Source organism: Streptomyces sp. NPDC012474, assembly GCF_042955185.1.
GTDB lineage: Bacteria > Actinomycetota > Actinomycetes > Streptomycetales > Streptomycetaceae > Streptomyces > Streptomyces cahuitamycinicus.
Window position 1 is genome coordinate 1 of the sequence record NZ_JBIBEP010000032.1, and the last position, 43,556, is coordinate 43,556.

Consider the following 43,556-nt stretch of genomic DNA (forward strand, 5'->3'; position numbering starts at 1 on the left):
GCCAAGTAGACACTCACCACGGGAGGCGGCTACTTCTTCGTTCCGCCACCGGGCGATGCCTGGCTCAGTGCGCTCAATAAGAACTGACACACCAGTAGTTGCGGCCCATCGCTGAATCGAGCACTTCAAGTCCGCGATACGGGTACCGGCATGCCGTTCGGCTCACGCGGCCCCGCGATGTGGGCAGAATCGGGCTGCAGAACAGCATGGGGGTCACATCGCCGAGGCGCGGCACAGTGCCTCGGGTAATGCGCTGAATCTGTACCTCCCAGCGGTCATAGCCCTCCAGACCGCTTCCTCGCGCGGTCTCACGGCCGTTGCGGACCGTGACCGGCACCCCCTTGCTGGCGATGTCGTCGCACGTCAGACGATAGGTGCGGTTGTTCCAGTCGACGTTGACTCTGGAGGCAAGGAATCGCCCGGCCTTCGTGGTGGAATGGTCGAGATCGGATCACGGTGGTTGCACAGGCTCTGTACCCGGTCGGCGGACGGGGGGTAGCTGGTACGGCAGGCCGCGGCCGAGGATGACGGCCAGGCCCTGCCCCTACCCGGGTTCGCTCCACTGCGGGTCACCATAGAGCTGGGCGGCGAGGACCAGAGGCCTACGGCGAGAGTCTGTGAGGAGGAGCTTGTCGGCGACCCGTGCGCCCAAGGAGTACCCGGCGAGCACGAACTTCGTGGACGGGCACTTCCTGACGGCATGGTCTATGGCGCGCTGGACGGCCCGGACGCCTGCGTTCACGTCCGGCTTCGGAACCTGGCGATCGGACGCCTGCGACTGCTCGGCGCGACGAACATCGTCAAGACCACCCGGATGATCCGGGACCTAACCATCTACGCCGCATGGATCACGGGCATCAACGATAGCCCGCACCCTCCGGGAACTTGCCGCCGCCCTGGGGGGGGATACCGGCGAGACCCCCTGGGCCGGCACCGATACGGCGTCATGGCCGCGCTGATCACGGCAAGAGGTGAGCCGACGATCGCGCGTTCATACGTCCGGCCGCGCCTGGCGGCAAATGCCTCCCGTGTTCGGGCCGTGCTGGCAAGCGATCTAGCAGCGCTTCACTCAAAGGAGCCGTTCACGGGTCCGGGTCCGCCTTCACCGCGTGGTCCTGGACGAGTTGGAGCGCGTGGCGAGCTGCACTGGCCCGCGAAGAGGGCGGCAGGGCCGCGCCAACGGCCCTGCCGGGTGGTGTGCGTTCGGACCGTCGAGTTCCGTTCGCAGGGGCGCCCGCATTGTTCGCGGTTGTGTGGCCCAATGCTGATTATGCGCCGGAATCTATTTCTTCAGGGGGGCGCGGTTGTTCGCGTTGGCCGGACGGCGGCGGGGCCGCGTGGTCATGTGCGCTGACCTGCATGGGCCTGCCCGACTGTCCATTTTTCAGCTCCGCGCAGACGTCCTGCAGCATTTTTCAGCAGGCGGAACAAATCGCCTCATAAGCAGTAAATGCTGCCATGCTCGCAGACTGGTTGACGGTTGGCAGACAGGGCAAGGTGAAGGCCTGCCCGTCGTCTTGAGCACGTGACGGTGAACCGTCCGCAGCGCCAACTGCGGGCCGTACAGGCAGACATACGCGCGCAAGCACGTTCGGACCGTCGATCTTCTTTTCGTATAGGAGGCACTCATGGTGCATTCGTCGGAGTACCCTCGCGGCTGGTGGCCCTCTGTGTTCCCTGTCCGCATCATCGTGGTGATCGTGGTGGCCGTCGCCACCGTGGCTCTGACCCTCAACGGCTACGACGCGAACACCGCCCTGGTGCTCATCATGCTGGTGACCACCACCGCACTGGAGCTGGCCCAGCGCGTCACTGCTCTGCCGGCACAGCCCGCACGCGGCCAGTAGGAGCCCCAGCATGTCCAAAGGGCAGCGCGGACGTCCGCAGCGTCAACTCGACACGTCCCTTCCGGCCCTGGCGGAGCTCGCGCAGCAACTGCGCGAGCTCCGTGCTCGTGCCGGACTCACACTGCATGAACTTTCCGCCGCCGTGAACTGGAGTATCGCCTCCCTCAGTACCGCCACCACCGGCAGAGATCTGCCGAGGTGGGAGCTGGTGGAGGCCTGGGTCCTGGCATGCCGGCCGGATGCCAACCTGGCACTGTGGCGCAGTCGGCACGACAGGGCTGCCGTCGCCGTCCGATTGGCGCACGAAGCGGGGGCCGGGGCAGATGGGTTGGTCTTCGGTCAGGCAGGCGAGATTCCGGTCGCAACCTCCGCCGCCGGTGATGAGAGTGCCGTTGCGCCGCCGCGGAAGCCGGATACCGGGCTGGAGCCATCGTCGTTGCCTGCAACGGTTCCGGGTCCAGCGCATGGTGTCGGCGGGGCCCTGCCGGGCGCCGAGGCGCTGGATCAGCCAGCCGTTCCTCTTTGGCAGGGGGCGCTTGAGCAGGCAGCGTGGCGGTCCCTGACCCCGCAGGCTCACGTGCGTGGGCTCGTGGCGCATCCGGCGCCCGCCCCCGTGCGCTTCACTGCCGTCCCGGCCGACTTCATGGACCAGGAGGAGGCCACTCGGGACCTTCACGGTCAGTACGCGGATATCGCCGAGATCTTCGCCCTGGTCCCTGCGGGGCGCCTGTTGATTCTCGGCGAGCCCTCGAGTGGCAAGACCCAGTTGGCGCGGCATCTTGGCGAACAGTTACTCGCCTCGAGCAAGGGCCTGCCCACTGCCGCCCTGCCCGTCTGCCTCTCCCTGGCTTCCTGGCGGCCCGAACAGCACAGTCTGCAGCACTGGATGGCTGCCGAGCTCAATGCCTTGGCTGTCGAAGTCCATGGCAAGGAGCGGAAGAAGGCCCCATTCCATGGAGAGCTCGTCAATGTCCTGCTCGGCAAGCGCCAACTGCTGCCCGTTCTGGACGACTTTGACCAGCTCTCTCCCGCCCAGCGCGGCCGTGCGCTGGACGGCCTCAACCGCCTGCCGGCCTCCGCTCAGTTCGTGATCGTCAGCGGGTACAGCGAGTTCGCCTCTGCTGTGGAGCAGACCGACACGGTCATTACCGCCAGCGCAGGCATCCGGCTGTTGCCGCTGAGCCTTGACGACCTCGATGGCTGGTTGCAGCGCAGTTCCCGCTCCGAGTCCCGCGCCCGTTCCAAGGCTGAGGACTGGGCTGCCGTGATCACGGCACTGCGCGCCCACCCCGACGCGCCGGCTACGCGAGTCCTGGCCTCACCCCTGCTCGCGGGAGCGGCCCGGATGCTGTATACCGACGGGCGGGCCGACCCGCGCGAATTGATCAGCGACGATGTGAGTGCGGAGGGCTTGGAGCACCGCCTGGCCGGCTTTCTCGTCGAACAGGCCCGCGGAGGGCAGCCGACGAGTCCGCCAAACTTTCCCCGGCATGAGCCGGATCCTCCGGCTCTCGGTTCGGCACTGCACCTGGTTTTGGAGCGGGTCGCTCTGCACGAACTCACCAGGGGCAAAGGAGTCCGGGCTCTGTCAGGCCTGTATCGCCCGCGCCCGCGCGGCCTGCTGTCCGCTGCCCTGCAAAGCGCCGTTCTCGCGGTATGCGCCTACCTGTACCTCGCAGGCCTCACACCGGAGCCCGCCTACACCGCGTATTCATACGAGAGCACGCCTGCGGTCAGCGGTACGACGATCATCGGCTCGCTGGCGACCGGTCTGCTGAGCTACATCTACCTGCGCAAGGAATCGGTCCAGGGAGCGGTTCCTGCGGATTTACAGGGATTGGGGATGCTCGTACGGGTCGTCGCCCTGGCGGTGATCCCGGGGATCGTTTGCCTGGGCCTCAACCTGACTGCCGTCACCGAAAGCTCCTACGACGACGTCGATGCCCAGTTCCTGGCGCTCCCGCTCACCTTCCTCGTGGCCATGAGTCCGCTGCTTGCCCTGGGGAGATCCATGACGCCGCGTCGCGCAGCTGCAGACGGCGTCCTGGTCGCCTTGACGATGCTCACAGCGCTGCCGGTGGCCGTCTCCTCCTCACCTCTCACGTTGATCGCGTTGCGCTACCTACTCCTGACGACCACAACCGGCCAGTGGTGGTCTGCCGCTGTCGCGCACCCGGCACTCCTGCGCGACCTCAGCCCCCTACGGCTGCTCACCGCACTCACCCGCGCTGCCGAAGTCGGCCTGCTGGAGAACACCTCACACAGCTACACCTTGAGCCACGCAGCAATCGCCCGGTTCTACAGCCACGCCTCCCGCCAGCCCCGACCCGAGCCACCACCCCTTGCGGGCGCTGGTCACCTCTGGCGCCGAGCCGGGTAGCCTGAAAGCGCCGCGACCGCTGTAGCCACCCTCGGTAGTCATGCTTCGGCATGGAGGATGGTCTCGGATGGTTCGGCGGCAACAATGAGGACGCCTTGCTCTTCGCTGGAGGGCAGCGAAGCACGCCGGATGAGCGACTCCCACTCTCCTGGCCATACGGTCGTGGCGTCCCACAGGATCCCCTCAAGGAGCACGCCGTCCAGTTTGGCGCTGCTGAGGTCCGCGCCGACGAATTCGCTGCTCGCACGCTCTACTTCAGTGACAGCTCTGGCGAGGGCATCGGCTTGATCGCAGGCCTGGGTCAGGTCGTCGATGAGGTCCTGGACAACGGCGTCGACACCGATCAAATAGTCGGAGGAGGCCTTGAGAGCGCCGATCGCCGGTTCCAGTTCCTCGTCGAGCATCTGCCGGATGCCGTAGAGGTCGTGCAGCAACCGTTCGGCGGGCTCGGCGAGGACCGATTCGATGGCGACGAGGTAGTCCACCCCGGTCAGAGTGACGGGGGCAGGTTGCGGTTTGGGCAGCTGGGACAGCTGCCGAAGCTGTCCCCGCAGTTGTGTTACCAGTTGGTCTGCGTCGGTGGTCATGAGCTGTTCGGTGGTCTGCAGCAGGTCGCTGATGTTCTGCACGATGCGGACAGCGACCCGCATGCCTTCGGCGAGGTCGGCGGGCCAGTAGCGGCGGGCGAGACGCAGCGACTCACGGCGGTATTTCACGCGCACCTGCGAGGGCCGGTTGAACAGAGGGCCACGTTGCTGCATGCGTGCTTCGAGGGTCTGGTTCTGGGCAAGGGCCCGGTCCTCGCGGGCAAGGCGGCGCGTGACGGCCGTCCCCACGGAGCGGTGAGTGGCTGCCAGGAGCCGGTCCAGAGCGAGGTCCGGCGGGCGCAGTTCCGGTGGTCCACCCTGTGCGTTGGTGCGGTCGGTGACAGCGATGCCCAGCTGCCGATGGGCTCTGATCAACAGGGTGTCCAGCGCCTCGTCGCTGCAGTCACGTTCTGCCTTGGGTGTGCGGGGGTCGCCATGGGTCACGTCGTCCTCCTCTCCTGCTTCGAACGTCCTTCCAGGCGCATGCCTTCCTTCAATGCCGCTCTGGCTCGCGCCAGGTTCTGGCGTACGGCAGGCTGGGTGGTGCCCATGGCCCGTGCGCTTTCCTGGGTGGTGAAGCCGTCGAGATGCCAGGCCATGGCTGCGCGTTGTTTGGCCGGCAACTGAAGCAGCAGAGCGATCACCTGACGCTCTTCGTCTTCGAGTTCGGCTGCGTGGGCCGGGGTGGGCCAGCGTAGGTCCGTGTGGGCTTCGGGCATCTCGGCGCAGGCGTCTTCGGGTTTCAATTTCTGGCTGACCCAGGATCGCCAGGCCACGGTGCGCAGCCAGCTGCGGGGGTGGGTCAAGGACAGGCCGGGCGTGCACATTTGGGTGAAGGCGTCCTGCGCGGCATCCTGAGCCTCTGCCCACGAGGCGCCGTTGAGGAGCAGGAAGCGGACGAGGGCCGGATACTGCTCGTGGTGCAGGGCTTCGGCGAGTTCTATGCCGGGCTGAGGGAGGGTGGTGGTCTCGGTGTGCTCGGCGAGTTCGGTGTCAGTACTGAGTGCTTCCTCCACGGCTTTCACCCCCGATTTCGTTGGCTGGTGCCGGGGGCAGGCAGCAAGAGGCGGGCGCTGTGACGCAGCGGATCCGGTCGGTCTGCCCGGCTTCGGTGATGCGCGCCATCTCCAACTTGACGGTCAAGCGCTGCTGGGCGATCTTGACTATGCCGCTGGCGACGCTGACGGCCACGGTCACCACCGCACCGACGATCACAGGATCCATTCCGCATGTGCCCCTTCCGAATGGCTTGCTCGGGTAGCGCTCGCGCATCGCATGCATCACAACAGTGCTTTTTCATACGGCAGTTGTGACATTTTGCTGGTCAGGCGGGCCGGTGTCCCCCTGCGGGCCTGCTCATGCCGCAGGAGAGCAGGCCGTGGGCGCGCTCGCTCAGCAGCAAGCGAATGACCGCGAGGGCAGACCGCCGCGGGCCGGCGTGCGGCAGCCGCTCCCGGTGATCAGGCGGTCGGAGCCGGCTGGCGGGGACAGTGCCGGCTTGAGGGTGCGCCCTGATCTCCCGGGGGCCGGACCACGGGCCAAGGTGCCCCCGATGACTCACCGCGGGCTTCCCCCTTCACGTGGGGGGTCTGTCGCGGTACAGGTCGACGGCATCGAGGCCGAATCTCCCCGCCCAGGTGGTGGTCTGGCGACGCGCCTGCGGACCGGCCCTTCCTGCACCGGGTGCTCCGCGCACGCGTGTGGTCTGGCCGGGCGCCATGCCGGGTTCGTGACCAGCGCGTACGAAGGGGGCTGCCGGGAAGGCGTAGTAGAAGATGCGTTGGCCTCAGGCGGCTGGAGTTCTCGGGTGATGGTGACTCGATCCTGCGTGGCCTTGGAGTCCGCCGTGCGGTGCCGGCGCGCCGTCAGCTCGGTGAGCGCATCCCAGGGTTGATCGCCTTCGCGCCCGGAGCCGCGTCAGCCTCGTTGACCGGACGTTGCGGCCCGCAGCAGGGGCGGGTTGAGCAGCCATGCGTGTCCCCGCCGGTAGAGGGCGGCCGGACGCCCGGTGGGGGGTAGCCACTGATCTCCCGTCGGCTGCACGAATCCCGTGGTGTTGAGTACCTTGCGGCGGAAGTTGCTCGGATCCAACGGCTGGCCCCAGATCACTTCGTACACCGTGCGGAGATCTCTGAGTGTGAACGTCTCTCCGCAGAAGGCCGTGGCGACAGCGGTGTACTCGAGCTTCCTGCGGACCTCTTCCAGGGCCTCGGTCAGGATTGACTGATGGTCGAATGCCAGGCGGAGCGCCCCCTCCTCCAGGCGCGCCACGGGGGCCCAGAAGGCGCGTGCGGCGTCGGTCCCGCCGACGGGTGTCGGCAGGTCCGGCCCCAGTGCGAGGTAGGCGACGGTCACGACTCTGCCCCGCGGGTCACGGCCGGGGTCTGCGTAGGTGCCGAGTTGCTCCAGGTGCAGCTGGCCACCGTCGATGCCGGCCTCTTCGGCCAGCTCGCGCAGGGCCCCGTCGCGGAGGGTCTCGTTCTTCTGGACGTAGCCTCCGGGCATCGCGGGCATGCCGTGGAAGGGATCCAGGCCGCGCTCGATCAGGAGCACCATCAGCTGGTCGTCTCTGAGGGTGAAGATCGCCAGGTCCACGGTCAGCCACGAGGGCCCGACCTCGTCTGAGTCTTTCAGCCAGTCGTCCACCCGCACCCCTAAAGGTCTCATTGACTTAAACTCCTGCCGACACTTATGGTCACAGCAACCATAACTGTAGAAGCCGGGGGCAGGACATGACCACTTCCCACGCTCCACCAGCACACGAGGCAACGCTCGAACCCACGGCCGCCACGCGTCACCTGTGCGCCGGCGTGTATGTGGACGAACGCTTCCGCGACCTTGTGATCAGCGAAGTGTGCACCGCGCCGCACCGCAGGGTCGCCCCGTCCTACGGCTTCGACATCGTCCCCGTCATGCATCACGCGTGGCGCGCCGCCGCGCTCAGCGCGCTCCCTCGCATCACGGTCCTCGCTGCAGTGGTCGGACCCGTCCTCAGCGGAGCCGTTCCCGCAGCCATCCTCATCGCCAGCGGCTTCGGGCTGTTGTTGTTGCTCCGTCTCGCCACACTGCTTCGAGGCATCGACCTCCAGTCGATGCCGGCCCGCAAGTCCAGACGTCGTGGCTTAGGCCCGTTACGGGCCCACCGCTACCTCCTCAGGCTCCTCCTGCCGCGCATGCAGACGCGTAAAGCACTCGCATTCAGGCGTGTCGCCACGGCCGCGCTGTGGCTGGCCCTGACCGTGCTGGTCATCGCCCTGGTCTTTCCGCGGCAGGCGCTGACGGCACTCCTCCTGGCCACGGCGATCACATTCGTCTACCTGGCCGTGGGAGCCACCCGCCAGCTGATCCTCAATCGCATCCTGCGCACCCGTACGCTGCGCCCCGCCCGCTTGTCGGGCCGTCAGCGTGCGGCAGACCGCCAGCAGCACCACATGTGCGCCGTGTACCGCCGCCCCCGGCACAGCGACGACGAGGACGACGACCTCACGATGTTCACACTCTTCGGTGACCAGTCACCGTTCATCGGAGCCGGTGAGCTCGTCTACCAGTGGAATCCGCCGATGAGCATCCAGTTGCTGCGGCCCGATACAGACGATGCGCCGCTGCACGAGCGCGAGCACTCGGTGCCGCCTTTCCAGACCCACGAACTCGTCGAGCACCTGCGAAAAGCCGTCCTGCCGCTGAACATCGACAGCCGCGACGTCCGACTGCCGGCAGAGGTCCGGGACCGCGTCTATGTGGCCGAGACCGATGTCGCGGTGGACCGATCGCTGCTTCCTCACCACTTCACCCGAAGCGAGCTGCGCTCCATCATCAACACGCCCGAATCGAAGCAGCACCACTTCCTCGAGGTCACCACCGCCGCGGACGGGGCCGAATTCGTTGCGACCGTCCTGCTGCACGTCAGCCTGCAGGGACGAACCCTGAACCTGTCCACGGCGGCGTGTGTGCTCGCGCACACACCACGCTCCTTCCAGCGAGCTGAAGAGTTCGGCCACCACGGCGCCGCAGCCGTCATATGGGCAGCCTTCAACGAACTGGCCGCGCTGCCCTCCGACATCCAGCACTCATGGCGGCTCGTCCATTACCTCTACGCGCTGGCAAAGGCCGCCGTCCTGCCCCGCGACCTCACCACGACGCCGATCCGCAACATCCTCATCGGCAGCCGCGTCAGCATACGAGAGGAATCGTCGCAGGCCTGGACCAAGGTGCAGCTCGAGAAGAGCGACATCCTCGGGCGGATGAAAACCATAGAGCAGCGGCTTTTGAGCGCCGCCAGTGACTTCCTGCAGGACAAGGATGTCGACACGTCCGTCTTCAAGGACCGAGCACTCAAGATCATCAACAGTGGCATCTTCAACTTCGGCGACAACAACAGCTTCACCAACAACGCCGTAGGCGACGCGGCTCAGGTCAGCGTCGCCGCGAACCAGCCCGCACAGCCCGACAACGGAGCAGCCCCATGACCAACAACCGAGGCATCATCAGCCACGGCAGCAACAACCACTTCAGCAACATCGCGATCGGAGCGAACGCTCAAGCCTCCGGGCCGGTGCCCCAGCACTCCGCCGAGCCGGCCGTCGAGGCGGGCGCCGGGTGGGACCTCGGGATCGTCACCATCCTGAGTGAGGAACTCCGCTCCGTCATCGACGAGTTAAAGCTTCACCGGCACAGGATGCCAAGCGGCTTGTACTTCTACCAAGGCCAACACAGTGTCCCCGGTGCCACCTTGCGCGTCGTGGCCACACAGACGCAAAGCCAGGGACAGCGGTCCACCATGGCGGCCCTGGAAAACCTCCGACGCCACTACAACCCCCGGCTGTGGGCCCTCGTCGGCATCGGAGGCGGAATCCATGATGACCACGCCCGGATCGGCAACGTCATCGTCTCCACCGACGTCGTCTACTACGAGAGCCGCAAGATCAACCCGCTGGGAGACACCCGCCGCCGCGGTGAGCACCGGCAAGCACCCGCGCAAGTCGTTCACGCCGTAAATGCTTATTTCACCGACCACGGGACGCCGGCGCGCATCAACGGCCAGATGACCGCACACGCCGGCGACCAGTACGAGGTATTCCCCGGGGTCATCGGTTCCGGGGAAGCCGTCATCGCCGACCGGGCCAGCGAGGTCCGTACTTACCTCACCACCTACCACGAAAAGGTCCTGGCCGTAGACATGGAGGCCGGCGGGCTCAGCCAGTACTGGCAGGAAAACTCAGTTCACGGCACCGAAAACCCAGGCTGGATCGTCATCCGCGGCGTCTCAGACAACGCAGACGAACACAAGGGCCACCGGCACCACGAACTCGCAGCACGAAACGCCGCCCACGTCCTGAACCAACTGCTCCCCTACCTCTGCTGACCCAGCGACGAGCACCGCGAACACCGCTTAAGGAGACAACTCCCACCACCGGAGCCTCAGCATGAACGCCTTTCTGCTCGGCATACTCAGCTCCCTCGTCACCAGCGCCCTCCTGCTCGCCCTCAGCCTGCTGCGCGCCTCACGCCCCCTGTGGTGGCTCACCGCCGCCTGCTCCTGGTTCACCGGCACCGGACTCCGCCGCGTCTACCGCCGCCAAGCCGCCGCAGAACAGAACATGAGCCAGGACCTCGCCCGGGCCCGCTGGGTCAAAGTCATGGCAGGACGCGGCAACATCCTCACCCGCGAAGCCTTCGCCCCCCTCTGGTCCGGCGATGCCTCACCTGCGTCCGTCCAGATCCTGCTCCCCGACCCGGACACACCACACGACTCCTGGCTCGACCGCCGCTCCCACGACGTCGCCCGCTTCGACCCAGGCTTCACCCCTGACCTGCTCAGAAACCAGGTCCGAGCCAACATCAACTACCTCGCCCAGGCCGCACACGCACAACGCAACATCCAACTGCACAGCTACAACCTGCCCCACACCTGCCGCGTCATAGCCACCGACAAAGTCGCCTACCTCACCTTCTACAGCGACAACGCGCACGGCAGGAACTCACCCTGCCTGTACTCACGAGCCCCCGGCCTCCTCTACACCATCGCCCTCCAACAATTCGACACAGCATGGGCGAACAGCACAGTCACCACGCGGCACTCCTGACATCTCATCGCCCTGCTTCCCACCACAGGACGGGTGCCTGCACAGGGCCTCACCCACAAACACCAGGAGGGCGACTTCGCCGGGCCCGATGCTTGACGCTTTGCCGAAGCGCTCACGTGTCGGCCAGCCCTCATCCGACGTGTACGCAGGATAGGTCTGGCGCACTTCCAAGAGCGCCTCGGCGACCGTCTCAGGCATCTCCTTCCCCTCGGCTCGTTCCCGGCCATCTCATGTCCGCCAGCACCCACCGGGCGGCCGCCGATGGGACGGCCCCCGCCGCCGCGCCGACGATGCCCGCGAGCGGTCAGATCCAGACAGCCGTTCCCTAACTCTGCCGTGCAGCGGCGATGAGTCAGTGAACAGGAACAGCCTTCTCGTGCGGAGTCTGTCGCTCGCTGCGGCGATCATGGTGCGCTGGACGACATGCCCTGGAGGCTTTTGCTGGGTGTTGCCTCACCAGAGGGTGTTTCGCGGAGCGGTCAGTCCGGACCTGTGAGCTTGTGTAGTTTGCCGCGCGCTTGAGGGGAGGTCAGGCGCAGCTCGACCCATGTGCTCTTCCCGCGGGGCAGCAGGTCGACTCCCCATCGGTCCGAGAGTTGGTCCACCACCCGCAGACCGCGTCCGTTCATGCCCTCACCCGGTGGCATCAGGCAAGGCAGACCACGCGAAGGGTCTCGGACTTCAATGCGGATCCACCCGGCGCGCCGTCGCACACGAAGTCCCAGAGTTCGTGCGCCTGTGTGCCGGACCACGTTGGTGACAAGTTCGGAGACCATCAGCACAGCTGATTCGGTGATGGGGCCGGGCATGCGCCACTGCTGGCGGAGGGCGAAATCGATGAGGAGCCGGGCGGTGCGGGCTGTCTCCGGTCGGCTGGGGAGAGCAACCTCCTTCAGCGCGGGGCTCGGGAGATGCTCGATTGCGGGATCGATTTCGACCTCGGAAGCCATCCATGCGCTCAGCTCCTGTCGGCGCTCGGCTCGGCCTGCCTCGGCAGGGGTGGTGACGACTTCGAGGGATTGGACGAGTTGGGTGATCGTGACCGAGCCCTCGGCAACGACCTGCCGGCCAGGGGCCATACGGTTCATGCGCCCTCCTCCTTCGGTACGTCAACGGGGTCGATCAGCTGCCGGTCCAGGTAGGGGCCGACACTGAGTTGCAGAGTTCTGCGGGCGAAGCTGATGTGCTTACGCACTCCGGACGGCTGGATCTCCAGCAGCTCGGCGATCTCCGGCGCGGAGTACCCCTGATGCCAGTGCAGCAGAGCGACCTGCCGGCGCACCGGCGGCAGCGCTTTGATCACCTGCCAACACTGGTCGAGTACCACGCGAGCGATGGCAGTCTCGGCAGGATCTGGCGCCTGGATCCCGTAGCGGCAGGCCAGGTGTGGCAGCAGGCCCTCCATCGTGCTCGACCGTCGAAGGTCATCGATCCATTTGTTCCGGCACGTCCTGCGCAGCCAAGCTGCCTGTGCTGCGAAGTCCCTCTCCCCCACCGTGCCCCAGTCCAAGGCCGCCGCCATGAAGGTCCGCTGAACCAGATCTGCTGCCTGTGCGGCTTCACCGGCAGTGAGCACGGACGCGAACCGCATCAGATAGGGCTCCTCACGGTCGAAGAGCTCCGTGACCTGATCGGCTGTCTCCTTCGGGATCCGCCGCTGCTTCACGCATCTCCCCCTCGCCGTGCCCAGCCGCATACGGCCTACCCACGCGGACACTCATCTCCGGCCCGCCCCTGCCGTTCCCTTGAACCACCACGGTGCCCACAGGTGCCTTCTCCACTAGCGCCACGAGCGTCTTGCGCCGCTGCCACTCGGCCACAATCCCAGCGGCGGTGGTCATCCCCATGACGAGGACCACCGCAAGCCACACACCGCGGCCTCCCGCCACAGAGCTCACCATGCCGGTAGCCTCGGCCCAGACTTCCCAGAGAATGTTCACACCGTGATATCGGACGAGGCTGCCGAAGTGCTGCCTCCCTGCTGCGTGAGCCGCGCACGTGGAACACTTCGCTCGGCACTTCGCCCTCAGCACGGGTAGAGGCCCCTCCTCCCGCTTTGGAGGGGCCTGGTTGATCATGACGGCTGAGCCCCCGCGGCGGGACCACCCGCTCGATGCGCACGTCCGCAGAGCTGCCACCCAGCTCCTTCACAGCGGTACAACGCAGCCGCCTTCAGGGCGAGGCCCTGGCCAAGTACAAGCGGTCGAGGCCACCTTCCCGGAACTGAGATATTGGTAGGGTTCCATCGAAGCGGGGGTCCGTCCGTGGCGCCGACGCGTTTGAGAGCTTCCCCACGACTCAGTGGGGGTCCCTCCGCTGCTGCCTCCTCCACCTTCTGGTGGAAGGGTCTGCCTCCCCATACGTGGGGGTCTGCCCGCCTCAGCCTCTTGGACGATGTGGTGAAAGATCACTCCCCGCGCCCGTGGGGGTCTGTCGTATAGCAGGACGGCGAGTTGGGCGATGCTGGGCTACTCCCCATCCACGTGGGGTCTGCCGAGAGTGGATGCAAACGACTCGGCTGGGGCAACGCGTTGAGGGTCGATGCCTCCGCTTCGGCAGGAGGCCGGGGTGACGTATCGCGGAAGAATGCCTGTGCCGCACCTCCTGTTTCCGTGGCGATGCGGATGCGCCCATGCGCCAGGGCGGCGTTTCAGTCGGTGTGCCGTTGGGTGGGGTCGAGGCGGCTGAGGGCGGCGCGCATCAGCTCCCGGCTGTAAGGAGGGAGCGGTGTGGCCGCACCGTGCGAGGTGGACGGGTGTGTCGGACCCGTGCTGCCGGCTCCCTTCGAGCCAGAGCCGCCGTGCTGTTCCCAGAGTAGGTAGGTGATTTTGGCCCACTGGCGGAAGTTGCCGTGGCAGGCGACATCGTCGATCCACAGCAGCTCATCTGCGGGTACGTCCGCCCACAGCGGGTGGTATTCGGGGATGACGGTGAGGACTTCGGCCGGGGTGAGGGGCTTGTAGCGCTGCCAGACTAGGATGCGGGAGTCCAGAGCCGGACGGTTCTTGATCTTCTGGTAGCAGGTTTCGGCTCCGACCAGAACGACGGCGAGGCGGGTGTCCTCGTCGTCCCAGAGCTCGCGGATGAATTCGAAGGCCCGGGTGTCCAGCCACTGCGCTTCATCGACGACCAGGACGCGCGGGGTTTCCGACAGGGCTTCCTTGAGGAGGGTTTCGCAGCGGGTGCTGTTGAGGGGGGCCTCGCCGGGCAGGTCGAGCCTTTTGTACAGGGCGGCGCGCAGGGCCTGGATTTTGGCGGAGCCGACTTTGATGCGCAGGGTGGTGTGGGGGGCGAGGTCGTCGAGGTGGCTGTTGACGGCGAAGGTCTTGCCCAGGCCGACGCCGCCGTGGACGCACATGATGGCGCCCTTGCCGGCGTCTGCGTTGAGGGTGGTGACGAGGTTGGCGTAGGTCTCTGCGCTGGCCTGGGTCAGCATGGCGCGGGCGCCGGGCAGGCCCATGTAGTGGTAGTTCGGGCCGACGGCCGGCTGGTTTTCGGGCGTGGTGGTCGGGTGAGTCACTCGGTGTCCTGGGGCTTGGGGCCGGGCCGGGGCTTGGTCCAGCGGGCGGAGTCGGGCTGGGGCCGGTTGAGGAGGTCAGGTCGGGCCTCGGCCTGCAGGTGACCTTCCGGTGTCTGCAGTGCGCGTAGCTGGGCGGCTGCCTGGCTGGCGGTGAGCCGGTTGAGGGGCTCGGGCGCGGCGGTAACGCTGGTGGCGGCGTAGTGGGGGGTTGCGTTCTTGCGTGCTCGGCGGGCCTTGGCGGCGTAGCGGTCGGCTTCGCGTCGGCGGGCGTTGCGCAGTGCGCGGGCTTGGCGGGGGCTCATCTCGTCGCTGCGGAAGGCGGGGCCGCGGTAGGTGAGGGTGTCGGCGTCGTAGAGCTCGACGCGGTGGTAGTGGTGGGGTTCGTGGCGCAGGCGGACCATCTCGCCGGCGCTTGAGTGGCCGTGCATCCAGTCGCCGACGTAGTAGGCGTTCTTCCAGCGCACCCCCTTGCTGGTGATTTTCCGGGGTGGGCCGGCGTCGGTGAGGGTGTAGGTGTGCAGGTCGGCGGGGTCGAGGGTGTCGATGGGGGTGAGGTCGGCGTGCCAGGCCTGTGCTGGGGTGCGCCGGTTCAGGCGGGCGATGGTGTGGTCGTTGTTCCACCAGTCGACCCAGTTGAGGACGATGGTGACGAAGGTTTCGTAGTCGAGGAGGTCGTCCAGTGCCCATAGGGGCTGGCCGCGGCGGTCGCGGCGGCTTCGGGGGGTGTGGGCGTAGCCGGGCAGTCCTTTGAACAGCATGTGCTTGGCGGCGCCGTTGATGGCTTCGACGGTGCCTTTGAGGTGGGGGCTGTAGGGCGGCAGGACGATCAGGTCGGTGCCGAACTTTTTGAACGCCTCGTCCACGCACTTGCCCAGGAAGTCGCGGCCGCGGTCGGTGCGGATCGTGCGGGGGATGCCGCCGAAGGGCCGGTGGTGATCGGTGCAGAGGATGGCGTCGCGGGCGGCGGCCAGGATGGCGTCCTGGCTGGGCTGGTGGGGGGTGATGGCCAGCCCGCAGATGACGGCGGTGGCGTGGTCGATGAACCAGGTGATCCAGGGTTTGCTGCGGTGTCCGTCGACGTTGACGAAGACGCTGGCTTCGACGTGGTCGGTCTCCCAGACGTCGTTGCGGTTGCCGTGCGGGCGCAGGGCGTGCGCGTCGTGGCGGCGGCGGGCTGTTTCGCCCCCTTTGAGGGCGGCACGCTGGCCGGGGGTGAGTTCCCGGTCTACGGCGCGGTAGAAGGTCGCCCGGGAGACGCGGGGCGGGCTGCCGAAGATGTTGTCGTCGACGAGTTCGCGGTAGGTGGCTGCCGCGTTGCCGTTCCATCGGGCCAGGGCTTCGTGCATGGCCGGGGTGAGGGTGAAGTGGCGGCGGCCTTGGGGGGTGTAGGTGCCGTTGTGGGTGTCGGCGTTGTCCATCCAGCGGCGTACCGTGCGCCAGTGGACGTCGAACCCGGCGGCGACGGTACGGACATCGTGATGGGTGAGGCGGTCTGCGGTGCGCAGGCTCAGCAGTCGGCGTACGGCGGCGGCACGCAGGGAGGTGAGGTCGTAGGGGCCGTCGGGTGGTGGTGTGACGGGCACGGGTGTTGGGGGCTTCCTCGGCGGTGGTGGACGTCGGGGCGGTTGGCTAGGCGGGGGCGAGGGTGAGCAGGCCGGCGCCGTAGGGCTTGCCGCGGCCGATGCCGGTGAGCAGGGCGTGGCTGAGTTGGTGGGGGTCGGTGATGGTGGCCAGGCCGTCGAAGCGGGTCAGTGCGTGCATGGGGCCGGGAGGGTGGGCTTGTTCCCCGGGCTTGTCGGCGCGGCGGCGTGTGCGGGGGAAGCGGGCGGGGGTGATGTCGGTGGTGGTCAGGGTGAGGCCGGCTTGGTGGGCGCGGCGCTGCCACCAGGCGAGGGCGTCGTTGCCGTGGAGTGCGACGATTTTTCTTCCGTGCTTGTTGTCGACGGGGTGGTGGTGGTCCAGGACGCGGCGGGCGGCGCTGGCGTTGGCGGTGATGCGGTAGCGCACTGCTCGGCCGGGGGTGAGGGCCTGGAACATGGGGTGCAGGGGTCGGGTCTCGGCGGTGCCGTAGTGGTGGGGCAGGCGGGTGAGGTCGGGCGGCTGGTGGGACTGGACGAGCAGGGTGGGTGGGGTGTCGTCGGTGGTGTCTTCCAGGCGGAAGAGCAGACCGGCCTGCTGCCGGGGGCTTTCGCCGAGGCCGTCGGGGGCCAGGAGCATCACGCTCTTGTGCAGGCTGACGGCGTCGGCCAGGTCACGGCGGGCGGCCGGGCTGCGGCGGTTGAGGCGGATGCGGGTCAGGGTCGCTGTGGTGGCGAGGACGGCGGTCGGGGTGCTGGTCACGGGGTGGCGTCCTGGTGGATGTAGGCGGTCAGTTCGGTGAGTGCGGGCGGTGGGGCGTAGAGGGCGGCGGGGAGATCTTCGGTGGTGTGCCAGGTACGGCGGATCTTGTGGGAGCGCCGTGTGGGGGTGAAGTCGTGCGGAACGTCGGCGACTTCGCGTTCGCTGTGCGCGGCAGGCACGTGGGAGGGCGGGCTTTCCCAGATGAAGGCGACGGGCACGGTGGCCTGGCCGGGGGGCGGTGGTGTGGTGAGGCTGAGTGGGACGTGGTGGAGGAGTTCACCGATGGGGTCGGGGTGCGGGCCGCCGAGAACGAGGGGTTCGTTGGGGAGGCAGGCGCGCCGGCCGAGGTAGGGGCCGAAGGCGGGTTGTTCGAGCCGCTTCAGGAGGTGTTCCAGGAACGGATCGGGTCCTTGTACGGCGAGGGTGAAGACGGCGTCGGCGAGGTAGATCCGTTCGGTGATGAGGGTGGACTTCTCGCGGGGGCGGAAGATGCCGCTGCTGGTGCGCAGGCCGCGGCGGTGCGGGCGGCCGCCGCCGACGGTGTGGTAGTCGGTGTGCCGGGTGCCGGGGCGGTCGATGCGGACGGTGAAGGTCAGGTTGGTGTAGGGGTTTTGGCCGGTGGCCGGGTCGGGGGTCAGGGCTTCGCTGCGGGGGCGTGCGTCGGCGGCGGCGAACAGGCCGATGAGGGCTGAGCGGGAGGGGAAGGGGAGGGTGTCGCGGTAGTGGAAGGCGGCGTGTTCTCCGAACGACATCAGCGGTGCGGCCAGGCGCAAAAGGATGCCGTTCATACGAGGGTCCCGGTGGGCGCGGCCGCGTTTTCGGTGAGGGCGTCGATGAGTTCGTCGAGGCCGGAGTGGGCGGTGCCGAGGTGGTCGACGGGGCCGGGGTGCAGGGTGGCGTAGCCGCAGCCGAGGAGGCGGCGGGTGCCCAGCAGCCGGTTCAGGGCGCCGGCGTGCTGGGACAGGGCGGAGACTGGGCGGCGGTCGCGGATCGTGTAGTGGACCAGGTGGGGGTAGGTGTGCGGGGCGGTGGAGGTCTTCTTCGCGCCGGGCATGACGTCGATGAAGGCGTCGGCGAACAGGCCCAGCAGGTGCAGGGCCTGTTCGTGGTCGCCGTTCAGGTTGCGGGTCAGTTCGGTGAGGTTGACCGTGGCGTAGCGGTAGAGCAGGCCGGTGGTGAAGAACGCGGTCTGCAGGTGGGCGCTGCCGGTCTCGTTCGGGGCTGCCCAGTCCTCGACGGCGGTGAAGTAGTCGGGCTGGGGTGAGCTGGGGTGGACGGTGAAGGCGGGTGCCATCTGCACGGCGCCGTCGACGTGGGCGTCGGGTACTTCGGCAAGCATGCGGCCGAAGAGGTTGATGGTCGCGGTGCGGCGTTGTCACGTTGTTGGGTGTGAGGGTGTCTGACGGTGTGCCCGGGCGTGGTGGAGTCGGGCTCCGGCTGAGTGCTCAGGCCGCGGCGGCGTGGCCGGCGACGCAGGTGATCTGCTCCCAGATCGCGAAGCGAACGGTCATTACGGCTCGATAGTCGGATGCAGGGATCAGATGACGGCGACACCGGAAGTGGGGCGAGATGCCGCTGAACGCGGACAGGAACCGCTGGGCCCCGCCCACGGAGCGGAAGCCTTTCATCGCCCGTTCGCGCTGTCTGGTGGGTTGGTGGCTGTTCTCCGCCCGGTTGTTCAGGTACTTCGACTGACGGTGCTCGACGCAGGGCATGACCTCGCGGTGGGCCGCGCCGTAGGAGCGGAGCTTGTCGGTGACGATCACCCGCGGCACCGTGCGGGTCTTCTTCATCAGCCTGCGGAAGAATCGCCTGGCCGCGGCCTTGTCCCGGCCGTCCTGCACCAGGATGTCCAGCACCATGCCGTCCTGGTCGACGGCCCGCCACAGGTACTTCCGCTCGCCGTTGATCTTGATGAAGACCTCGTCCAGGTGCCACTTGTCACCAGGCCGTGGCCGGCGGCGGCGCAGCGATTCGGCGTACCGCTGCGCGAACTTCACGCACCAGCGGCGGATGGTCTCGTAGGAGACGATGATCCCGCGCTCGAACATCAGCTCCTCGACCTCACGGAAGCTGAGGGGGAACCGGAAGTACAGCCACACACAGTGGGAGATGACCTCGGCCGGGTAGCGGTGCCCCTTGTACGACAGCGACGCGCTCCCCACAGACGACCCTTCCCAGGTTGATCAACCCGAAGATCATCCCACCGGTCAGCCAACGTGACAGTGCCGTCTGTCCTGCTTGTGACACCGAAGCTACGGATCACGCCTTGTGACCTGCGTCCCGCCAGGGAGTGAGCCTCCCTTGTAGCTCTCAAGTACTACGGCTACGGGGTGGTGTGGCGTCCTGTGGCGCCAACCACCGGCTCCAGAAGGCAGGTTCGTCCACGATCGGCCGCCGGGCGGCCAGGGCGGTCATGTGGACGAACGACTCCAGGACGGCGCAGATCTGCCCTGCCTGCCGCCGTACGCGCCGTTCAGTCCTTCACCCATCGGCTGGACATCACCCGGCCCCCGCGAGGAGCAGCCCTCATCTGTCGCCGGCCGCGACAGGCCGGGCGACCGCCGCGCCGGCGGCAATGTGCCGGTTGCGTGCGGGGCCGGAACATCCATGCGTCTCCTCAGCCGAAGCCCGTGTGTGCTGCGGATGGGTGGTCGCCGAGCCGACGGTGTCAGGGCAGAGTGAGCGGGGTCTCGGAGGTGACGTGGGTCAGCTTCTCGGGGTTGCGGACGAAGTAGAGGCCGGTGATGGCCGCGTCCTCGACACGGACGGCCATGACGCCGTCGAGCTCGCCGTCCACGTACACGGCGAGTGCGGGGCTGCCGTTGGCCAGGGTGGGCTCCCAGGTGATGGTGGCCTCGACCTTGGCGGAGCCACCGAGGTAGAAGCGGACGATCTTCTCGGCGCCGACGACCGGATGCAGCGCGGCCCTCTTGAGGCCGCCGCCGTCGCTGAGCAGAACGACGTCGGGGGCGAGTACGTCGAGGAGATCCTGTGGGTTCCCGGTCTCGATGGCGCGCTGGAAGGACTCCAGGGCCGCGCGGGTCTCGCTCAGGGAGGCCGCTCTGCGGGGGCGGCGAGCGGCGACATGCCGACGGGCGCGGTGCGCGATCTGGCGGACGGCATCGGGGCTCTTGCCAACCGCCTCGGCGATCTCGTCGTAGTCGATCTCGAAGACCTCGCGCAGCACGAACACCGCCCGCTCGGTCGGGGAAAGGCTTTCGAGGACGAGCATCATCGCCATCGACATGCTCTCGGCGAGTTCGATGTCCTCGGCCACGTCGGGCGTGGTGATCAGCGGTTCGGGCAGCCACTGGCCGACGTACGCCTCGCGGCGGCGCTTCATGGTGCGCAGCCGGTTGAGCGCCTGCCGGGTTGTCATCCGCACGAGGTACGCCCGCTGATCGCTCACCTGTCCCAGGTCGACCTCGACCCAGCGCAGCCAGGTCTCCTGGAGGACGTCTTCGGCGTCGGCCGCCGATCCGAGCATCTCGTAGGCGACGGTGAACAGCAGGTTGCGGTGGGCCACGAACGCATCGGTCGCCAGGTCGGTGCGGGGGTCGGTCATGTCTCGGTCTCCTTCGCTCGAACGCCGGGTCAGGCGGCCCACCCCGCGGCGGCCGACGCCCCGCCGTGCTCGGGCTGCGGCAGTTACCGGCGGTGGTCGCCCTCGGGGCGGGTGCGCACGATGACATCGGTGGTCTCAGCCAGGGACGGCTCCTCCGTCGTCCAGCGGCCGGACCGTCTGCTCCCTGAACGGATCCGGCGCGGCGGCCAGGCGGCGCTTGCGTTTGGGCAGGCCGAAGGTCGGGTGGGAGGTTCCCCACAGCGCCCCCTTTTCGATGGCCGCCTTGATCCACGCGGCCTTCCGCCCGCCCATGTACTTCGGCTTTGCCTGCCCTTCGTCGTCGACCGACTGCCAGAGCCCGTCCCGCCGCCCGAGGCTGATGGCGTTGTACAGGTAGACCAGCTTGACGTTCGAGACCTTGCGGCCGGTCAGGCGTCCCACGATCGCCTCGATGGCCTGTCGGCCGGTGTAGCCGGCCGAGCCGCAGGACATCGGCAGCGGACGGCCGTTGTCGCCGAGGGCATGGACGCTGTCACCGATGGCGTAGACGTTCGGGTGCGAGACCGACCGCATGGTGCGGTCGACGACGATCCGGCCGTCCTCGGTGACTTCAAGGCCGCCCGCGGCGGCGATGGGATTGACCGCGAACCCGGCCGTCCACACGGTGGCGTCGGAGGGCAGGGCGGTGCCGTCGGCGCACATCACCCGCGTCGCTTCGACGGCTTCGACGCTGGTGTGCTCCAGGACTGTGATGCCCAGCCGGTCGCACGACTGGCGCAGGTGGCCGCGGGCTCCGGCGGAGAGCCGGGCGCCCAGCTCACCGCGGGCGATCAGCGCCACCGACAGGCCAGTCCGGACTTCGGCGATCTCAGTGGCGGTCTCGATGCCGGTCAACCCGTCGCCGACGACGACCACGCTCCCGCCTCCGCCCCGTCCGCCCAGGCCGTCCAGGCGCTCGCGCAGACGCAGCACCGAGGGCCTGGCGGCGACGTCGAAGGCGTGCTCGGCCACGCCGGGGACGCCATGGTCGTCGCCGTGGCTGCCGAGCGCGTACACAAGCGTGTCGTAGCCGAGGTCGCCGCCGCCCTCGGCGTCGGCGACGGCGACGACCCGGCGCTCGGGGTCGACGGCGGTGACACGGGCCACGCGCAGCCGGATCCCCGTGCCCGCGAAGACATCGGCGAGCTGCGGAGCCTCGATCTCCCGGCCGGCCGCCAGCTGGTTCAGCCTCAGCCGCTGGACGAAGTACGGCACGGCGTTGACCACGGTGATCTCGATGTCCGCCGGGGACAGCCGGCGGACCAGGTTCCCGGCCACGTAGGCCCCGGCATAGCCGGCGCCGAGAACGACGATGCGGTGCTTCATGAGTTGCTCCTGACGGCTTGCTTGCTCCCGGTGAGTTGAGCGGAACGGCGCCCCGATCGCTGACGGGAACTGACACCCGCGTATCCGCTGCCGATCACGACCGCCTCGATCCTCTCGGTCATGCTGTCTCCTCTGTCTCAAGGGGTTCGGCCTCAAGACACCGCGCAGTCGGTCGCTGTGACAGCCTGTGATGCAGATCACTCACAGGCGTGGGCTCGGCACGCGACGTCCCCACTGCCCAGGACCGGGGAAGGTGCGGCGTATGGTCGCGGACTCGGGCAGGGAGCGGGGGACGCCGGGCGGCGGGTCGATGCTGCGGGCGCGGTCGACGGCCAGACGGTCTGCGCGGCCGTCCAGCAGAGGCTGGACGACGGCGAGGAGTCTCGATGACTGGGCAAGCCACCTGCATGGTCTGTCGAAGAGCACCGAGGCCCATGTCTTGCCTGCGCAGCTACCGCCGCCTCGCCGTGCAATGGCTGGTTCCGCGGTGATTTCGCCGCCGAAGATCGACGACGATGGAGCCCCTCGCACCAGACGACGACAAGAGGTGGGTGACGTGGTCAGCCTGATCAGGCGCCAGGAGTATCCGGTGTATGTGGACTACAACGGATGGGTCTTGCAGGACTTCGACGACACGCAGGTTCCTGTGCTGTTCCCCGAGGGTTTCGAGAGCGACACGTTCCTCACTGCTCACCCTGGGCGCCTTGATTTCTACAGTGCCGGGCACACCCACACCGCGTCCCTGACGGTGGAGGTCTGGGACGGGGAACCTGCGGTGCCGGCCGGAGAATGGGACGAGACAGCCCTGGCCGGCATCGTTTGTTCTTCGGGCAGGTTGCGCGCCAGGGGAATGGCGGCAGGACCGATGCCAGAGGCTATCGCGCTGTCGGACGGACCCGGCGTCTGGACGGTGCGAGTAGTGTGCACCGGCCGCGAGGCGGCATGTGCGCAGACCCAGCACGGTGTGGTGCACGGAGTCGAGCGCTACATCGCACAGTTCTGGCCGAACGCCTAGATCACTGAGGGGCGGCTCACATCTCCCGAGCCGCCCCCGCCCGTGGCGAAGGGCGCCTGCGAACTGACTTCGACCATGAAGCCGTCGTCCGGTCCCCTCCCCGCAGTTGCAGGTAGAGCTGTTACGGTTCAGAGTCGGTGGGCGTCGGCTTCGCGGATGACTTCTCGGGAGCGGATCTGGTGCAACTCGACGTGCATACCGCTCGCTCCTACTGCTGGAGCTCCATGACATCGGCGACCACGCAGCTGACGTTGTCTGGGCCGCCGGAGCCATTGGCGAGGGCGATGAGTTCGCGGACGGCCTGCTCGGGTTCGCTGATCTCGGAGAGCACCCGGCGGATGTCCTGGGTCGGCACGACGGTCGACAGGCCGTCGGAGCAGAGCAGGTAGCGGTCTTCCCGCCGGGCGTCGTGAAGGCGCATGTCCGGAGTGGTGTCGGTTCCTTGGCCCAGGGCTCGGACCAGCAGCGACCGCTGAGGGTGGGAGGCGGCTTCTTCCGGACTGAGGCGTCCTTCGTCGACCATCGACTGAACCATGGTGTGGTCGTGGGTGATCTGGAACAGTTCTCCGTCACGCAGAAGGTAGACGCGGGTGTCGCCGATGTGGACGAGGGCCAGCTGCGACCCCGTCCAAAGCATTGCGGTGAGTGTCGTGCCGGTGTCTTCGGGTGAAGAGTCGCTCCCGGCGATGTTGTGGACGGCATGCTTGGCCTGTTCGATGACGTCGTCGAGGACGTTGAGGAGACTGCCGGCCGGGATGCTGTCGGTTTCGAGGTGCTTGAGCGCGTCGATAGCGGCGGCGCTGGCAGGTGCTCCTTGGCTGCCACAGCCGTCGGCGACGGCGAGCAGCCGGGGTCCGGCGTAGGCGGCGTCCTGGTTGCTCTCGCGAACCAGGCCCCTGTCGGAAAGAGCGGCGTAACGGATTCCCAGGGGTTTGGCGGTCGGGGACATGGCGGGGTCCTTCCGGGACAGGTGGTCGATGAGGAAGGCGGCCAGGTCCCGCCGTGCGGCGGTGTCGGCCTCGACCTGGGCCCAGAACGCGCGGACCTCCTGGGCTGCCGCGACTGCATTCAACGTGCGGACGTGTTGAATACGGGCCAGAGGCATTCCAAGGCGGCGGAGCCAGGCGACGAGCCTGGCCTGCGCCAGCTGTTCCGGTGCGTAGAGGCGGTAGCCGGTCACCGGGTCAACGCGCGCGGGGGTCAGCAGGCCGAGCTCGTCGTACAGACGCAGTGCCTTCGGCGACAGCCGAGACGCCTTCGCGAACGCCCCGATGGTCAGCAACCCCATGCTCGTTCCTCCTCATGCCGAGCGCGTCGCCCGGCCCCACTGATGCTGTGGGCTCCCCCAGGGTGAAGGTCAACCAAGGCCTTCTGTGTGGCCCCGTCCGATGCTCCCACTCAGATGACCTGGGCTCGTTTCGGCTTGGGCCTTGGTGTGGGCGAGGCGGTGGGACTCGGTGCCGGTCCGGATGATGGCGCCGTTGAAGGTCGAGGCCGTGTTGGCCGAGGTCGTCAACCGAATCAGGATGCTCAAGCGTCAGATGTTCGGCCGAGGCGGCTGCGATCTCCTCCGCAGTCGTGTCCTGCTGAACGTAGGGCCACGTTCCCCAGGTGCCGTAGGTGCTGAGATGAGGCTCAGGGCGCCATGTGTCGGACGAGCTCCCGTGACTTCTGCTGCAGTGCGGCTGTCCACTCCTTCGCATTCGGATCCGAAGCCGTTTTGAGGTAGTGGCTCTCGGCGCGCTGGCCGCATAGGAGATCGACATTACGGTCACCAGCCCTCGACGGAAGGTGAGCCGGAGCCACTTCACGTGGACGAAGCCGACACCCGTCCTGCTCAGAGATGGTTGGCCACTGCGGTCCCGGCCTTGCCGCGACGGGGCGGGCGCGCCGCAGCCGCTCGACGCCCTGGTGAGGTTTCCGGCGCCGAGCGGTGCGACAGAGCGATCTTGGGGCGGCCGCTCAGGGGAGTTGCATCACTCGGTCCGCCACGGCCTCGGTGGCCATATACGACCACGGCTCGTACGTCTGTGCTCCTGTGGTGGGCCGGTCACGCAGCAAGCACTGCTGACCCGCGTACTGCGGCACCCGCCCCGCTGCCCGGGGTGGGCGCCGCAGTACGCCCTGGGTTTGTGCCGACGGCGCATGTTCGGGAGTGGCTGTTCAGGAATGCCCGTGACGGGTTCCCCTGAGGTGCGCGACGACGTCGTCGAGGTTCACGGTCAAGGAACGCCCGATGTTGGTCCAGTCGTTCTTGGCGTGACCGAGGAGGTACTCACGCCGTTCGGGTGCGCGCTCCGCGCGCCAGTTCGTGATCAGTGCACGCAGTGTGAGTCGTGCCAGCGCGGCAACCGGGAGCAGTGGGAGTTCCGAGGCCCGGATCGGGCGCTTTCGTTGGTAGCCTGCGGCGAAGGCGCAGGCGTCCCGCCAGGGATGGTCCGGCGTCCTGCCGAGCAGGTTCGCCATGGAAACGGCGGGATCGAAGATCACCGCACTGCGCACGGTGTCGCCGAAGTCGATGACGCCGGTGACGAAGTGGTCGCTCTTTGGATCCACCACGATGTTGTAAGGGCTGAAGTCACCGTGGATCACTTGGGCTTCGAGATCACTCAGCCTCGGGGCGACGTTTTCGCCGAAGAGCCGGAACACCGACTGTGCCAACTGGCGGTGCTCGGCGCTCGGCGTGTGCTCGACCAGTTCGGTCAGCTGGTGGAAATGCCGGATGTCCCATGCCAGACCTCGCCGGTCCGCCGGGTGCGTGAACGGCCTGAGCGCCACGTCGATCAGCCCCAGCATCTCACCCGCCCTGGCGAGCCGCTCCGCGTCCGGGTTCGTATCGGCCAGGACCTGGCCTTCGACGAAGTCGAACACCCGCAGGACCCGAGGCCTGCCGTCGTTCAGCCTGATCGTGACATGGTCGTCTCCGCCGGCGGTCAGTTTCACCCGCTGGACGGGCAAGTGCGCAGCGGTGGCTTCGAGGTAGCGCATCGCGGCGGTCTGGAGGGCGACGACCGCCTCCGCCTCGTCAGGTGGTGAGACCTTCACGAGGTAGTTGCTCGAGTCGGTGCTGAGTCTGAACGTGTCGTCCTTCTCGGTCGCCAGTCGCCCCAAGCGCCCGCTGAGGCAGAAGTGCTCCTCGAGGAAGATGCTCACCAGCATCACGTCGATGGGCTCGTGGGAGGACGTCAGGCCACTCTCCTCGAGGAGCCGCTGAGCATAGGTCGGAGCGGGTGAAGTGTTCACGGTCAGTCCCTTCGGCCAGCCGGTCACAAACGGTTTTTCGCGACCTCGGCGAAGGTCTCCAGGAATCGGGTCACATCGGCGGAGTCGAAGGCCAGCGGGGGGCGGATCTTCAGGGTGTTCGCCGACTTGCCCGTTCCGCTGATCAGGATGTGCCGGTCGCGCATGTCGTTGATGACGTCTTCGGCAAGTGCGCGGTCCGGCTCAAGAGTTTCCCGGTCCTTCACGATCTCCACGCCGACGTAGAGACCGGCGCCGCGGACTTCGGCGACGTAGGGGGAATCCTTGGTGATCTCCCGCAGTCCCGCGCGCAGAGCGTTGCCGCTCTCCAGGACGCGCTGCTGCACATTCTCCTTCTCGAAGACGTCCAGCACCGCCGCGCCGGCGGCCACGGGGATCGAGCTGCCGCCGAAGGTGTTGAAGTAGCGGACGTTGCGTCCGAACTCCTCGCAGACCTCGGGGCGGAAGACCACACCGGAGATCGGCAGGCCGTTGCCCATCGGCTTGCCCATGGTGACGATGTCGGGCAGCACACCGTGGCGGCTGAAGCCCCACATCGACTCCCCGAGCCTGGCGAATCCCGACTGGACCTCGTCGGCGATGTAGACACCGCCGGCCGCGTGCACCTCCTCCACCACGGCCCGCATGTAGCCAGGGGGGTCGGTGAAGATGCCGTCGCTGCTGTGGGCGCAGTCGGTGATCAGGGCCGCGAGGCGGTAGCCGTGCCGCTCGAGGTCGTCGATCGCGCCGCGCACCTGCTGCCTCATGTGCTCGGCGAGCGTAGATCCCGGCGCGACCAGGCGCGGGTCGGGAGCGTCGATGAGCCGGACGTTCGGGCCCAGCGGGGAGCCCGCGCCGAGGGTCGGGGAGAAGCTCGCGACCTCCCGGGTGATGCCGTGGTAGGCCCAGCGGGTGACGATGATGCCCTCGCCGCCGGTGTGGAACCGGGCCACGCGCACCGCCAAGTCGTTCGCCTCCGACCCGCTGCACGCGATGCTCAGCTTGGAGAGCTCCTCGGGGAAGGTCGAAAGGAGCCGCTCCGCGTAATCGACCAGGGCTTCCTGGACGTAGCGCGTGTTGGTGTTGACCACCGCCATCTGGCGGGCGACCGCCTCGGCAACGTGCGGGTGGGCGTGCCCGACACAGGGGACGTTGTTGTAGGCGTCGAGGTAGTCGTTGCCGTCACGGTCGATCAGGTGGGCGCCGTGACCGGAGACGAACTCGACCGGCTCCCTGTAGATCAGCGTGTAGCCAGGGCCCAGGACCTTGTTCCGGCGCTGGATGGTCTCTTGGAGGTGTTCGGGGAGCTCGCTCACTGCCCCGGGGTCGAACCGGTTGGGGTAGTGGGCGATGGCCCGACTCAGCGTTGAAGTCATCGGCAGGTACACCTTCAGTCCTGTTCCGGGGTTGCTCGCTGCGTTGGCCGGAAACATACCACTATTCTTTCCAGTTCCAACCTGAAACTGGAATAGTTTCCGTGGTGATCATGCCGCCATGGCGGCCCGACGCGCCGAATCCGACCCCTGCCTCCTCGAACTGGCGACCCCGAGGACGGTCCGGGCGTTCTGGAACGGCTGACCACAGACGGACTGCTCCAGGAAATCTGCGGAGTGCATGACAGATGAGTCGAGAACCGTCCGACAAGGCGGCAGACGCGAAACCCTGGGTCCTACCGTCCAGGCCGGTCCCTGCCCGATCGGCGTACATGGATCGATATGGTCGTCAGGTGACCAACCCGACCTCACGCGACTACAACAAGGCATCAGTACTCGACGTGGTCCTCTCCCACGCGCCCTTGACACGGAACAAGCTCATCGAGCTGACCGGCCTGAGCAAGGCCACGGTGTCCAGAGCGGTGGAGGAGCTCCGTGCCGACGGCTTCGTCGTCGACGGCGGGGTCGACGACATCACCGGCCGCGGCCGCCGCTCCACCTACCTGGACCTGCCCGGCACCACCGGGCACGTCGCCGGTGTCAGCTTCGGCGCCCAGACCACCGGTGTGCTGGTGACCGACCTGAGGGGACGTGAGATCCAGCGCGTGACGGTTCCCACCGCCGCTCACGAGGAGGTCGGGGACGCCGCCCGATGGCTGGTCGACCTGATCGCGCAGGCCGCCGGATCGGCACAGGGCCCTCTGCGTCAGATCGTCGCCGCAGTGCCCGGCCGAGTCCGGGGCGGCACGGAGATCTTCGGCCCCGCGGAGTCGATGAAAACCCTCGCAGGCTCAGGCCTCCAGCAAGCCGTCGAAAACCTGATCGGGGCCCCCGTGCTCCTCGACAGCGATGCCAACGCGTCCCTGCTCGGGATACTCACCGGCGACACGACCATCAGGAACGCCGCGCTCTTCAGCCTCAGCACCATACTCAACTTCGCCAGCTGCACGGATCATGAGCTCGCCCGGGGAAGTACACCCACCTTCGGTGACATCGGTGTGCTCTCCTCCGGAGTCGGTGACGAGAACCTCGACGAGTTGCTGAGCACGAGAGGTCTCCTCCGGTTCGCTCGCGCGCAGGGACTCGACCTGGAACGCATCGAGGATCTCTGGCTGCAGCCGCACACCGAGACGCCGCATGCCGAGGTGCTGCAGGCGTTCACCACGGCCGTCGTGACCGCTGTGAGCGTCGTCGCGGTGACGCTGGACCCGGAGTCGGTCTACTTCGTGGGCCGGCTGCGCCCGCTCGTCGACGTCGTCCTTCCCCAGGTGCGCGAGCGGCTCGATCAGAGCCTTCCGGCGGTGCCGGAGATCAGGACCGGTCCCCATCTGATCGGTCTGTCGACGGCACAAGGAGCGGTGTATGCGTGCCTGACGATCGCTCAGGAACGGCTGCGGGACGCCGTGCTCGGAGCACGGCAGCAGAGCCGGCTCACGGAGCGGGCCGCACCGGCCTTCTGAGCCGACTCACGGAGCAGGCCGCACCGGCCTTCTGAGCCGACCGCCAACAGGCGAGACGCTTCGGGTCACAGGCGATGACCGGTGCCCGCCATCAGATGGAGCTCAAGGCCCCGGGCCGCGCCCCGGCCTTCTCCCACACAGCGGGGGTCGACCGCATCGAGCTGGTCCTCACCGACAACGCCTGGCCTGCCCACAAGCCTCGCCTGGCAGCAAGCCCGGCCTGTCTCGGCGTGACTCGACACAACTCGCTCCCGCCGCCTCCCTGAGCCGCTGCTGCCGAAAGCAGAACGCCGGGAACGGTCAGGCCGGTTGGGCCTGCGCCGCGGCTGGGGAGGACGGGTGCGGGCGGGCGCGCAGTCGCACGGTCAGCGCGCTCACACTGCCGGCGAGGACGCCGAAGACGAGCGCCGCAGACACACCTGAGCCCACAGAGACGTAGTACAGCAGTGGCCCGCCGGTGCTGCCCTGGTAGGAGAGTAGCGAGCTCCAGATTCCACTCACCACGACGCCGAGGGTGGTGGCGGCGACGGAGCCGAGCGCGTAGGCGGGGTAGGTCACGCGGTCTGGCAGGACGGCCAGTAGCCGCAGTCCCCACCAGACGAGGGCGAGCAGCGCCACGTCGCCGAGCCGGTACAGCAGCCAGCGCCCGAAGGCAGGGCTGGTGGGCATGGTCCAGGCGCTGAGCTGAACCCACTGCCGCAGCAGATCACCGGGCTCGGACAGCCCTCCTCCGCTCCCCAACCCGGTCTGGATACGCCCGGCGACCCGGTCGTTGGAGAGCACGATGACGGCGAAGGCGACCACGACAGTGCCCAGGGTTGCGGCGAGTCGTGCGGTGGCCGTGGTCGGCACGGCCGGGCGTGGCTCTGAGGTCCCCTCGCGGCGCAGAAGGGTCATGAGGCCGGTGGTCGCCGCTGCGGCCACCAAGGCGGCACCCACCGGGAGTTCGCGGCCCTGAGACATGGCGCTCGCGAGGCCGGGTAGCAGCCGGAATGTCGCCGAGCCGCCGGAAGCCACCATCCATGGCGCGGAGACAGTGACAGCGAGCATGGCCGCGGCGATGCCCCAGCCCCATAGCGCCGCGACGGAGACGACAGCGCGCCTGACGCCTCGGCCGGAGAGCCGACGCAACAGCGGCAGCGCGCCGCATGAAAGAGCAGGACGAGCGCGGCGTAGCGCACCCGCATGGCGGTCTCTCTCAGAGTCGCATAATCCGCGCCATGACCGACCGCGCCGGCGGGACGGGTGAACTGCGTCGAGGACGGGAGGTCGGTCGACCACGGCAGCGTCCACGCCAACAGGCGATTTGCCTGGTCGGGGCCGAAGAATCGCGTGGCACCGGGCAGACTGAGTGCGTGGGCACTGGAGCCCGCCCACCAGAGCAGTCCAGCCAGCAACAGCGCCCCGAATAACGCCGGTCCAAGCACATGCCGATACGTCATTTGATCCCGCCCCCTGCCCGCTCCCGCGGGTCCCGATGCCGCCGGTCGGCGGACTCATGACAACGGCCACAGATGTATCAGACTCCGGTGGCGTGGTCACCTTGGTAACCGGTTCCGGACGGCAGCCGGCTGCCTGGAGCCGGTGGAGTCTGCGCTACAGCTTCGTACGGAGACGCTGAAACTGTGTCTCATCCGTTCTACGGTCCTCTGTCTTCGCCGATGAGGCTGGCTGCACACCGAGAACGGATGGACGCAGGATGCGGCGACGACGGATCGCCGCTGCCGCTGAGAGGCTGGGCGGAGCGACGAGTTCGTCTCGACGGCTTTGGCTGACCGCCGCGTTCAGGCGGGCAGGGCGGCGAGCCAGCTGGTCAGGAGCCGATTGACCTCGCCGGGGCGTTCTTGCTGGATCCAGTGGCCGCAGCCGTCGAGAAGGTGGGAGGAGACCAAGGCGGGCAGCGTGACAGGGTAGGCCTTGATCGCATCGGCCAGCCATGTTGTCGAAGCGTCCAGGCTGCCGCCCATGAACAGGGACGGCTGGGTGATGGGGGCGCTGTCGAAGGCGGCGAGGTCCTCCCAGTCGCGGTCCATGTTCCGGTAGCGGTTGAGCGCTCCGGTCACGCCGGTGCGTTCGAACTCCCCGGCGTAGGCGTCGAGGTCTCCTTCACTGAGCCAGGCGGGCAACCGGCCGCTGGGGAACCGGTCCCGCAGCCTCCCGTCCTTGCTGACGAAGTGCGGATCGGGAGCGCCGGGTGCGGGCATGGTGTCGGCGGACAGGGCCGCGTAGAAGCCCGCGAGCCAGCCGCGCACATCGGGTTCGATCTCGGCCTCGGCGCGGCCCGGCTCCTGGAAGTACGAGACGTAGAACTCCTCGTCCCCGCCCATCCGAGCGAAGAGGTCGCTGGGACGGGGCCCGCCGCGGGGTGTGTAGGGAACGCTCAGCAGTCCCACCGCGCGGAATACCTCCGGCTTGAGCAGGGCAGTGTTTGCGGCGATGGTCGCACCCCAGTCGTGGCCGATGACCACCGCCGTCTCCTCGCCCAAGGCGTGCACCACCGCGACGTTGTCCTCGATCAGGTCGATCATCCGGTACGCATCCGTCGCGGACGGCTTGGAGGAGCGGCCGTAGCCGCGGACATCGATGGCCACCGCCCTGTATCCCGCCGCCGCGAGTACCGGAAGCTGGTGGCGCCAGGAGTACCAGGATTCCGGAAAGCCGTGGATGAGCAGCACCAGCGGCCCGGTCCCCTGCTCCGCGAGGTGAATCCGGCCTGCCGGCGAGGAAACCAGCCGATGCGTGATCCCCGCGACGGACTGAGACATACGTTCCTCCAGGACCTCGGGTCTGCTGCGCGACCGAACGGCCAGTCACCGCCCGTTCGTCGGTTCAACACCGATCATCCGAAAGACCCCGCCGTGACGACGATTTCGTTTGCCGGTTCAGCAAGCCCCGGCAGCTCGCTGCGCCGCAGACGGCCTCTGCGGGGGTGAGCGGCCGACTGCGGCCTCAGCCGGCACGTCGTGGGTGTAGGCGGGGTCTCATCGCCACGGTACGCGGAACGGGCCGCCGTTGGGGACGGGCATGTGGTGACCCCGATCCGGCTGAAGGGTTGTCAGCCGCCGGCCGGTGGGGCCGCTGACGCCGACACCGCGCACGTGGCGGGACGCGACCGCCTCGGCACCAGCGACCTCATCGCCGACGATTCGCTCGGCCGCCTGGCGGCGCGTCGCGCAGGTTGCTGTGTTCTGCCGGGTTCGCTGAGGGCTGTGAGTGAGCACCGCAGTTGGCGAGTTTCGCCACGAACTGTGAGCAGGGCTGGATCGGCCCGGCCGTCTCAGGTTGCAATGAGTTCTTCACGCGCCAGGTGCGACCCTCAGTCGGTCCTCGCCCCCTGATCTAGGACTGCCCAGGCCAGCGCATAGCCGAAGCCGTTGACGGCCCAGTGCAGCGCCGCGGGCGCCAACAGGCTTCCGGACCGGCGCCGCAGCTCGCACAGGACGATCCCGGCTGCGGTCGTGGCGACGACGGCGGCCGCGACCGGCAGCGCGTTGCCTGCCGGCCCCGTGGCCAGGACCGCGGCGGCCGGGTTGGCCCGGCTCAGCCCACGCGAGGGAAGCACATGCCAGAGCCCGAACAGCACCGACGACACAGCCGTGGCCCATCCGGTACCACGCCGGCGCCGCACCATGGCCCACAGGACACCGCGGAAGGCGACCTCCTCCAGCAGCACGGTGCCGACCGGCACCCGGACCAGCACCCGCCACAGCAGTTGTCCGAGAGTCAGGCCCGCGGCGCGCTGGTCCTCGAACACTTCCCTGGTGACAGGCAGAGCAAGCCCGGCCAACAGGACGGCAAGAACCGTGCCGACCAGGACCGATGCCCACCGCAGCCCTCTGCGCAAGGTGACTGTGTCGAGCCCGAGATCGGCGCGGGTGAGACCGTCCCACCGGGCGATCAACAGCAGCGCGGCAGCCGTGACCACACAGGTGAGTACGTAGGCGCCGGGCGCGAGCCAGTTGTTGAGCAGGTTCGCGCCCACCAGGACGGCGATGACACAGGACATTCGCATGGTGCCACCAGCATCGCGCAATCCACCCCACGAGCCGGGACGACGCTACGAGCGCCCTACGGCTGAGGAGACGTGACGGTGCAGGCGCGCGCGAGGATCAGGACGGCTTCGCCATCCCGTCCCCCTCCCCCGGCTGAGCGTTTCGGACGCGCTGGACCTCCTCGGCCTGCGGCGTGCCCGGCGGCGCCGTCGTCCGCCGTGGGGTCAGGTGGGTAGGCATGACGACGTGCCGGACGCGGTCGGCTTCGGCGTCGTCGATGAGTGCCAGGGCCAGTTCGCCGGCTTCGCGGCCGATGTCCGAAGGTGACTGGGCCACCGTGGTCAGGTCGAACCAGTCGGCGATGGGCTGGTCGTCGAAGCCGAGGACGGAAACGCGTTCGGGCACCGGGATCTGTGCCCTGCGCAGGGTCCAGATGACGGCCACGGCGACCTCGTCCTGCTCGGCGAAGACGGCGGTTGGCGGTTCGCGCAGGCTCAACAGCCGCCCGACTGCCTGGGCGGTGGCGCGCTTGTCGCCCGGCAGGGTGGATACCACCAGGTCGTCGTCGGGTGGGATGCCTGCTTCGTCGAGTGCTTGCTGGTAGCCGAGCAGCCTCTCGTTGGAGCTGAAGGAGAAGCCGGTGGCGCCCACCGTCTGGACGAAGGCGATGCGGCGGTGGCCGAGGTTGAGCAGGTGCCGGGTGCCGTGCAGAGCGGCCGTCACGTCGTCGACGTAGACGCTCGGCCGTCCTGCCACGTGCTGGCTGACGTAGATGACCGGCATGCCGAGGTTGTCCAGGCTCGCGGCCTCCTCGTCAGTGAGGTCGAAGCAGAACACCAGGAGCGCGTCAGCGTTGCGGCGGGCCGGGAGGCGTTCGAAGAACGAGGTGCGCGCAGCCAGGTCGGGGGTCACATAGACGTTCATCTCCAGATCGGCCGCCCGCAGCAACGGGGCCAGGCTCGACAGGGCGGCGCCCATGAACCACGACTGGACGGTGGGGACCAGTACTGCGACGGTCCCGGTCCTGCCCGTGACAAGGCTTGCGGCCTGTCGCGACACGGCGAAGTTCAGCTCGCGCGCGGCCTGCTCGACGCGGGCACGGACCTCCGCGGAGACGGTGGGCAGACCGCGCAGAGTGCGCGAAACGGTGGATGTGGATACCCCGGCCCGTTCGGCTACGTCAGCCATCGTGGGGTGCCGCTGAGCTGGTGGCATGAGCGGACGGTAGCACAGACGGCCCGCACTGCGGAGCCCGATGTGACAGCGCTTTCATCTGTGCACACCACGCCGCGACAGCCATTACCACCGAGTAGCGCACTGACTTCCCATGAAAGCCGCCCCTAGCTTGCAAGCGATGTCGAACCAGAGCCCTGAAGCCCTCCCCAGGGTCGTCCGCTAGTGCCACTAGCTGCGGATTTCGTCGACGGACAGGGTGACAGCGCAGTCTCGAGACGGGACCAGCAGTCACGTACGACCCATGGACCTCGTACCACCAGGAGACACCGTGAAGACCACACCCATGAGAGCGTTCCGACATGCGTCCGTGTCGGCCGTCGGACTCCTTCTCCTCTCCGCCTGCGGCTCGTCCGGCGACGGCACCACCGGGCAGGCCGCCGGAGCGGAGAGCTTCGAAGGCCGCGGCCCCATCACGTACGTGGCCGGCAAGGACACCACCGGCGCGGTCCAGCCCATGCTCGACCGCTGGAACAAGCTGCACCCGAAAGAGAAGGTCACCTTCATCCAGCTGCCGACGGACGCCGACGCGCAGCGCCAGCAGATGATCCAGAACGCGGAGACGAAGTCCGACGCCTACACGGTGCTCGGTGGGCGCGCCGGCCACCTGGGTCCCGTCCAACCACGACGTCGTACGCCACCCCAGCCGCTACGGCCGCAGGAGCCCCGCCAAACGCTGGGTGGCCAACGAGCCCTACCGGGCCGAAGGCCCCCTGGACCTCGGCCTGGGCACCCTCCGCGCCCGCGCCGCGGCCCTCCTCATGCTGGCCCTTCCCGGCGGCGCCTACGTCTACCAGGGCGAGGAACTCGGCCTGCCCGAGGTCGAAGACCTGCCCGAGTCCGTCCTGCAGGACCCCATCTGGGAGCGCTCCGGCCACACCCAGCGCGGACGCGACGGCTGCCGGGTCCCGATCCCCTGGACCGGCCGCAGCGCGCCGTACGGCTTCAGCCCGGACGACGCGACGGCCGAGCCCTGGCTGCCCCAGCCTGCCGAGTGGGCTGAGCGCAGTGTGGCTGCCCAGACCGGCGATGACGCCTCGATGCTGGAGCTGTACCGCACGGCCCTGCGCCTGCGCCGGGAGCACCCGGCCCTCGGCGACGGCACCATGGCCTGGCTGGACACCCCCGACCTGGTTCTCGCCTTCCGCCGCGAACCCGGCTTCATGTACGTGGCCAACCTCTCGGCCGAGCCGTATCCGCTGCCCGACCACCGTGCCGCCTTGCTCACCAGTGGTCCCGTCAGGGGCGGCGTACTGACACCGGACCAGGCGGTCTGGCTGGCGGTGTGACGATCGGCGGCAGCGCGACGGAGGACGGGGGCACCAGCCCGGGCTGGATCATGTCCGGCCCGGGCCGGACTGCGAGGCTGGTCTGCCGGTACAACTGTCGGTGGCCTGGCCGTGGGGCATGGGTCGTGGGTCATGGGTCATGGGTGATCAGCGTCCGAAGACCGGGCGAAAGGCGTTCCGCACGCCGGACTTGGACGTGGAGACGAACTGGTCACCAGGCCCCAGGTCGTACATGTGGTACTCGTAGCGCAGCATGCTCGGGCAATTGCTGCCCCCGGCCTCGACCGAACGCGGGTCGAGGCGCTTGCCGGTGCGCAGTTCGTAGATCCTGAGGGGGATCCTCACCTTGTGGAAGGTCACCTGGTGGAGTAGGTACCGGGACTTCTTGTCCTCGTAGGAGCACGTCTGCACGGCCGCTCCGTTCTCCGCCTCGTCAGCGCAGACCACGAGGCCGGCCTTGGCCGGGTCGCCGGTGCGCCAGAAGCCGGGGAGCCGGCCGGTGTACTCGGAGTCGCCGAGGAACAGGGCGCGGCCGGAGCCCTTGCGGTAGGGCGGGGCGCCGCTGCACTTCGCCGGCCGAGCCGCGACTGTGGCACCACCCCGATGGCCACTCCGGCAACGCTCGCCTCGCACCCATGTGACGCCCCTCTCCACACCCTGATCCGGCTCCCGTCCGCCCTACCGACGCCGGCCGGCGGACTTGGCTGCGGTCCTCCCCCGTTGCCATGGTGGTGCCAACTCCACCTCATTCAGGGGGTGGACGCCATTCCTCCACCGTGGGCCTGCTCGGATACTGGGCCCATGACCAATTCAACGGTGCTATCGGTAGACCCGTCGAGGCAAGGAGAACGACAGAAGCAGCACAGGGGAAGCGACTTCTCAGAATTGTCGAGGCGCATAGCCGAGGCCGGGCTTCTCCGACGCCGTCCGCTGTATTACACGGTACGTTTCGGACTGGTCGCCCTCGCTCTCGCGGGGTGCGTCGGCGCGTTTCTCGCACTGGGTGACAGCTGGGGCCAGCTATGGGTCGCCGTCGCCCTGGCCCTTGTCTTCGGCCAGCTCGGACTGGCCGCCCACGACCTCGCCCACCGGCAGGTCTTCTCCCGCCGGCGACCCAGCGAGGTGGGCGGACTACTGGTCGCCGACCTGTTGCTGGGCATGAGCTACGGGTGGTGGATGAACAAGCACACCCGGCATCACGCGAATCCCAATCACGAGGGGAAGGACCCGGACATCTCGCCGGACATTCTCGTCTGGTCGCGTCGGCAGGCACGCAATGCCAGGGGCCTGCCGCGTTTCATCGGAAAGCACCAGGCCGCACTCTTCTTTCCTCTGCTGACCTTGGAAGGTTTGAACCTGAGCTTCAGCAGCTTCCGGGCCCTCAAGTCACCGTCGGTGAAAAGGCCTGCTCTTGAGGGCACGCTGCTCCTGGCACATTTCGTGGTGTATTTCGGCGGCCTGTTCGCCGTCCTCTCCCCCGCCAAGGCGTTGCTCTTCCTCGCCGTCCACCAAGGCCTGTTCGGGGTCTACCTCGGTTCGGTGTTCGCACCCAACCACAAGGGCATGCCGGTGATCGAGGAGGGGACACGGCTGGACTTCCTGCGCCGCCAGGTCCTCACCTCGCGCAACGTGCGGGGCGGCGCGCTGGTCGATGCGTTCATGGGCGGGCTCAACTACCAGATCGAGCACCACCTCTTCCCCAGCATGCCGACACCTGCACTCGCCAGGGCGCAGGTCATCACCGAGCGGTACTGCGCAGAGCTGGACATCCCGTACCACGGGACCGGCCTGATCGCCTCGCACCGGGAGGCCCTGCGCCATCTCAGGAGCGTCGGCGAACCGCTGCGCGCCCCGGCGGAGCGCCGACCCAGTTGACGGTCCGGCTGCGATCGCCCAAAGGATGCCGGGCTCTTTCGGTGGTCGCAGGAGGCGAGTGTCCCCGTGAGCGCGAGCGCTGGTGGTCATAGGTCTCCTCTGCCGGGTTGGTGATGCCTGCCGTGTTCTCGACCGACAGCAGGGAGTTCTGCCGTCCGGAACCGAGCCAGCGCACCAGGGCCACCAGGGCGAGGGCGAGGACCGCGACGGCGATGAGGATCGCACTGACCGCGGTCACGCTGGGATCGATGTCGAAGGTGAGGGAGTTGTAGACCTGCACCGGCAGGGTGATGGTGCCCACGGAGGACAGGAACTGGGAGATGTAGAACTCGTCGAAGCTGGTGATGAAGGAGAAGATCGCGGCGGCGATCATGCCGAGGGCGGCGAGGGGGAAGGTGATCCGTCGGGCGATCGTCATGCGGCCCGCACCTATGCTGGCCGCGGCGTCCTCCAGACGTTCGTCGATGCCGCGCAGGGTCGCGATCAGGATCAGCACCGCGATCGGTGGGGCCAGCACGGTGTGCCCGAGGGCGATGGCGAGCGGGCTGCCCAGCATCGCGGCGGGTTCGAAGAGCAGGAACAGGCCGAGTGCGGTGACGATCTGCGGGATGAGCAGCGGTCCGAGGACCAGGGCGTAGACCGCCGAGCGCAACGGCAGTTCGCCGCGGGTCAGCGCGGTCGCCGCGGTCACCCCGATGATCAAGGAGAAGACGGTACTCAGGGCGGCGATGAGGGCGCTCAGGGAGAGCGCGGCCGGCCATTTGCTGCCGTCGGCGAACAGCGCCTTGTACCAGTTCAGCGTCCAGACCTCGGGCGGGAAGGCGGCGAAGGCGTTGCTGCTGAAGGAGGTGACGAGGATGACGACGATCGGCAGCGCCAGGAACAGCAGGATCACGGTGGCGACCGCGGTCAGGGCGATCCGCCCGGCGACGGTCTTGCGCAGGTCGAGCAGGTCAGTCGAATGGACGGCACGCGGCACGAACTGGTCACGCCGCGCGGGACCGTCCGGGCCGACCAGGTGCTGGTCGCGACCAGCGGCTACACCAGCAGGCCGTTCCGCTGGCACCAGGTCAGGATCGCTCCGGTCGGCAGCTTCATCATCGTGACCGAGCCGCTGGGCAAGGACGTCTGCGACACACCGCTGCCGAACCGGCGGATGGCGTCGAACTCGTTGAACCTGTTGAACTACCTCCGCATCACTCCGGACCAGCGGCTGCTGTTCGGTGGCCGAGCCCGGTTCGCCATGTCCAACCAGCAGTCGGACGCGAAGAGCGGGCGCATCCTGCACAAGGCGATGACCCAGGTCTTCCCTCAGCTCAGAACGCGCGCGTCGACTACTGCTGGGGCGGCCTGGTCGACATGAGCATGGACCGCATGGTGCACGCCGGCGAGCAGGACGGGCTCTTCTACTCGCTCGGCTACTCCGGCCACGGCGTCCAGATGGCCACCCACATGGGCAAGCAGATGGCCGACTGCATGAACGGCACCCCGACCGCCAACCCTTGGCGCGAACTGCCCTTCCGGCGGATCCCTGGCCACTTCGGCCTGCCCTGGTTCCTGCCCTTCGCTGGCGGCTACTACAAGTTCAAGGACCTCATCAAGTAGGCGCGAGACGGTCCTGGCCTGGAGTCCATGCTGCGAGGGGTACTGCAAGGGACCCTCACAGACAGGAGCCGCCCGCCGGCGCCCCCTCGGTCACGGTGGCGGCGGGCGTGCCGACGGCGATCTGCACGAGCGCCGGAGCGGGAGCACAGCAGCCGCCGGCGTCGGCCTGTCCGGCGACGGGGTCGTCGAACAGTCCTGCGCCGCCGCACACGCCGGTCTCCGGGAGGGTGAGTTCGACACGGTCGGCGGACTCGAGGTCGCCGGCGATCGCCGCGGTGACGGAGCGGACCTGCTCGTAGCCGGTCATCGCCAGGAAGGTCGGGGCGCGGCCGTAGGACTTCATGCCGACGAGGTAGACGCCGGGTTCGGGGTGGGAGAGCTCGCGGTGGCCGTGCGGGTAGACAGTGCCGCACGAGTGCTGGTTCGGGTCGATCAGCGGCGCCAGCTCGACCGGCGCTTGAAGGCGCTCGTCCAGGCCCAGGCGCAGCTCCTCCAAGAAGGACAGATCGGGGCGGAGGCCGGTCAGAACGATCACCTCGTCGACCGGGTCCAGGCGGCGTCCGTCATCACCGACCAGGACCAGGCGGCCGTCGTCCGCTCGCTCGATCGCCTCGGTGCGGAAGCCGGTGACCGCGTCCGCGTGGCCCTCGTCGACGGCGGCCTTCGCCGCCAGGCCCAGGGCACCGCGCGCCGGGAGCTGGTCGGCTTCGCCGCCGCCGAAGGTGGAGCCGGAGATGCCCCGGCGCAGGATCCACACCCCCTTCGCCCCCGCGCCGTCGTCCGACTTCGCGAGCTCGGCCAGGTAGGCGAGGGCGGTGAAGGCGGAGGCGCCGGAGCCGATGACGGCGGTGCGCTTGCCGGCGTACCGGGCGCGTACGGCGGTGTCCTTGAGGTTCGGGACCCGGTAGGTGATCCGGTCCGCGGCGGGCTTCTCGCCGAGGGCGGGAAGGCCGCTGCCGCCGGCCGGGGACGGCGTCGTCCAGGTGCCGGAGGCGTCGATGACGGCGCGGGCGAAGACGCGCTCCTCGCGGCCGTCGGTGTGGGCGATGTGCACGGCGAACGGCTGCTGGTCGCGGTCGGCGTCCACGATGCGGTCCCGGCCGGCTCGAGAGATGCCGGTGACGCGCGCTCCGGTGCGGACGTGGTCGCCGAGGAGGTCGGCGAGCGGCTGCAGGTAGAGCTCCGCCCAGTCGCCGCCGGAGGGGTAGGTCGCCGGGTCCGGGCGCGTCCAGCCGGTGGGGGCCAGCAGCTTTTCGGCGACCGGGTCGACGACCTCGCCCCAGGTGGAGAACAGGCGCACGTGCGCCCACTCGCGCACCGCGGCGCCGGCCTTCTGTCCGGCTTCCAGGACCAAGGGTTCGATGCCCTGGTCGAGAAGGTGGGTGGCGGCGGCCAGACCGGCGGGTCCGGCCCCGATCACGACGACGGGCAACTCGGTGGTGGCGGGCGCGTTCACGGCGACTCCTTGCGTGGTTCGACATCTGTCGATGACTCCGAGGCCCAGCATGGCACCTGCATCGATGAGCGTCAACATAGACAGATATCGATTCAAGAAGCGAACGCCTTGTGGAGCATGTCGAGGCCATCGGCCTCAGTGGAGGTCATTCCGGGCTCGCCGTCGCCCATGCCTTGCTCCGCCGGGGGCTGCTCCCGGTGGCGGTGGAGGCGTCCGGCCGCGCGCTCAGGTCGCGCCCGCGCCACTACGACAGCCTCACGCTGCTCTCACCCGCCGGTGCGGCTCACTGCCGGGGTCGAACACCTTGGGACCTCTCCACACTGGTTCGACGTATGTCAACATAGACGCATGTCGAATGCGAAGATACTGCCGCTGCTCGATACCACCGACGGTCAGGGTGTGGTGCCGTGCTGTCCGCCGCTCACAGAGCGCCCCATGAGTGCCGAGGAGGCCGAGACGGCAGCTCGGATGTTCAAGGCGCTCGGCGACCCCGTGCGGCTGCGTCTGTTCTCGGCCGTGGCCTCGCACGAAGGCGGGGAGGCGTGCGTCTGCGACATCTCCGACGTCGGCGTCTCCCAGCCCACCGTCTCCCACCACCTGAAGAAGCTCAAGGAAGCCGGGCTGCTCACCTCCGAGCGGCGCGGCACCTGGGTCTACTACAAGGTCGAGCCGTCGGTGCTCGCCGCGATGGGCAAGCTGCTGGCCATGCCCGCCGCGGCATGACGATCGGACGGGCGGAGTCGACTCCAGTCGGGCGTCCAGCCGCTGGACACGCGCGAGCGCATCGCCAAGCAGCACGGCCGCCGGCTCGACGCCGCCCCGGTCGAGCGCCGTAGCCCGCGCTTCGACTGATCCGGTGCCCAACGGCCGCTGTCGCTACGCCGCCCAGGTCGAGCGCCGCCGCCCGCTCTTCGACTGATCCGGTGCCCGGGCGACGGGCTTCACGGACTCAGATCGGGGCGCGCGAACACGTCCACGTGCTGTGTCACGGGGCCGTCGTCACCGTGCCGACGGCGAACTTCCGGCGCCAGGCGAGCGCGACGTAGACCAGTCCGATCAGCACCGGCACTTCGATGAGCGGGCCGACGACGCCGGACAGCGCCTGGCCGGAGGTGACACCGAAGGTGGCGATGGCGACCGCGATGGCCAGCTCGAAGTTGTTGCCCGCAGCAGTGAACGCCAGCGTCGTGGTGCGGTCGTAGGCCAGACCCAGGCCCTTGCCGAGGAGGAACGCGCCGAAGAACATGAGCGCGAAGTAGACCAGCAGCGGCAGCGCGATCCGGGCGACGTCCAGCGGCTGCGAGGTGATCGTCTTCCCCTGGAGGGCGAAGAGGATGACGATCGTGAACAGCAGCCCGTACAGCGCCCACGGGCCGATCTTCGGCAGCACCTTCGCCTCGTAGTCGGCACGGCCCATCTTCTGCTCGCCGATGCGGCGGGTGAGGAAGCCGGCCAGCAGCGGGATGCCGAGGAAGATGACGACGTTCAGCGCGATGTGCCAGACGGACACGTCCAGGCCCTGGCCGTCGCCGAGGTTCATCCAGCGCGGCAGCAGGTCGAGGTAGAACCAGCCCAGCAGGCCGAACGCGAGGACCTGGAACACCGAGTTCAGCGCGACCAGGACGGCTGCGGCCTCACGGTCGCCGCAGGCGAGGTCGTTCCAGATGATGACCATGGCGATGCAGCGGGCCAGGCCGACGATGATCAGGCCGGTGCGGTATTCGGGGAGGTCCGGCAGGAAGATCCACGCGAGGGCGAACATGACCGCCGGGCCGACGATCCAGTTGATGACCAGCGAGGAGATCAGCAGCTTGCGGTCGCTGGTGACGCGGTCGAGCTTGTCGTAGCGGACCTTGGCCAGGACCGGGTACATCATGACGAGCAGGCCGAGGGCGATCGGCAGGGAGATCCCGCCGACCTCGATCTTCGCGAGCGCGTCGTTCATCCCCGGGATCAGGCGGCCCAGGCCGAGACCGATGGCCATGGCGAGCAGGATCCAGACCGCGAGGTAGCGGTCGAGGGTGGAGAGCTTCTTGACGATCGAGTCGTCCCCGGCCGGGCCGGCGCCTTCGGTGGAGGCGGTGGTGGGCTCGGTGGAGGTCACGGGCAGGCCCTCTTGTTCTCGGAAGCGGTACGGGCGGAGGCGGCGAGCTCGGCGAACTGTTCGGACAGGCCGGCCAGGACCTCAGGCTTGAGGTTGTAGTAGGTGAAGCGGCCGCACGGCTCGGTCTCCACGATCCCGGCCTCGCGCAGCACCTTCATGTGGTTGGACAGGTTGGTCTGCTTGGCTCCTGTCTCCTCGACCAGGTGCGTCGTGCAGAGCGTCTCGCGCGCCAGCAGGGTCACGATCTTCAGGCGGAGCGGATCGCCCAGCACCCGGATCACATCAGCGTCGACTGAAGTCAGCATGCGCTGATACTGTCACATCATCACTCGCTGATACCAGCGGGGGCCGAAGTCATGGGCGGCTGGGTTCCGCCATGCGACGAGAGAGAACGATCACCATGGCTGACAAGCCGTCCGTCCTGTTCGTCTGCGTCCACAACGCCGGCCGCTCCCAGATGGCCGCCGCGTGGCTGACCCACTTGGCCGGAGATCGCGTCGAGGTCCGCTCCGCCGGCTCCGACCCCGGCGATCAGGTCAACCCGGCCGCCGTCGAGGCCATGGCCGAGGTCGGCATCGACATCTCCGCCGAGACGCCGAAGATCCTCACCATTGACGCGGTCCGCGAGTCGGACGTCTGCATCACCATGGGCTGCGGCGACACCTGCCCCGTCTTCCCCGGCAAGCGGTACCTCGACTGGAAGCTCGACGACCCGGCCGGGCAGGGCGTCGAGGCCGTCCGCCCCGTCCGGGACGAGATCAAGGCCTTGGTCGAGGGCCTGATCACCGAGATCGTCACGGCGAAACCCGAGGCGACGGGGTGAGCTGTGAACATGCGACACATTCGGCAACAGGTCCATCAGTCGGCTCGGTGCCTGCCGCGCTCCGTCGCCGTATGAGCGCTGGCGTTGTCGCGTGACCCGGGCGGGGGGGGGGGGGGGGGGGGGGCGCCCCCCGCCCCCCCCCCCCCCCCCCCCCCCCCCCCCCCCCACGCCGCCCCCCCCCCCCCCCCCCCCCCCCCCCCCCCCCCCCCGCCCGGCCCCCCCCCCCCCCCGGCCCGGGGGCGGCCCCACGACGAGGAACCCGGCGGTGAGTCCCGGCGCGACCCGCTTGGAGAGCCCGTCGACGACGTGGGTGAGGGCCGGGGCGTGCACGGCGAGCGGAT

Annotated in this window: 38 protein-coding genes and 4 pseudogenes; 14 read left to right on the forward strand and 28 right to left on the reverse strand. The window is 68.3% G+C overall.

Annotated features, from left to right (window positions below; genetic code table 11):
* Positions 1–544: 544 nt before the first annotated feature.
* Positions 545–763: pseudogene (locus ACFY9S_RS38830) on the reverse strand (cutinase family protein); the annotation flags it as partial.
* 865 nt (positions 764–1,628) lie between these two features.
* Here ACFY9S_RS38830 and ACFY9S_RS38835 point away from each other — a divergent pair.
* Both ACFY9S_RS38835 and ACFY9S_RS38840 read left to right on the forward strand, forming a co-directional pair.
* Positions 1,629–1,847 (forward strand): hypothetical protein, encoded by a 219-nt coding sequence (locus ACFY9S_RS38835; protein ID WP_391138583.1) that lies wholly within the window; start codon positions 1,629–1,631, stop codon positions 1,845–1,847.
* A 10-nt stretch (positions 1,848–1,857) separates the two neighbouring features.
* Positions 1,858–4,227 carry a helix-turn-helix domain-containing protein gene (locus tag ACFY9S_RS38840; protein ID WP_391138585.1) on the forward strand — a complete coding sequence of 790 codons (2,370 nt, stop codon included), beginning with the start codon at positions 1,858–1,860 and terminating at the stop codon, positions 4,225–4,227.
* Positions 4,228–4,265: 38 nt separating this feature from the next.
* Here the strand turns inward: ACFY9S_RS38840 and ACFY9S_RS38845 are convergent, their stop codons facing one another.
* The 4 genes from ACFY9S_RS38845 to ACFY9S_RS38860 all read right to left on the reverse strand — a co-directional run bounded on the left by ACFY9S_RS38845 (position 4,266) and on the right by ACFY9S_RS38860 (position 7,481).
* Positions 4,266–5,258 carry a hypothetical protein gene (locus tag ACFY9S_RS38845; protein ID WP_391138587.1) on the reverse strand — a complete coding sequence of 331 codons (993 nt, stop codon included), beginning with the start codon at positions 5,256–5,258 and terminating at the stop codon, positions 4,266–4,268.
* Positions 5,255–5,830: a sigma factor-like helix-turn-helix DNA-binding protein gene (locus ACFY9S_RS38850; RefSeq protein WP_391138589.1), complete on the reverse strand. Its 576-nt coding sequence runs from the start codon at positions 5,828–5,830 to the stop codon at positions 5,255–5,257. The genes ACFY9S_RS38845 and ACFY9S_RS38850 overlap by 4 nt, the downstream gene beginning before the upstream one ends.
* Positions 5,808–6,038, reverse strand: coding sequence for a hypothetical protein (locus ACFY9S_RS38855; RefSeq protein WP_361884263.1), 231 nt, complete (start codon positions 6,036–6,038; stop codon positions 5,808–5,810). Before ACFY9S_RS38855 ends, ACFY9S_RS38850 begins: the two co-directional genes overlap by 23 nt.
* A 693-nt stretch (positions 6,039–6,731) precedes the next feature.
* The gene (locus ACFY9S_RS38860) at positions 6,732–7,481 is read right to left on the reverse strand and encodes an NUDIX domain-containing protein (protein ID WP_391138591.1); all 750 of its coding nucleotides are present in this window, start codon (positions 7,479–7,481) and stop codon (positions 6,732–6,734) included.
* A gap of 65 nt (positions 7,482–7,546) precedes the next feature.
* Here ACFY9S_RS38860 and ACFY9S_RS38865 point away from each other — a divergent pair, with 65 nt between their 5' ends.
* From ACFY9S_RS38865 to ACFY9S_RS38875, 3 genes are all read left to right on the forward strand, one after another.
* On the forward strand, positions 7,547–9,280 hold the full coding sequence (locus ACFY9S_RS38865) for a hypothetical protein (protein ID WP_391138593.1): 1,734 nt from the start codon (positions 7,547–7,549) through the stop codon (positions 9,278–9,280).
* Positions 9,277–10,176, forward strand: a complete 900-nt coding sequence (locus ACFY9S_RS38870; protein ID WP_391138595.1) for a hypothetical protein — start codon at positions 9,277–9,279, stop codon at positions 10,174–10,176. The genes ACFY9S_RS38865 and ACFY9S_RS38870 overlap by 4 nt, the downstream gene beginning before the upstream one ends.
* 61 nt (positions 10,177–10,237) lie before the next feature.
* On the forward strand, positions 10,238–10,897 hold the full coding sequence (locus tag ACFY9S_RS38875) for a hypothetical protein (protein ID WP_391138596.1): 660 nt from the start codon (positions 10,238–10,240) through the stop codon (positions 10,895–10,897).
* 479 nt (positions 10,898–11,376) lie between these two features.
* Here the strand turns inward: ACFY9S_RS38875 and ACFY9S_RS38880 are convergent, their stop codons facing one another.
* The 10 genes from ACFY9S_RS38880 to ACFY9S_RS38925 form a co-directional block, all read right to left on the reverse strand.
* Positions 11,377–11,985, reverse strand: a complete 609-nt coding sequence (locus tag ACFY9S_RS38880) for an ATP-binding protein (protein WP_391138597.1) — start codon at positions 11,983–11,985, stop codon at positions 11,377–11,379.
* Positions 11,982–12,563 (reverse strand): sigma-70 family RNA polymerase sigma factor, encoded by a 582-nt coding sequence (locus ACFY9S_RS38885; RefSeq protein WP_391138598.1) that lies wholly within the window; start codon positions 12,561–12,563, stop codon positions 11,982–11,984. The genes ACFY9S_RS38880 and ACFY9S_RS38885 overlap by 4 nt, the downstream gene beginning before the upstream one ends.
* Positions 12,564–13,547: 984 nt before the next feature.
* Positions 13,548–14,417, reverse strand: coding sequence for an AAA family ATPase (locus tag ACFY9S_RS38890; RefSeq protein WP_391138599.1), 870 nt, complete (start codon positions 14,415–14,417; stop codon positions 13,548–13,550).
* Positions 14,414–16,000 (reverse strand): Mu transposase C-terminal domain-containing protein, encoded by a 1,587-nt coding sequence (locus ACFY9S_RS38895; RefSeq protein ID WP_391138600.1) that lies wholly within the window; start codon positions 15,998–16,000, stop codon positions 14,414–14,416. Before ACFY9S_RS38895 ends, ACFY9S_RS38890 begins: the two co-directional genes overlap by 4 nt.
* Before the next feature lie 46 nt (positions 16,001–16,046).
* Entirely contained in the window at positions 16,047–16,757 is a 711-nt protein-coding gene (gene cas6e / locus ACFY9S_RS38900; RefSeq protein WP_391138601.1) for a type I-E CRISPR-associated protein Cas6/Cse3/CasE, read from the reverse strand.
* Positions 16,754–17,545, reverse strand: coding sequence for a type I-E CRISPR-associated protein Cas5/CasD (cas5e, locus tag ACFY9S_RS38905; RefSeq protein WP_391138602.1), 792 nt, complete (start codon positions 17,543–17,545; stop codon positions 16,754–16,756). Before cas5e ends, cas6e begins: the two co-directional genes overlap by 4 nt.
* The gene (locus ACFY9S_RS38910; protein WP_391138639.1) at positions 17,542–18,114 is read right to left on the reverse strand and encodes a type I-E CRISPR-associated protein Cas7/Cse4/CasC; all 573 of its coding nucleotides are present in this window, start codon (positions 18,112–18,114) and stop codon (positions 17,542–17,544) included. Before ACFY9S_RS38910 ends, cas5e begins: the two co-directional genes overlap by 4 nt.
* 88 nt (positions 18,115–18,202) lie before the next feature.
* Positions 18,203–18,922: an IS6 family transposase gene (locus ACFY9S_RS38915; RefSeq protein ID WP_391138603.1), complete on the reverse strand. Its 720-nt coding sequence runs from the start codon at positions 18,920–18,922 to the stop codon at positions 18,203–18,205.
* Positions 18,923–19,428: 506 nt separating this feature from the next.
* Entirely contained in the window at positions 19,429–20,325 is an 897-nt protein-coding gene (locus ACFY9S_RS38920) for an RNA polymerase sigma-70 factor (protein ID WP_391138604.1), read from the reverse strand.
* 135 nt (positions 20,326–20,460) lie between these two features.
* Positions 20,461–21,690: an FAD-dependent oxidoreductase gene (locus tag ACFY9S_RS38925; RefSeq protein ID WP_391138605.1), complete on the reverse strand. Its 1,230-nt coding sequence runs from the start codon at positions 21,688–21,690 to the stop codon at positions 20,461–20,463.
* A gap of 556 nt (positions 21,691–22,246) precedes the next feature.
* On the opposite strand from ACFY9S_RS38925, the gene ACFY9S_RS38930 reads away from it, so the two are divergent.
* Positions 22,247–22,705, forward strand: coding sequence for a hypothetical protein (locus ACFY9S_RS38930; RefSeq protein WP_391138606.1), 459 nt, complete (start codon positions 22,247–22,249; stop codon positions 22,703–22,705).
* 208 nt (positions 22,706–22,913) lie between these two features.
* Here ACFY9S_RS38930 and ACFY9S_RS38935 read toward each other — a convergent pair whose 3' ends face one another.
* From ACFY9S_RS38935 to ACFY9S_RS38945, 3 genes are all read right to left on the reverse strand, one after another.
* Entirely contained in the window at positions 22,914–23,993 is a 1,080-nt protein-coding gene (locus tag ACFY9S_RS38935; RefSeq protein ID WP_391138607.1) for a protein phosphatase 2C domain-containing protein, read from the reverse strand.
* Positions 23,994–24,868: 875 nt separating this feature from the next.
* On the reverse strand, positions 24,869–25,948 hold the full coding sequence (locus ACFY9S_RS38940) for a phosphotransferase (protein ID WP_391138608.1): 1,080 nt from the start codon (positions 25,946–25,948) through the stop codon (positions 24,869–24,871).
* A 23-nt stretch (positions 25,949–25,971) separates the two neighbouring features.
* Entirely contained in the window at positions 25,972–27,321 is a 1,350-nt protein-coding gene (locus tag ACFY9S_RS38945) for an aminotransferase class III-fold pyridoxal phosphate-dependent enzyme (protein WP_391138609.1), read from the reverse strand.
* 350 nt (positions 27,322–27,671) lie between these two features.
* Here ACFY9S_RS38945 and ACFY9S_RS38950 point away from each other — a divergent pair, with 350 nt between their 5' ends.
* Positions 27,672–28,838, forward strand: a complete 1,167-nt coding sequence (locus tag ACFY9S_RS38950; RefSeq protein WP_391138610.1) for an ROK family protein — start codon at positions 27,672–27,674, stop codon at positions 28,836–28,838.
* A 116-nt stretch (positions 28,839–28,954) separates the two neighbouring features.
* Positions 28,955–29,054 (forward strand): annotated as a pseudogene (locus ACFY9S_RS38955) (IS481 family transposase); the annotation flags it as partial.
* 84 nt (positions 29,055–29,138) lie between these two features.
* Here the strand turns inward: ACFY9S_RS38955 and ACFY9S_RS38960 are convergent.
* From ACFY9S_RS38960 to ACFY9S_RS38975, 4 genes are all read right to left on the reverse strand, one after another.
* On the reverse strand, positions 29,139–29,888 hold the full coding sequence (locus ACFY9S_RS38960) for a hypothetical protein (RefSeq protein ID WP_391138612.1): 750 nt from the start codon (positions 29,886–29,888) through the stop codon (positions 29,139–29,141).
* Positions 29,889–30,622: 734 nt separating this feature from the next.
* A complete protein-coding gene (locus ACFY9S_RS38965; RefSeq protein ID WP_391138614.1) occupies positions 30,623–31,603 on the reverse strand; it encodes an alpha/beta fold hydrolase in 981 nt (326 codons plus the stop codon).
* A gap of 551 nt (positions 31,604–32,154) precedes the next feature.
* Positions 32,155–32,850, reverse strand: a complete 696-nt coding sequence (locus tag ACFY9S_RS38970; protein WP_391138616.1) for a type II CAAX prenyl endopeptidase Rce1 family protein — start codon at positions 32,848–32,850, stop codon at positions 32,155–32,157.
* 97 nt (positions 32,851–32,947) lie between these two features.
* Positions 32,948–34,045: a substrate-binding domain-containing protein gene (locus ACFY9S_RS38975; RefSeq protein ID WP_391138618.1), complete on the reverse strand. Its 1,098-nt coding sequence runs from the start codon at positions 34,043–34,045 to the stop codon at positions 32,948–32,950.
* A 605-nt stretch (positions 34,046–34,650) separates the two neighbouring features.
* On the opposite strand from ACFY9S_RS38975, the pseudogene ACFY9S_RS38980 reads away from it, so the two are divergent.
* A pseudogene (locus ACFY9S_RS38980) lies at positions 34,651–35,352 on the forward strand (DUF3459 domain-containing protein); the annotation flags it as partial.
* Positions 35,353–35,499: 147 nt separating this feature from the next.
* On the opposite strand, the gene ACFY9S_RS38985 reads toward ACFY9S_RS38980, so the two are convergent.
* A complete protein-coding gene (locus ACFY9S_RS38985; RefSeq protein ID WP_391138620.1) occupies positions 35,500–35,985 on the reverse strand; it encodes a hypothetical protein in 486 nt (161 codons plus the stop codon).
* A gap of 168 nt (positions 35,986–36,153) precedes the next feature.
* On the opposite strand from ACFY9S_RS38985, the gene ACFY9S_RS38990 reads away from it, so the two are divergent.
* Positions 36,154–37,227 carry a fatty acid desaturase gene (locus ACFY9S_RS38990; RefSeq protein WP_391138622.1) on the forward strand — a complete coding sequence of 358 codons (1,074 nt, stop codon included), beginning with the start codon at positions 36,154–36,156 and terminating at the stop codon, positions 37,225–37,227.
* On the opposite strand, the gene ACFY9S_RS38995 is transcribed toward ACFY9S_RS38990, so the two are convergent.
* Positions 37,175–38,206: an ABC transporter permease subunit gene (locus tag ACFY9S_RS38995; RefSeq protein WP_391138624.1), complete on the reverse strand. Its 1,032-nt coding sequence runs from the start codon at positions 38,204–38,206 to the stop codon at positions 37,175–37,177. The two genes, ACFY9S_RS38990 and ACFY9S_RS38995, sit on opposite strands and share 53 nt — an antisense overlap.
* On the opposite strand from ACFY9S_RS38995, the gene ACFY9S_RS39000 reads away from it, so the two are divergent.
* Complete coding sequence (locus tag ACFY9S_RS39000) at positions 38,189–38,590, forward strand: FAD-dependent oxidoreductase (RefSeq protein ID WP_391138626.1); 402 nt, start codon at positions 38,189–38,191, stop codon at positions 38,588–38,590. The two genes, ACFY9S_RS38995 and ACFY9S_RS39000, sit on opposite strands and share 18 nt — an antisense overlap.
* Positions 38,587–38,832, forward strand: coding sequence for a hypothetical protein (locus tag ACFY9S_RS39005; RefSeq protein ID WP_391138628.1), 246 nt, complete (start codon positions 38,587–38,589; stop codon positions 38,830–38,832). Before ACFY9S_RS39000 ends, ACFY9S_RS39005 begins: the two co-directional genes overlap by 4 nt.
* A gap of 55 nt (positions 38,833–38,887) precedes the next feature.
* Here the strand turns inward: ACFY9S_RS39005 and ACFY9S_RS39010 are convergent, their stop codons facing one another.
* Positions 38,888–40,288, reverse strand: a complete 1,401-nt coding sequence (locus ACFY9S_RS39010; protein WP_391138629.1) for an NAD(P)-binding domain-containing protein — start codon at positions 40,286–40,288, stop codon at positions 38,888–38,890.
* Between the two features lie 348 nt (positions 40,289–40,636).
* Between ACFY9S_RS39010 and ACFY9S_RS39015 the strand changes: the two genes are divergently transcribed.
* A complete protein-coding gene (locus tag ACFY9S_RS39015) occupies positions 40,637–41,011 on the forward strand; it encodes a metalloregulator ArsR/SmtB family transcription factor (RefSeq protein ID WP_391138631.1) in 375 nt (124 codons plus the stop codon).
* A gap of 262 nt (positions 41,012–41,273) precedes the next feature.
* Here ACFY9S_RS39015 and arsB read toward each other — a convergent pair whose 3' ends face one another.
* Both arsB and ACFY9S_RS39025 read right to left on the reverse strand, forming a co-directional pair.
* A complete protein-coding gene (arsB, locus tag ACFY9S_RS39020) occupies positions 41,274–42,392 on the reverse strand; it encodes an ACR3 family arsenite efflux transporter (RefSeq protein WP_391138633.1) in 1,119 nt (372 codons plus the stop codon).
* Positions 42,389–42,697, reverse strand: coding sequence for a metalloregulator ArsR/SmtB family transcription factor (locus ACFY9S_RS39025; protein ID WP_391138635.1), 309 nt, complete (start codon positions 42,695–42,697; stop codon positions 42,389–42,391). The genes arsB and ACFY9S_RS39025 overlap by 4 nt, the downstream gene beginning before the upstream one ends.
* Positions 42,698–42,792: 95 nt before the next feature.
* On the opposite strand from ACFY9S_RS39025, the gene ACFY9S_RS39030 reads away from it, so the two are divergent.
* On the forward strand, positions 42,793–43,215 hold the full coding sequence (locus ACFY9S_RS39030; protein WP_391138637.1) for an arsenate reductase ArsC: 423 nt from the start codon (positions 42,793–42,795) through the stop codon (positions 43,213–43,215).
* Positions 43,216–43,401: 186 nt separating this feature from the next.
* Here the strand turns inward: ACFY9S_RS39030 and ACFY9S_RS39035 are convergent.
* Positions 43,402–43,556, reverse strand: a pseudogene (locus ACFY9S_RS39035) (PLP-dependent aminotransferase family protein); the annotation flags it as partial.

Excerpts from the sequence above, each read along its gene's own strand:
- ACFY9S_RS38920 (WP_391138604.1), bottom strand. The coding sequence starts at position 20,325 with ATGACCGACCCCCGCACCGACCTGGCGACCGATGCGTTCGTGGCCCAC.
- ACFY9S_RS38945 (WP_391138609.1), bottom strand. The coding sequence starts at position 27,321 with ATGACTTCAACGCTGAGTCGGGCCATCGCCCACTACCCCAACCGGTTC.
- ACFY9S_RS38935 (WP_391138607.1), bottom strand. The coding sequence starts at position 23,993 with ATGGGGTTGCTGACCATCGGGGCGTTCGCGAAGGCGTCTCGGCTGTCG.
- ACFY9S_RS38875 (WP_391138596.1), top strand. The coding sequence starts at position 10,238 with ATGAACGCCTTTCTGCTCGGCATACTCAGCTCCCTCGTCACCAGCGCC.
- ACFY9S_RS38880 (WP_391138597.1), bottom strand. The coding sequence starts at position 11,985 with ATGAACCGTATGGCCCCTGGCCGGCAGGTCGTTGCCGAGGGCTCGGTC.
- ACFY9S_RS38860 (WP_391138591.1), bottom strand. The coding sequence starts at position 7,481 with ATGAGACCTTTAGGGGTGCGGGTGGACGACTGGCTGAAAGACTCAGAC.
- ACFY9S_RS38870 (WP_391138595.1), top strand. The coding sequence starts at position 9,277 with ATGACCAACAACCGAGGCATCATCAGCCACGGCAGCAACAACCACTTC.
- ACFY9S_RS38855 (WP_361884263.1), bottom strand. The coding sequence starts at position 6,038 with ATGGATCCTGTGATCGTCGGTGCGGTGGTGACCGTGGCCGTCAGCGTC.
- ACFY9S_RS38835 (WP_391138583.1), top strand. The coding sequence starts at position 1,629 with ATGGTGCATTCGTCGGAGTACCCTCGCGGCTGGTGGCCCTCTGTGTTC.
- ACFY9S_RS38990 (WP_391138622.1), top strand. The coding sequence starts at position 36,154 with ATGACCAATTCAACGGTGCTATCGGTAGACCCGTCGAGGCAAGGAGAA.
- cas5e (WP_391138602.1), bottom strand. The coding sequence starts at position 17,545 with ATGAACGGCATCCTTTTGCGCCTGGCCGCACCGCTGATGTCGTTCGGA.
- ACFY9S_RS38970 (WP_391138616.1), bottom strand. The coding sequence starts at position 32,850 with ATGCGAATGTCCTGTGTCATCGCCGTCCTGGTGGGCGCGAACCTGCTC.
- ACFY9S_RS38925 (WP_391138605.1), bottom strand. The coding sequence starts at position 21,690 with ATGAAGCACCGCATCGTCGTTCTCGGCGCCGGCTATGCCGGGGCCTAC.
- ACFY9S_RS38865 (WP_391138593.1), top strand. The coding sequence starts at position 7,547 with ATGACCACTTCCCACGCTCCACCAGCACACGAGGCAACGCTCGAACCC.
- ACFY9S_RS38840 (WP_391138585.1), top strand. The coding sequence starts at position 1,858 with ATGTCCAAAGGGCAGCGCGGACGTCCGCAGCGTCAACTCGACACGTCC.
- ACFY9S_RS38975 (WP_391138618.1), bottom strand. The coding sequence starts at position 34,045 with ATGCCACCAGCTCAGCGGCACCCCACGATGGCTGACGTAGCCGAACGG.
- ACFY9S_RS39005 (WP_391138628.1), top strand. The coding sequence starts at position 38,587 with ATGAGCATGGACCGCATGGTGCACGCCGGCGAGCAGGACGGGCTCTTC.
- ACFY9S_RS39015 (WP_391138631.1), top strand. The coding sequence starts at position 40,637 with ATGTCGAATGCGAAGATACTGCCGCTGCTCGATACCACCGACGGTCAG.
- ACFY9S_RS39030 (WP_391138637.1), top strand. The coding sequence starts at position 42,793 with ATGGCTGACAAGCCGTCCGTCCTGTTCGTCTGCGTCCACAACGCCGGC.
- ACFY9S_RS38965 (WP_391138614.1), bottom strand. The coding sequence starts at position 31,603 with ATGTCTCAGTCCGTCGCGGGGATCACGCATCGGCTGGTTTCCTCGCCG.
- ACFY9S_RS39000 (WP_391138626.1), top strand. The coding sequence starts at position 38,189 with ATGGACGGCACGCGGCACGAACTGGTCACGCCGCGCGGGACCGTCCGG.
- ACFY9S_RS38960 (WP_391138612.1), bottom strand. The coding sequence starts at position 29,888 with ATGCTCGCTGTCACTGTCTCCGCGCCATGGATGGTGGCTTCCGGCGGC.
- ACFY9S_RS39025 (WP_391138635.1), bottom strand. The coding sequence starts at position 42,697 with ATGCTGACTTCAGTCGACGCTGATGTGATCCGGGTGCTGGGCGATCCG.